Raw genomic sequence first — 57,671 nt, forward strand, 5'->3', positions numbered from 1 at the left:
CAGAATGTGAATCAAGCTGATGGGGACAATACTGGATGTATTCCCAAATCTCGTTTCATGGAGAAGTTGTGTGATGGAATTTGTTTGTGTGTGGGGAGTGACGAAACAGTCTAATTCTTCAAAAGTTTTGTCGATGATACGGCGATACTGCATATCACGCGTCAAAAGACTGAGCGGAATCTCGGCAGCTTCCTGCCAAGTGATGGTGTTTCTGTCCTTCAGCGGTCCGTCTGCTTTGTGAATGAGGGAATATTCTTCGTGATAAAGCTCGTGGCTTTCAACGTTGGTGCTTAATTCATTACTTAGATAGGTGACACCAACTTCGAGATCAAATTTTTCCAGACTGAGTTGTATTTCGGCCGAGGAAAGAGACAGGATTGAAACGGTAATATTCGGATGGGCTTCGCAAAAAGGATTTTTAATGAGTGACATCATTGGCATCGCTGATGGAATGGCACCGATACGCAGATGGCCGGCTAGGCCCTTGCTCATTTGGCTCAAAGACTGCTTTAAGGTTCGGGCTTCGGCAAGAATGCGTTGTGCGATAGAGACAACCAATTCTCCTTCGGTTGTTAGGCCCTGAAAACTACGTTCTCGCTTTACGATTGGAACACCAAGTTCATTTTCCAGTTGTCGAATTCTCGCAGAAAAAGCGGGTTGAGAAATGTTACAGTTCTTGGCTGCCCGCCCAAAATGTTTTTCGCGCGCCAGCGCACAGAGTAGTTCCAATTGGCGCAAATCCAAGGTAGTCACCTCCTGTGGTGCAGTAAGTTTTATTGTCTTGTTATTGTTTTAAGAATTACGGCGTGCCGAATTCCTGACATATGGATATATATAACATATCCCTAGAAGATATAAGGGGATATGTTTTTAAAGCCATTAATCAAAGCGCCAATGTCATATAACTCTGGCGACATGGATGGATTATTTTTTTATTTCCTTGCCCGTCATTAGGCTTGGCGTTCCAAGAGGAGATGTCATTCCTGATTTCATCATGAAATGACGCAAAGGAGAAAAATTCCTGACGGCTGATAACCCAAGATCCCGGACCTTGTGAAGGATGGCACTGTCATTCGATGCAAATCGATTGAGGCCGTCTGCAGCTGCAAGACGAGTGAAAACATCAAAGCGTCTGGCACGATCATATTCTGCTAGCAATTGGATCTCGCCAAGATCGTTGCCTTTGTTGTTTTGATTAATCAACAGTTCTGCAAGAACAGCGACGTCACGTAAACTTAGGTTTAGCCCCTGAGCAGCAATCGGGGGCAGGGCATGGGCCGCTTCAGCGATAAGAGCAAAGCGTCTATCGTGAAAAGAGTTACTGAGCATGGCAGATATGGGGAAGCCGCCTCGTTTTCCAAACAACTTGACGGTTCCCAGGCGGCCTTTGATTTTCTCTTTAAGCGCTTTGGTAAAAGATTCTTCGTCTTGGGCGAGCAGTTTTTTGGCAAGTGAAGTTTCTTCAACCCAAACGATGGATGATCGTTTGCCCATCATAGGAACGAGGGTGAAAGGCCCAGCGGGATAATGGGTTTCGGTTGAAATATTTTGATGATCTTTACTGTGCTCGATATAACAGGTTATCGCGGTTTGAGGATAAGGCCATGACATTGACTTGATGCCAACGGCTTTGCGGCTTTGTGAATTTTTCCCGTCTGCACCGACTGTAAGTTGTGCGCTAGATTTCTGTCCATCAGATAGATCAAGAATATAACCCTTTTCGCTGACCTCCATCTTTTCCATTTTCGTAGAGGTCAGGTGCGTGACAGAGGGCAGTTCATTTAGTCTGTTGCATAATGATCTTCGCAATACAGCATTGGGGACGTTAAAGCCAAAGGGGCTATCATTGATTTCACGGGAATCAAAATCTGTAGAACTGGGATATTTTTGTTTTCCCCTGGGTAAATTAACAATTCGCATTACTGTTAATGCGGTGGCGTATTCCTCACATCCAACCCAGGCGCCGCAAGCTTTCAGTAAATTAATGGAATTTTGGATCAATGCTGTTGTGCGGTTGTCTTTTGCGTCCTGATAAGGATCTTCTGGCAAAGGAGGTTCAAGATCGATCAGAAGCGTTTTTATCTCAGCTGTTCCAAGTGCTGCGGCGAGACTTAAACCAGCCAATCCTCCACCAATAATCTGAACCTGATTTGTGAGCATTGAAGAAGAATTCTGGCTAGTCATTGTCTCTGGTTACACTTGTACTGAATGCGAAAGATATTGTTTTGTATTTGAGGTACTCTCAAAGTAGCAGTGGTGCAAGGCGTTGTCTTGTCACAGTTCAGAGTTTTTTACGATGAGATATAAAAATGGGGCTTCTGATAATTCAGAAACCCCATTTTAAATTGTGTTTGGCTATTTTATTTTAGTCACCAAGCAAACCTTTTAAGGCATCCCCAGCACCATCAGCAGCATCCTTCAAACCTTCACCAGCATCAGAAGCGGCATCACTTACGGTATCCGTTACTGCAGAAGCGCCACCGGTGACGCCATCTGCAACACCTTTAACGCCATCTGTTACGCCCTTGGCTAATCCTTTCAGATCAACAGATCCTAACGCGCCTGTAATGTTTTTGGTAACGGCACCAAGTGCAGCTTTTAAAATGACATCCGGACTGGCACCACTATCACCTTTTCCAATATCTTTGAGATGGATATTTGGTAAGACAAGATCAATTGTTTTGTCGCCAAGTGGTGCGGCGGCAACAGAAATCTCACCATCATTCAGGTATAGATGTTCCACGATAAATTTGGGGCCATCATCTGATCCACTGTCCGAACCCTCAGATGAACTGCTATTTGTCTGCGCATTTTCGTTGATTGTATCAATATTACTTTTGGAGGGACCAACTTCATAAGTTATATGAGGTGCTGTTATGCTGATCTCGTTAATTATGACAACATCGTTGGCGATTGAGGTCGGGTCAACTTTGATGCTGATATTTTCGAATTTAAAAGCATCATCCGACTTAAAGCCTTCAGGGTTACTCATGGTAAAGCCGCTTAGGCTGCCTTCACCTGTGGTCGGTGAGATAGAGACGTTGTCCAGTGTGACTTCTGTTTGTGTCATGTCCGAAGCAACACTTTCAACCGCTGCTTTGACGATTGAATCCAGAGATGAATAGATGAAGATGACACCGACAACGATCAGTACCGCGATCGAGATAAGTGTGATGCCAGCAATTTTGATAGTTTTGTTCATTGTTTCAGGCTTCCCCGAGTTTTTTTATGATGGAGCACTTAAACATTTGTGATCTCTAAAATCTATAGGTAGATGCCACAAAACGATGTCAGTTATTCGTAAAAATCCGGATGAATCCATAAAAATCAATAACTTTTAATGTAGTAAACATGGTTAACGTTTGAAGTAAAAAGGTTAATTACAATACAAGGCATTAAAGGGGCGTTTGGAATACTTTTCCTCGTTGCAATTTTATCACAGGGCATTTTTGAAATAAAAATTATTAACGTAAAGAATTCATGAAATAGGAGTGAGTTTAAAATAAATGTTTTATATCAACTGTTTGTTGTTTTTGAATTGCCTTGGAGTTCAAGTCTCATTTTTATCACAATAAATAGGGGTGCTTTTCATTGGATGGCATAGGGACTATGCGAAAGTTGCATGGCTAATTATTTTTTATTTAAAGTAAAAACAAAGTTTTTAAAGTAAAAACTGTTTTTAGTTAATGTATTTATTGGTAATGAAAGTATTTTTACGCGTTTTTGTCTCTAATTCATGATAAATATTTCTTTGACTCTTGATGTTAATCTCTTGTAAAGATTTGGTCGTAACAAGCGACACAGGGTTGCTTGTTTTTAATTCATCCCCATATCGGGGTACGCTCACAATGATACAGGCTGTGTGGGCACGGGCTTGAAAAAGCTGCTGAAGTGATAAACTGAGGTACTTTATAAATGAGACGTGGTTTACGACAGATCATACGCTTGGGATATAGGCTACGAGGCCAATTCCGCAGTCATTGGTACGGATTTTCATCATTCCTTTTTGCGCTTGTTATTAGTGCTGGCTTGATTGCGCCTGAAGCGCAAAAAAACGCGCAAGCTGTTCAGGTTGCCGAGGATGATTTTATCTCCCCTGTTGATGTGAGACCTTTGGCCCGTGATTACGCCGTCCTGCCTGAGCTGGAACGTCGTCGTCCAACACTTGCAAATTATGATACTGAGTTAGAGTGTCTGGCACAGAATATCTATTTTGAATCTCGCAGTGAGAATACAAGTGGGAAACGTGCTGTTGCTCATGTTGTTCTTAACCGTGTTGCGAGCAAAAGGTTCCCTTCGACTATTTGTGGTGTCGTACAGCAAGGTGGTTCTTCTCGCTTGAACAAATGCCAGTTTTCCTGGTGGTGTGACGGTAAAAAAGACGAAATTAAAGATCAGGCATCCTGGGAAGAAGCGCAAAAACTTGCCCGCTATGTTTATTGGGGTGTTTCCAACGATGTCAGCGAAGGTGCACTTTGGTACCATGCGGATTACGTAAATCCCAAGTGGCGTACGGCATTTGATCAGGGACCGACAATTGGTCGCCATATTTTCTATCGCGAGAAAACAAATGATCTGGAAGTTGCTTCTCTTGAAGTGAAGTAAGCTTTTATAAAATTCTGATGAATTGAAAAGCGCTGCTAGTTGGCGCTTTTTGTTTGTCTGGTTGTTATTTCATTCGCATCTATTTATCTAACTTGTGATCGTCGACGATTTTCGCCTGACGTTTATTCTCGATTTTGGAACTTTCTTTCTCAGCTTTTGTTCGGCCAAATGCGATCCGGTTATCGGCAGCTTTTGCGTCCTTTTCCTCACGTTTCTTGTTTTTGCGAACTTGTTTTAGATTAATAACATTACTCATGAAATACCTCTGCCTTTGTAAAGGTTGTCATCAAATGTGATTTCCTGTCATTTCTTGTTTTCTAATATGATGTAACCATTTAATGCTTCTGGACCAGAATTTTTTTTATGACCTGATGGAATCAAGATGACCAGCAATCCTGTCTCTGAAAATGCCTTTGCCCCAAAAGCACAGCAAAAACCTTACGTACATGAACTTCACAATGATCAGCGCGAAGATCTTTACGCGTGGTTGCGGGCTGATAATTGGCAGGAAGTCATGCGTCAACCGGATAAACTAGCACCGGATATTCGGGATTATCTTGAACAGGAAAACGGGTATTGCAAAGCTGTTATGGCAGATACGGAAGATCTGCAAAAATTATTGTTCGAGGAATTGAAGGGGCGCATTAAAGAAGATGATTCTTCTGTACCATCCCCGGATGGTCTCTGGCTTTATTATGTTCGCTATGAAGAGGGGCAACAGCACCCGGTATTCTGTCGCAAGCCGAGAGAAGACAACGGGATTGAAAACAGGGGGAATGAAGAAGTACTTCTTGATGGTAACGTAAAGGCCGAAGGGAAAGATTTTTTCCAAATCGCAAGCTGTGCACACAGTCCGGATCATCGTTACATCGCCTATAGTGTCGATGAGACAGGTTCTGAATACTATACACTGCGAATTAAGGATCTGACGACTGGCATAGAACTGGAGGATGTGATTGATAGCACTTCCGGTTCTGTGGTGTGGGCAGCCGATAATCAAACGCTGTTCTATACAGTGTTGGATGATAATCATCGACCGTCAAAGGTACTCCGGCACTGTCTGGGGGATGAAGAAAACCTTGACGTCCTCGTGTACGAGGAAAGTGATCCCGGTTTTTTTGTTGGCATAGGGAAAAGCGAGTCTGGCAAGTGCATTCAGATATTGGCGCACGACCACCAGACATCTGAAGTTCATTTAATTCCGGCAGGTAACCCCGCCTCTAAACCTGTTGTCGTATCAGTGCGTGAACCGGGTATAGAGTATGAAGTCAGTGATCATGATGACCGCCTTCTTGTTTTGACCAATGCTGATGATGCAGTAGATTTTAAAATCTGCGAGACATCTTTTGATAAAATGGGGCGGGAAAACTGGAAAGACCTGATTGCCCATAAACCCGGCGTTTTGATTTTGAGCTTGCTTGTGTTCAAAGATTTCATGGCAAGGTTGGAGCGTGTTGAAGGCTTGCCAAAGATTATTGTGACGCATTTTTCTGATAATCAGGAGCACGAGATCGCTTTTGATGAAGAGGCTTATAGCCTTGGTATATCAGCCGGATATGAGTTTGATACCAAGATTTTGCGTTTTAGCTATTCATCGCCTTCAACACCGACACGTGTATTCGATTATGATATGGAAAGCCGAGAACGGACATTACGCAAGGAAGACGAAATTCCAAGCGGGCATAATCCTGATGCTTACACTGTTCGACGGTTGTTAGCACCTTCGCATGATGGGGCTCTTGTGCCGGTTTCTTTAATTCATAGAAAAGATACCGTTCTTGATGGCAAAGCACCGCTCCTGCTTTATGGCTATGGTTCTTATGGGAATGCGATGCCTGCAGGGTTCATGCGCAACTGCTTTTCATTGGTGGATCGGGGCTTCGTCTATGCTATCGCCCATATACGTGGGGGCACGGACAAGGGCTATGGTTGGTACCTCGATGGTAAGATGGATAAGAAGAAGAATACCTTCATCGATTTTATCGCCGCGGCAGAACACCTGATTGCCGAGGGCTATACCGCGGCGGGACAGATTGCGGCGCATGGTGGCAGTGCGGGTGGCATGTTAATGGGCGTGGTTTCCAACATGCGCCCGGATCTTTTCAAGGCGATTGTTGCGGATGTGCCCTTTGTGGATGTTCTGACAACCATGTGTGATGAAACCTTGCCGCTGACGCCACCGGAATGGCCAGAGTGGGGTAACCCAATCGCGAGTAAAGAGGCTTATGACTATATCAAGTCCTACTCGCCTGTGGATAATGTAACGGCACAGGATTACCCGAATATGCTGGTCACAGCTGGGCTGACCGATCCGCGCGTGACCTATTGGGAGCCCGCAAAGTGGGTCGCGCGTCTGCGTGAACTTAAAACAGATAGCAATCATCTGATTTTTAAAACCAATATGTCCGCGGGTCACGGTGGTGCTTCCGGACGTTTCGAGCGCTTGAAAGAAGTCGCACTGATGGATGCGTTTTTACTTAAAACATTTGATCTGTAAGTAATATCATAAAGGAGAGGGAAAACATGAAGAGACGATATGGAAGTTTTTTGAAAGTATTCTCTCTCCTTTTTGTATTCACGATTTTTGAGGGGAAGGCAGAGGAAAGTTCGAAAACATTGGTTGTCGGAGAGCTGGTTTACAAAGAATTCCATGATCCGGGCTATGTTTATTTCCAGACAGAGCAGGGCAAAAAGCTGGAAGCGGCCTTCTACTATCGGTTTATCACTTTTGAGCAAATAGAGAAGTGGACCCGCGGCGAAAATTTTGAGTTGGTTATTGATGATCGCAAGGGTGTCGGGGTACGGCGCAAATCCGATCATGGATTTTTTAAAGTTGTCTTTGCTCGGCCCGATAACCCAATCCACCTGTTAGAAAAAGCGTGTCTGGATACGGCAATGACAACCCTGGATATTGCAGGGTGTTATTACCAAAGTGCTGAGCGTTGGGGGCGTGAAAGTGATTATCTCTTTCGCGAACTTTCACGCAGTGTTTCTAAAGCCGTGTTAGCCCAACTTTCTGATGCTAAAATGAAATGGTTAGCCTATGAAGCAAGTTTAATGGATGGCTTTTATAAGTACGGGGAGGAGCAAGGTGGTTCTATTATGAGAATTCATAATGCGTCTCTAAAGAGTGAACTTTCTCAATCTTTCTTTTATCAAATCGTTCGCTTTTTAGAGTAGATGTGATGTAAATTTTAAGCACTAAAAGGGCCAGAGTTATTTGATCTGGCCCAAACTGTAATAGGCTATAGCAAGCCAGTTACGATCTGTTCACTGACTTCGCGGATGGCATCTTCAGCACCACTTTCGGATGAAAATGGATGTGACGCTGATTTTCCTTCTGCCTTGAAGGTGGTGATAACTTCGCCAGTGGCTTGATCTTTTAGAGTAACGTCGGCTGTTACATTGTTTGAGCCAGCAAAAACGCCAAATAGAACTCTTGCCGCGCCAGATACTTTTTTGGCTCCGGAAATTGTAATTTCCAAATTATATTTGGCTGTTGCGTCATTTTGATTCACGTTCGAAAAAACTTTACGGCTAACGAGCTTTCCAAAAAGACGGTCCTGAAGCCGATTTGCAAAATCCTTTGCATCTTTTTGCTGCCCTGTAGAAATGCTCAAATTTGCGTGGGCAGAATGGTCAATTGCAGATGTCGGGGCAACAGTTTGGGTTAATTTTCCAGATGAGCTACAAGCTGTGACAAAGAGAGTTAAAAAAAGAGTTATTAGGATTTTTTTAAACACGATAACGATCCTTGCTAATCATTAAATTTGAATAGGGGATGTTTGTTCGTTTTCCTCTGTTGCTGCAAGTTTTAATTTGGAAGTATTCCTCTTAAAGTTGTCTTTTGCTGGTCAGCAAGAGTTAAATCGAGTGAGAAGCATAGGCAGAAAGCAAACTGAGGACTTTGATATTTCTCATCCCGATTTATTTCGTTAGAGTAAAGCTTACATTTGGATTATCGCCTCACGGATGTCAGCAATCTTTGGACCTGCTGCTGCAAGACCACGACTGGAGCTGACCACAATTCTCTTTAGGTCAGGGGTGAGGGCTTTGATATTTTCCAGCCTTGCGCCTTGTTTTCCGATCCCTGGGGCCAGGAAGTAAGCGTTGGGTAGCTGTTCAAGGGCATACTTTAAATCGGCAGGGACTGTTGCCCCGACGACTGCACCAATGGTTTTGTTACCGCGGTTTGCCTCCCAAGTGCCGATGTCATCTAAAATTGTTTGCCAGAGTTTAGGGTTCCCGTGTTCCTGCAAGGTCGTCCCTTCCGGGTTTGATGAGCGGGCGACAACAAAGACATAAGCACCGGTATCATAAGCTCTATCAAGCAGGGGCGTTAAAGAACCAAACCCAAGGTATGGCGTAACGGTAATAGCATCTACCTGCATCGGGGCCTTGTCGCCAAGCCAAGCTTGGGAATAGGCATCGATAGTGGAGCCAATATCGCCTCTTTTTACATCTGCCAGGACAAGGAGACCCATGTCCTTTGCTTCCTTGATAATATCAGTTAGTACACTATAGCCTTCGACCCCAAATCTTTCAAAATAGGCAATCTGAGGTTTTACGATAGGGGCATTATTGTGAGCTGCTTCTAGCATAGTCAGTGCAAAGGCTCGAGCACCAGCAGCGGTGTCATCTAACCCCCAGGCTGATAACGTATCTTGAGTAGGATCAATCCCGACACACTTTGTTAGAGCATCACATGGAGCTTCTGATAAGGTTTCGAAAAATGTCATGATTGATGCTCCTCTTTATATATATTGTCGCCGATTTGATTGTGATGTTGTTAGTTTCTTTTTCTTACAAAACGCCGTTGCCAAACAGGGCTATTCACATTTGGTGGTGTGTGGTGACAAAGGGCGCAGTTGGGGAGTGGTTGGTAATCCGGCAAATCGAAATGATGCTTGATGGCCCCATAGAGGCCACCGTGGGCGGCGATTAAAACTGGACCCGGGCGATTAATCGCCTCGTTGACGGCATTTGTGGCGCGTTGGATGAATTTTTGCCTTGTTTCTGCACCTTCAGGGGTAAACACACCATCTTTCCAGTCTTCAAACCATCCGTTGTCAACAAGCCCTTCTTGACTTCCAAAGCCCGCTTCTTTCAGATCATCAATAATGACAATTTCGCAATTAAGAACCTTATTCAGTATTTGTGCTGTTTCCAGAGCTCGTTCCAGTGGGCTGGCACAGATGGTTTGAATTTTAACCTGCTTGATGGCTTCTGCTGCTTCGTAAGCCTGCTTGCGCCCAGTTTCGTTGAGGGGGATATCGGTAAAACCCTGCATCAAACCCTTGGCGTTCCAGTCAGTTTGTCCATGGCGAATGTAGTAGAATTCTTTGTGAAGGAGCATAAGAGAATGGACCTGTTTTATAATTGCTTTGTTTAACTCTTGCCTGCCGTTTTTTCATTGTTGGTTTAGGACTTCTCTCTTCACGCCTAACGCAAAAATACAACAAACCGGCGATATAAAAAAATACCCGGTATCTCAAAGGAGATACCGGGTAGCATATAGCCAAAGAATTGTGGCTTAAATATATTCAATCTTGACGATTTCGTAGCCTTTTTCACCGGCTGGTGTTCTGACTTCAACAGAATCGCCTTCTTCTTTTCCGATCATTGCGCGTGCCATTGGCGAGGTAATTGCAATTCGGCCAGCTTTGACATCTGCTTCCAGATCACCAACCAGTTGGTAAGTGGATTCTTCGTCGGTATCTTCGTCGGCAATGGTGATAGTTGCACCGAATTTCACGGTTGAACCGCTCATTGCAGCAACATCGATAACCTCTGCACGAGATATTCGTGCCTCAAGTTCAAGAACGCGGCCCTCAATAAAGCTCTGCTTTTCGCGGGCGGCGTGGTACTCGGCGTTCTCTGACAGATCACCGTGCTCACGTGCTTCGGCAATCGCGCGAATCACTGCCGGACGTTCGACAACTTTCAGGTTACGGAGCTCTTCTTCAAGGCGGGCAAGGCCCTCCTTGGTCATTGGGAACTTTTCACTCATTCGCTTTTCCAGGCGTATTTACAAACAGTTACTCCCGATTCCACCACCGTTTTAGGGCAGAATCGGGAGCCACTTAAATTAGAACGAAGATTTAAAATAAGCCTGAAGTGGCTCGACTTCAAGTAGGCCTTCTTTTTTTGCTTTTAAAGCCTCTACCATGGCACGGGCCCCATTGGCAGTTGTGAAGTAAGGAACCGAGCTGTCGAGGGCACCCCGACGGATATCAAAACTATCCGCAATTGCTTTGGCGCCTTCGGTTGTGTTGATGATCAGGTGAACTTTGCCGGACTTGATGTTATCGGCAATGTTCGGGCGACCTTCACGAACCTTCAAAGCTCGTTCTACTTCAAAACCTTTTTCCTGAAGATGGGTTGCGGTACCGCTGGTTGCGACAATCTTGTAGCCCATATCCAAGAGATCTTTGGCCAAGTCTTCCATTACTTTTTTGTCACGATCTTTGACGGAAATGAAGACTGTTCCTTCATCCGGAAGATCAATGCCGACAGCCATTTGTGCCTTGAGGAAAGCACGACCAAAGGATGTATCCAAGCCCATAACTTCACCGGTTGACCGCATTTCCGGGCCAAGCATTACATCGACTCCGGGGAAGCGGTTGAAGGGGAAAACAGCTTCCTTGATGGCAATATGTTCGCCGCGTTCTGTGATCAAATTAATGTTGGCGAGCTTTTCACCAGCCATCACACGGGAAGCAATTTTAGCAACAGCATTTCCGGTTGCTTTTGCAACAAAAGGTACAGTACGGCTGGCGCGTGGGTTTACTTCGAGAATATAAACGACATCGTCTTTAACCGCGAACTGCACATTCATCAGGCCGACAACGTTAAGCGCGAGAGCTAGCTTGTGCGCCTGTTCATTAATTTCGGCAATGATACCTTCTGACAGACTGTAGGGTGGCAAGGAGCAAGCTGAGTCGCCTGAGTGAATACCCGCTTCTTCGATGTGTTCCATGATCCCGGCAACAAAAACATCTTTGCCATCGCAGATCGCATCAACATCTACTTCGATTGCATCCTGAAGATAACCGTCAAGCAGGACAGGGTTCTTTCCGGATACCTGTACAGCTGTGTTGATATAACGTTCCAGCTGACTTGTTTCGTGAATGATCTCCATGGCGCGGCCACCCAAAACATAGGATGGACGAATAACAACAGGGAAGCCGATACGTTCAGCAACGGCGAAAGCTTCTTCTTTGGTCGTTGCTGTACCGTTGATTGGCTGACGCAAGTCAAGTTCTTGCAAGAGCTTCTGAAAACGCTCACGATCTTCTGCAAGGTCAATGGCATCCGGTGAGGTTCCAAGGATTGGAATACCTGCATCTTCGAGAGCCTGAGACAATTTAAGTGGTGTTTGGCCACCAAACTGTACAATTACGCCTTTGAGGATGCCGTTACTTTGTTCTTTACGAGCAATCTCGATAACATCTTCACCTGTAAGAGGTTCGAAATAGAGACGGTCCGACGTATCGTAATCGGTGGAAACTGTTTCCGGGTTACAGTTAACCATAATGGTTTCGTATCCAGCATCGCTAAGGGCGTAGGCCGCGTGGACGCAGCAATAATCAAATTCGATACCTTGGCCAATACGGTTTGGGCCACCACCAAGGATCATGATTTTTTCTCGGTCAGTCGGCTCTGATTCACATTCCGCCGGGTTAACACCGTCGCCTTCATAACAAGAGTACATATAAGGCGTGGTGGACGGGAACTCACCGGCGCAGGTATCAATTCGCTTGAAAACAGGGGTGACATTCAAACTGTGACGATGTTTGGTGACGTCGCTTTCTTCCTGATTGGTTAACTCGGCAAGACGCGCGTCTGCAAAGCCCATTTTCTTGAGGGTCAGGAAGGATTGACGATCTTTCGGCAGGCCGTTTTCACGAATGTCATTTTCCATCAAGACAATGTCTTCGATCTGGCGCACAAACCATGGATCAAATTTGGTGACGTCAAAAATTTCTTCAACAGTCAAACCGTGACGCAATGCCTGCGCAATTGTCAGCATTCTGTCTTTTGTTGGCTTTGAGAGGAAAGAGCGAACAGTGTCTTTATCCACATTGCCGTCTGCATCGACTGCGCCGGGAATATTGACTTCGTTAAAGCCTGTCAGGCCTGTTTCCATAGACCGCAGTGCTTTTTGAACAGATTCACCAAAGCAGCGGCCAATGGACATGGCTTCGCCCACAGATTTCATTGCTGTAGTGAGATAATCTTCAGCACCGGGGAATTTCTCGAAGGTAAAGCGTGGGATTTTGGTCACGACATAATCAATTGTCGGTTCAAAAGATGCCGGTGTGACCTTGGTAATATCGTTCTTGAGTTCATCCAGCGTGTAACCAACGGCCAGTTTTGCCGCGATCTTGGCAATCGGGAAACCTGTTGCCTTGGATGCCAGCGCAGAAGAGCGGGATACACGCGGGTTCATTTCAATAACCACGAGCTCGCCGTTTTCCGGGTTGAGGCCAAACTGTACGTTTGAGCCACCTGTGTCGACACCAATTTCACGCAGGCAGTCGATAGAGGCGTCTCTGAGGATCTGGTATTCTTTATCTGTCAGTGTCAGGGCCGGGGCGACGGTAACTGAGTCGCCAGTGTGAATGCCCATAGGGTCAATGTTTTCGATGGAACAGATGATGATGCAGTTGTCGGCACTGTCGCGCACAACTTCCATTTCATATTCTTTCCACCCCAGAACAGACTGTTCGACCAGTACTTCGGTTGTTGGCGAAGCCTTTAGGCCGCTTTTGACAATCTCTTCAAACTCTTCCGGGTTATAGGCAATTCCGCCACCCGTTCCGCCGAGGGTAAAGGATGGACGGATAATTGCCGGAATGCCGACATATTCCAAGGCTTCCAGAGCTTCTTCGTAAGAGTGAACAACCTTTGAGCGCGGAGAATTCAGGCCAATTTTTTCCATGGCGGTTCTGAACAGCAAGCGGTCTTCTGCCTTTTCAATGACATCGGCTTTCGCACCAATCATTTCAACGCCATGTTTGTGCAGAGCACCTGAACGTTCCAGCGCTAGTCCTGTGTTCAGGGCTGTCTGCCCGCCCATTGTTGGCAAAAGTGCATCGGGTTTTTCTTTCTCGATGATTTTCTCAACAACTTCCGGCGTGATGGGCTCGACATAGGTTGCATCAGCAAGACCGGGATCAGTCATGATTGTCGCCGGGTTCGAGTTCACCAGGATAACTCGGTACCCTTCTTCGCGAAGTGCTTTACAGGCCTGTGCACCGGAATAGTCAAACTCACAAGCCTGACCGATAATGATTGGTCCCGCGCCGATGATCATGATGGATTTGATGTCTGTTCTTTTAGGCATGGTCTGCTTTACTCATCTTTGTGTCTGTTTGCTCTTGCCATACGCTGGACAGTGAGCTGTTCAGCTGTCTCGTTAAAACAATGGCGGCTGCTGTTGAAAGCGCCGCCATTGCAACTTATTTTCGGCGGTCTGCTATAAGATCGCGGAACCGCTTGAACAGGTATTGGCTGTCTTGTGGTCCGGGCGAAGCCTCTGGGTGATATTGAACAGAGAACACCGGGCGATCTTTCAGACGGATACCCTGATTGGTATTGTCGAAAAGCGAAATGTGAGTCTCTTCAACATTTTCAGGCAGGCTGTCTTTGTCCACCATAAAACCATGATTTTGACTGGTGATCTCAACTTTGTTCGTGGTGAAATCTTTGACCGGGTGGTTTGCGCCACGGTGACCAAGGTGCATTTTTTTCGTGTCAGCGCCAAGTGCGAGGGCAAGGATCTGATGACCAAGGCAGATGCCAAAGATTGGCAGATCTTTTTCGTTCAGGAGTGCCTGTACCATAGGAATGGCGTACTCACCCGTTGCTGCCGGATCTCCCGGACCGTTGGATAAGAAGACGCCATCGGGGTTGTAAGCAAGAATTTCATCAGCAGTTGCATTTGCAGGAACAACTGTTACGCGGCACCCTTGGGAACTGAGAGAGCGCAGGATATTGCGTTTGGCTCCAAAATCTACAGCAACAACATGAAACTCAGGATTTTCTTCGGCTTGATACCCTTCTTCAAGGGTCCAGCGTTTCTCGTTCCAGTTTGATGTCTGGGCACAGGTAACCTCTTTGGCGAGGTCCATACCGTTCAGACCGGGAAAGTCTGCTGCTTTTTTCCTAAGCGCTTCAAGGTCAAATTTGCCGTCAGCGTGATAGGCGATACAGCCGTTAGGTGCGCCATTGTCACGGATGAGGCGGGTAAGAACGCGGGTGTCCACACCTGTGATCGCACTGAGATTATGGGATTTTAGCCAAGCATCAAGATCGCGGGTTGCGCGCCAGTTAGAAGGCTGCGTGATATCCATTCGGAGAATAGCGCCGCGTGAGGACGGCGTGACCGTTTCGATATCTTCATCATTGGCCCCGACATTCCCGATGTGAGGGAAGGTAAAGGTGATGATTTGTCCGGCATAGGAAGGGTCTGTCAGAATTTCCTGATATCCTGTCATCGAGGTATTGAAGCAAACTTCTGCAACGGCTTCACCTTCTGCGCCCAAACCTCTTCCCCAAAATACTTGCCCGTTGGCAAGAACGAGGACCGCGGTTGCTCCCGCAGGTTGTTTGCAGGCAGAATCAATAGCCCCTGTCTGGGAGACGGAGGTTTCTTTTGATGTCATAATACTCATGGATGGGGCGTCCTTTAGGCAGACGTAATCGTCAGCGATTTAATAGCTGAGGCCTTTGTATAAGCATAAGTGGCTTTTAGGTCAAGAAAAACACGAAAGAAAATATCTTTTAATAACAGTAGCTTATAAAGTTTTTAAAACTTTGCCATTTCCTGTTTTTTAGAGTAGGTTCTGGTCCTTTCTAAACTTGTTCGGGGCAAATGATGCTACGCAACAGCTTGAACGATGCTCTCAAAGAGGCTATGCGCAACAAAGATAAACAAGCGATATCAACGCTTAGGCTTATTTTGGCTGCTTTAAAAGACCGCGATATTGCGGCGCGTGGCGAGGGGAGTGATCCTATTGGCGAGGAAGCGGTTCTGGAAATGCTCCAGAAAATGATTCGCCAAAGAAGAGATTCGATTGAAATGTACGAGAAGGCTGGTCGCACAGAACTTGCAGAACGCGAGCAGAGTGAAATTTCGGTCATCGAAAAGTTTCTTCCGAAGCAGATGTCTTCTGAAGAAATTGAGAAGATTGTCGAAGAGCTTATTGCCGAACTCGGGGTGGATTCCATTAAAGACATGGGAAAAATCATGGGTGCGCTCAAAGCCAAGTACGCCGGTACAATGGACTTTGGCAAAGCCAGTGGTGTTGTAAAAGCCAAACTGGTTTAAATCTGCCAAAAGCTGATTATATGTAAACAGAACTCATGGGGTGCCTATGGGTTCTGTTTTCTTTTGCACTGCTGTGATAAGCTAACTTTCAGATCTAAGGTACTGTTGGTTTGGGAACACGCCCTTCAATGTCATTCACGCCTGAGTTTTTAGATGAACTGCGCGCACGTGTGCCGGTTTCCGGCGTGGTCGGGCGCAAGGTAAAGCTTACCAAACGCGGCCGGGAATTCAGTGGTCTTTGCCCTTTTCACAACGAAAAAACGCCTTCGTTTACCGTTAATGATGATAAAGGATTCTATCACTGTTTTGGCTGTGGTGCCCATGGGGATGTCATCACCTTTGTCACCGAGACAGAGGGACTTTCTTTTCCGGAGTCTGTAGAACGCCTGGCCGAACAGGCTGGCTTGCAGGTGCCCAAAGCCACCAGGGAAGAGGCTGAACGGTCGAAGAAACGCGCCAGTCTATATGATGTGATGGAAGAAATCGCCAAGTGGTTCGAAGAACAACTGGCGGGTGACACAGGAAAAGAAGCGCGGAATTATGTGAATCGTCGCGGATTAAGACCGGAAACCGTTAGTCGTTTTCGTCTTGGCTATTCCCCCAATCAGCGTGGTTTGATCCGCAAGGCTATGAACGCACGCGGTATCGACGACGAACAACTGGTTGATGTCGGGGTGATCAAACATAGTGATGAGGACCGTCGTAAAGATGGCCGTAAAGATGGCAGCGAATACTGGGATTACTTTATCCATCGGTTGATGTTCCCTATTACAGATCGCCGTGGCCGGATTATTGCCTTTGGGGGGCGTGCGCTTGGTGACAGTAAGGCGAAGTATCTGAATTCACCTGATACAATCCTCTTCCATAAAGGCAAGGTGCTTTACAATTTGGCGAGTGCGCGGCAGGCCGCCCATGATTTGGGCGAGGTGGTTGTGACAGAGGGTTACATGGATGTTATTGCCCTTTCGCAGGCAGGTTTCCCATCGGCTGTTGCCCCCTTAGGAACGGCGGTAACGGAAGACCAGATACAGGAACTTTGGCGGATGGTGCCAGAGCCAGTGTTATGTCTTGATGGTGATACCGCAGGTATTCGCGCAGCGCATAGAGTAGTCGAGCGTGCTTTACCCATTATCCAGCCGGGGAAATCTCTACGCTTTGCAACTTTGCCCGAGGGAGAAGACCCGGACAGTCTTATACAAACGCAAGGTTCTGCTCAGATGCGTGAGGTTCTGCGCACGGCAAAACCCCTGTCAGAAATGCTGTGGCGGAAAACCACCATGGGTGCGGACATCGAAACACCAGAACGTCGTGCTGCGCTAAAGGCCGAACTGCGTAGGCAATTCAGTGCTATCACGGATAAGGATTTGAGGTTTGAATACCAAAAGGAAATGTTCCGACGCTTTGATGAATTGACGGGTGTGACCATAAAAGGTGCCGCGCAATCTGCTGCGCAGGCCGGAAGGCAGGGATATGATTCACCGGGTTACAATCAGGGGTACAACAAACCGTTCAGGAAACAGGCTGGTCGCAAGCAGAATCGCAACCGCCAATGGGGGAAGAAGGATTCGTTTGAACTGGACCCACGCATCCCCCGACCGAATTTACCCGCGAGAAAATTAGCGCAGCGACAGGAACAGGTTTTGCTGGCGACGTTGATCAATCATCCCAATGTTTTGTCCAAACAGCTAGAGGATCTGGCGAGTTTGAGGCTTCCGAGTGAGGAATATAACAGGGTGTTACAAGATCTCGTGGATGTTATTGTTCGAGACCCGGATCTTGACAGAGAGGCACTTAAATGCCAACTCTGCGATAAGGGATATTCTCGACTGATGGATGAACTCTTGAGTCCTGCTGTTATGGATCACGGAAAATTTGCGCGACCGGCAACGGACAGCTACGCAGCTGAGCACGGTGTGACGCATATAGCGGCTATGTTCCGCGAGAAACAGGCAGAACAGGAAAAAGGTGTTCACAGTCGCGAATTTGCGGCGAATATGGACGAAACGGGATTGACTCAGCTAGAGGCGCACAAGCAACTCCGGCAAGAGACATCCGGTGTAGCTATTGATTTGGATAGTTATGACCCGGATGCCTATGAAGACAGTCACTAAGCGTTACGAGAGAGCACGTTGGCTAATTATCGAATCGGCTAGCGTGCTAAATTGCTATTTGGGGTACAAGGTTATATGGCGACCAAGGCGACCGAAACCGCTGAAAAAAGCACGGAAAATCGGGAAGAAACTTCCGACGGACCTCTAATGGATATTACATCCGCGACCGTCAAAAAGATGATCGCGAAGGCAAAAGAAGTTGGCTATGTCACTTATGACGAGCTCAACAAGGTTTTGCCATCTGATGAGATGTCATCCGAGCAGATCGAAGACATCATGGCCCTTCTTTCCGAGATGGGTATCAATGTCGTCGAGAATGAAGAAACAGACGAAGCCGTTGACGAGGAAGCGAAACCCGACGAAGCCGTTGTCGGGAACGTAAAGGAAGAGGACGCCGGACGTACCGATGATCCTGTCCGGATGTATCTTCGTGAAATGGGTACGGTTGAATTGCTCTCTCGCGAAGGTGAGATTGCGATTGCGAAGCGTATTGAAGCTGGTCGTGACAAAATGATTGGTGGGATTTGCGAAAGTCCGTTGACCATTCGTTCATTGCTTCACTGGCGTGAAGGCCTGATTCAAGGGGATCTTCTGCTCAGAGATATTATCGATCTGGATGCCACCTATGGCGGGGGACCAAACGACGATGATATCGCGTTTGAAGAATCCGGCGCTGGTGATAAAGCAGATGTCGAAGACGAATTGGTCAGTCAGCCTGGCGAAAAAGTCGATGATGATGACGACGACGACAAACCTGCACCTGCTGAAGGCGAAGAAGAATCTGGCGAGGGTGGCGAAGATGATGGCGAAGAGAACAACATGTCTCTTGCTGCCATGGAAGAAGCTTTGCTGCCGCAAGTTCTCGAGATGCTCGAAAACATTGCCGGTCATCAACAGAAGCTGAGTAAGGTTCAAGAAAAGCGCCTGACATCACTGCTTGCCGGTGACAAGGTACCGGACGCTGTAGAGAAAAAATACAGCAAGATGAAGCAGGAAATGATCGAGCTTATGGAAGGGGTTCACTTTAACTCCAACCGTCTTGAGCAGCTTATGGATCAGCTTTACGGCCTGAACAAAAACCTGATGTCTCAAGAAGGTAAACTTCTGCGTCTGGCTGAAAAGTCAGGTGTTGCGCGTCAGGAATTCCTTGATACCTATTTTGGTAGTGAGCTTCACCCGAATTGGCTTGAAGAAATTAAAACCTACAAAGGCAAGGGCTGGGATAAGTTCGCAGAACGCTACGCGGACGATATTACCAAAATCCGCGGTAGTATTTCCAAGGTTGCCGATGATGTTGGTTTGCCAATTCCTGAATTCCGTAAGACTGTTAAAGTCGTGCAGACCAGTGAAAAAGAAGCCAGCCGAGCCAAGACCGAAATGGTCGAAGCCAACCTGCGTCTTGTGATTTCTATTGCCAAGAAGTACACGAACCGTGGCCTTCAGTTCCTGGATCTTATTCAGGAAGGTAATATTGGTCTGATGAAGGCGGTGGACAAGTTTGAATACCGTCGTGGTTATAAGTTCTCGACCTATGCGACGTGGTGGATCCGTCAGGCGATTACGCGCTCTATTGCGGATCAGGCCCGGACAATCCGTATTCCGGTTCATATGATTGAAACCATCAACAAGCTGGTTCGCACCAGCCGCCAGATGCTTCATGAAATTGGTCGCGAGCCACAGCCGGAAGAATTGGCCGAACGTCTGGGCATGCCACTTGAAAAAGTGCGCAAAGTCCTGAAGATTGCCAAGGAGCCGATATCGCTCGAAACCCCGATCGGGGACGAGGAAGACAGTCATCTCGGTGATTTCATCGAAGATAAGAACGCTGTTATTCCGCTCGATTCTGCGATCCAGTCAAACTTGCGCGAAACTACGACCCGTGTTCTCGCCAGCTTGACCCCGCGTGAAGAGCGTGTGCTGCGCATGCGTTTTGGTATCGGTATGAACACCGACCACACTTTGGAAGAAGTTGGTCAGCAGTTCTCGGTCACACGTGAACGTATTCGTCAGATCGAAGCGAAAGCACTCCGCAAGCTCAAGCATCCAAGTCGTTCGCGCAAACTGCGCAGCTTCCTGGATACATAATTGCTGGGACCTGAAGATAGTGGGAAATCCACTTCGGGAATCAGATGAAAAGCTAGAGGCGTTCTGGAAAATCTGTCGGGACTATATTCCGACAGAAGACCGGAACGCCTCTTTTTCGTCATGGTTCTTTGGTGATAGTCCTGAAATGGCCGACGATCTTCTGGCTCTTGTTATGGAAGACAAGAAAACGGCAACCTGTGGTGCGTTGTTCGATTATGAGTACGATGACGAAGATCTTCCCGAAGAGGGTAGTTATCATATCCTGACCGATTTTGCAGGAAAACCACGCTGTTTGATCCAAATGACGTTGGTATCACTCGCTGCTTACAGAGATGTTACAGAAGACTTTGCTCTGGCAGAGGGTGAGGGAACTTACGAAAAATGGCTACGAGATCATCAGGCATTTTTCACACGCCGTGCTGCGGTAACTGGAAACAACTTTACGCATGATACGCTGTTGGTGCTTGAGCGTTTCAAGTTGATCTATTCAATAAAACAATAATAGTTTCATTTGATACTTTTCTGTGCAAAGTACAAAGCCGAGAAGTTAGTTATAAGAAAGCGTGCCATAACGTCCGCATCAAGACGGACAAGATGTGACGGATAATAGGGAGCTAAAGATGGATATCACACTTTTGGGGACAGGCTGCCCGGCGGTCCACACAGAACGCTATGGAGCAGGGCAATTGATCCGCCATTCTGGTATTGATGGTGATACGGAAATCCTGATCGACTGCGGTTCCGGTGTGACGCAACGTCTTGTTGGTACGAGCTCATCCGGGGCCAAGCTGGATGCTATTCTGCTCACCCATCTGCATTCTGATCATGTGATTGATATCTATCAGGTTATTGTTTCTGCCTGGCATCAAGGCAGAACAACGCCGCAACGGATCTATGGCCCCACGGGAACGCGCAAGTTTGTTGAGGGGCTGATGGCAGTCTGGAAAGAAGAGCTGGACTTGCGTATCGCGCACGAAAAGCGTCCATCGACTGCGGCTCTGGAGTTGGATATTACCGAAATCAAAGCCGGCGAGCGTCTCCAATTCGGGGAAGTCACCGTTGATGTTGTCGCTGTGGATCATCAACCTATTGATCCCGCTTTTGGCTTTGTCTTTGCTGCACCCAAAGAAAGTGGAAAGGGTAAAGGAGCAACCAAGATTGCATTGTCTGGTGATACCACCTATTGCCCGGCCCTGATCAAGGCAGCCAAAGGTGTTGACCTCTTGGTGCACGAGGTTTTTGTCCACCGGGAAATGCACGTTGTTGAAGGCGTACGCTCTGCCGAGACCATCGCAGCTGTTGCGGGCTATCACACCTTATCAGACGAAGTGGGAAAGGTGGCAAGCGAAGCTGGTGTTGGATGTTTGCTCCTGACCCATATCGTTCCGCCAAACAGTAACCGCGATGACCTGCTTGCCGAAGTCCAGAAGTCATTCGACGGCCCCGTACTGGTCGGCGAAGACTTGATGCGTGTTGATCCTGTCAGTAAATCTGTTTCCTACGGTGCCGCACGCCTTTCCTATGCTTGATGCACTTCGTGTACCATTTTGTTTATAGACGTGTATGATGCTAAGAGTGATATCTATCACCTGTCATTAGGCTCAATATTTGATGGGTAAAATTATCAAGTCGAAAATTTTTATAATTCTGTTACAGAATCGAACATTTAACACTTGAAGATTCCGAGCGCCTGAGCAACATTAGGCGCTCAAGTGGGCCTGTAGTTCAGTTGGTTAGAACCCTCCGCTCATAACGGAGATGTCGCAGGTTCAAGTCCTGCCGGGCCCACCATTTTGCATTCTTATGTTGAAGTTCCCGTTGTCTTAGACCTTGGAGGGAACACGCAGTAAGGCTAATCAGTATTCTCTAACCGAGAACTAGGATCAGTCACCGCCCTCGAGAAAATCTGATGCATCTATGAACAGTAGATTAAATCGCTTAAGTGAACTTAAGAAAATACCTAAAATTGCCCAACTGGATCATCGTCTCCTTTTAGATGGATCGGGTAAACCATTTTTTCTTAAGAATATGTCCAGAAAAGAGCGCCGTAAACTTAAGGCCGCTTCGAGAAAGATTGCAAGGCAGTATACTCTTGTTTTGCAATCTCTATATTCGTCTGGAGTTGGTTTTCCAGTCGATCAAACGATGCGACAGATGGCTGCTGAATATACCCACCGCTATGCGTCTTCGGGGACAGGAAATCAGCCTGTCAGTTTTAATTACTTTGAACCATTTCTAAATTTGAAACTAATGAAGGGTTCGGTTGCTCCCTATACTGAACTCACTCCAGAGACAAATCACTTGTTCTATGCAACAGATTTTTTTGATTTTCTAACTTCGAATGACAGTGACGGCCTCGATGTTTCGGATTTACTTGATTTGCCAGAAGCAGAAACATTTCATTTTTCGAACAACGGGGTAGTTGAAGAGATTTCTTTCTTTGATGCAAAAGGACGAGAATATATTTTTTCTGGCTTCAGTATGGTGCGGAGGAATGATTCAATTCACTGGTTCCTCGTTGCTGGCGAAAAACTGACCGAAGAAGAGTGGAATCTCAGGAGTGATGAAGGTACGCAAAAGATAGATATTGAGAATATAGATCCTTGGAAACGTGCATTTTTGACGGAGAGTATTGAGAGCACTGGCTCATCTATGGGGGCTCCGCTGAAGCTTGAAGGTGCTGATTTTGCTGCACGTACACTTACGGCTGGTGAATTCGATCTCAAAGCAAAGAAACATATTGAACGAAGCCTTTTTATCGAAACAGAGAATTCATACGCTGTGTTTTCTGACGACCCAGAAATCTTGCTGACTCTTACTCCTAAAAAGAAGGAGCAGATTATTGAGAAAGCTTTAGATCGTATAGCGCAGGCTGATATACTTTGGAACCTTGCTGAGGGTTTTCTTCAATTGCCGAGATATTTTGAAACCCGTATCACTATTCCCAAGAGCTTAATAAAAGGTCAAGGTAAACAGCATGGTCTAAAAGGCAAAGGCGGTAAGGGGGTTTCAGCAGACTACGTAGCAGTTGAAGCAGTTAGTATTGAGGATAATGAGGCTCCGTCAATAGTGCGCCGTGTTAGTATGCCAGTGTATTCCACTGAAACGGAAGGACATTGGAGGCGTCTCAAGTTAGGGCAGTCTGGTAAGGATCGTAATGGTTGCCCAATCTCAGGCAAGACATGGGTGAGCAAGTCTAATCCTTGGCGTAACGAACGTAAAAGAGACAGTACTATTTTCGTCAAAGACAGCCTTGCCGTTGCGAAAAGTCGAGTTGAAGAAATTTATGCAATTGCGGCAGCTGCAGCAAGCGACGAAGAAGCTGTGCGCACAGGAAACGGGGAACTATACGTTCTTCGATGTACGCTCATGGAAGAAGAAGTTTATAAGGTTGGTTGGACGTCTGCTACAGCGAAGGAGCGAGCTAAGCAGCTATCATCTGCGACAGGGGTACCCTTGTCTTATGTCGTGGTTGAGAGTTGGGAACACGATGATCCAGAGGCACTGGAGACTGAGGTGCATGCGCAGTTATCTCCATATAGAATTAACAATCAGCGAGAGTTCTTCCGGCTAAGCTTTGCTTCCATTAGAAAAATAGTTATTACCACTATTATGCGTACCAATCTTAACGAAGATAAAAGTTAGCTTCTATTATTTATATTTGTATACTCTTGCTTAGCTAACAAGTTTGCTCGGGCATGCGGCTTGCTTCCTTCCTTTGCAGATCTCGTAAGTGATTGAGATTTCTCTTTCTTCTTTGGGCTCCTTATAGGGCCGTCCTTCGTCAATACCAGGTTATTTGTTATGGGGGAAAGGCATAGGTAGTGGGGCCATGGCTGTGCTTTTGCTCACAGCCCTATAGATGGTCTTGCTCCATCTATAGTTATTTATCTTATCATTTCCGCGCCACAATAAATGTTGAATGGCTCTTTTTCGGTTCCCATGAAGTGATGATTTCAAAGTCTGCATTGGTGATGCTTTTTTCCAGATGTTCGGCGGAGAAGAATTTTACCAGTGGCATAAAACCGAACAGTCTGCCGATGGGGACGATCAGTTGCAGGAACCTCATCATTCCGGTCAGGCAGACGGTGCTGCTGATGAAATAGCCGCCGGGTTTGAGCATTTTATGGATGTTGGCGATGGTGGCTTCTTTGTCTTCGAGCAGGTGGAGCACGCTGTGGGTCATGATAATGTCATAGGATTGATCCGGGGCATTGAAAGTATCAATGGCGGCCTGATCAAAAGTGACGTTCGTGATGTTCTGTTGTTTTGCTTTGTCTCGTGCGATTTCCAGCATCTTTTCCGAGATATCAACGGCGCGGATATGTTTTACAAAGGGCGCGTGAATAAGGGCCGTTGTACCTGTACCGCAGCCAAGCTCCAGCACCTCTAGGTCTGGTGTGAGGTGGCTTTGCGTGATTTCTAGTTTCTTTTCATAGGCGACCTGATTGGATACGGGAGATTTTGAATAGCGATCTGCCATTTTGTTCCAAAATTTCGCGGAAGGAGCTTCTGGTAGTGATGGTTCCTCTGATGTTGCCATGTTTATTTCTCTATTTGCTCGATTAATGATCTAGTTGGCTGCGGCACTTTAAAAAGGCCTTCAATGAAGATGCTCGTACTGTGACTTCATTTTGAAATTGAGTCAAATATATTTGACTCTGAGTTCAATTTATTTGATAATGTGTCGTGAATATAAGACACATCATACGGTAATAATTAAGCGAGATGACAGAAAGATAACGGCGATGTCTCAACAGGAAAGAAGAGTGGGTGTTTCCCTTATAACCACGTTGATTATGTTTGGGGTATTTGGCTTTTATATGTTCGGCCTCTATCAGGACGGGGCGATGGACGGGCCGGATGGATATCGTTTGATCGGGAAGAGTTTCTTTGTTCTTGTGGGCGGTGGCATTGCGGTTAGCATTGTGGTGCATATCCTCTTTACCATTATCCATGCCATCGTGACCAAGGACTATGAACCCATGATGAATGACGAGCGGGACAAGTTGTTCGATCTTAAGTCCATGCAAATCATTTTGTTGGTTTTCAGCTTTGGTTTTATGGTGTCCATGGGGGTCTTGGCGCTGGATGTCCTTGCGCCTGCACTGGTTTTTCTGTTGATTATTTTTTTCATGTTTATCGCCAATGTTATCGGTGATCTCGTCAAGCTGTTCCTCTATCGCGGGGGGATTTAAAATGGTCAAAAGAGGTATGGTAAAGGGTCAGATTACCAACAATATTCGTCGATTGCGGTTTGATCACGATGAGATGACGCAAAAGGAATTGGCGGAAAAAACGGGTGTTTCCCGACAGACGATTGTGGCGATTGAAAAGGCGAAATACTCTCCGTCGCTAAAGCTGGCTTTTCAGATCGCCCATGTGTTTGGCTGTTCGCTGGGGGATGTTTTTTCTTATGAGATTAGTGATTAACTCAGATCAATAAACATTTTGGGGAGCATTTTGTTTTGTACTTCTGAGGGAACTTCCCCCACACGTTTGGCGCCCATGGCTTTGTAAAACCCTTCGGCATAGATGTCAGCGATTGCCGTAAGGTTAGGCCAGTTAAGTTTTTTTGCTTCTTCAACGAGAAGGTCAAAGGCTTGTTTACCATAACCTTTGCCAATATTTTCTGGCAACAACCAGAAATTATCAATCATCGGTACTTCTTTCCATAGCAGGCTGCCCATACCAATAATTTCCTCATCTTGCTTGATGAGGAAAGTGTAGGATTCTTCTAAGTATTCTTCAGTGAATTCCTCTTCAAAGAAGATTTTACACTTGTCCAGAAAATCCTGGGGATAATCCCAATGACTTTTTGATCTCAAGGCAATTGAGGGAAGAAGTGGTAGATCTTCGAGGCGAGCTGTTACGAGTTTCATGATGGATTAATCTTCATAGGTACGAATATGAAAGGGCGCGAGTTCTTGAAGGTAATCGTCTAGAGTAACGAGTCCTACACAGGGCATGGCACCGATTGGTATATCTTCGCCGAGGGTGTCTCTGCTGTGGATAATTTTCTTGGCAAGGATGATGGCCGGAATTGTCGGAATCTGTGGGCCGTCACCGTCCAACCCAATAATAAACCACTTTTTTGTTAACGGCTGATTATTGTGATCTTTCCCCTTGAGGATGACATGCATGCCGCCGTCACTGGTGCCAAAAATGTCGAACAAATTACTGAGTTTGAGCAAAGATACGGCGTAATTCTCCAGTTTTAAGGGGAAACCCCAGCGAATAAGCCATGAGAGACACCATAGACCGAGGTGAATCAGGCCAAGTTCCATCCCGGCTGAAAACTGCAGTGACTTAATGTTGTAGTGTGATGGCAAAAGATCTAGATCGGGAATGTCGCAATTGGCCATCCAGCGTTTTCCGAGTAAGGGAAATCCCTGACGATAAATATCCTGCCATCCATAACGTGAGGCTGATGATCCCTGCACAGGAGAGAGTTTTTTGCCCAAGTAGCTCATAATGCCTTGTGTTGTGGCGAGACCGCGTTCGGCACCTTGTCCGGGGGAAATGCCATAGATCATTTGGTCAATCTCGGAAAAGAGACCGTTGTATTTATCCAATACTGCAGATGACAGTCCGGGGACTGTTGAGGCGCCAGAGATAACAGGAATGCCAGCTGATCTGGCTTTGTCATCCAAGGTTTTTATGCCGACAACAAAATTCCGACCATCGGCAAGATCAATATAGGGAATGGATGCCTTTATACAGATTTCGGCAACATCGTAGTTACTGTTTTGAAAGGGGCCACAGGTATTGATAACAACGGTTGGCTCAAGACGCTTCAGTTCAGTGGCAAGATTTTTGTGCACATCGAAACAGGCTGTTTGTACCAGTTTCGTGGGGAGTTGCTTTGCAAAGCTATTGGCTTTTTCTACATTGCGGCCCGCGATGATAACCGAGGTATTGTCTCGGGTTAGGGCAGAGGCAATGCGTTTGCCAAAGTTACCATAGCCACCGAGGATAAGAACTGATCGCTGTATCTTTGAGGTCGTTTTAATTTCTGATGTTGTTTTTATTTGGGACATTTGACGTCCGTGACTTTAAAGGTACCTGCGTAACCAAAGGTTGGCCCAAAGAGGGAGTGTTTGGCGTGAGTCCACATGGAAAATTCATCATCGGAAAGTGGTGTTTCTTCTGCGTGACCTTTGCCCATCACAAAAGAGAGAGGCAGAGGTAATAATTTGCCAAACAGCCGCCAGACATATCCTTTGTGGTGCAGGATAACCTTTTCGCCATCCCATTCATAGGCAAGTTTCCAGCCAATACCAAACCGTATGAATTCAACCAGTATGTTGTCTTGAATCTGTTCCATACGAGAGCGAAAGATAATGTCGCCGTGGTCAGGAAAATGAAATGTACGGTCAAAATAAAAGGACGCATTGTGTCTGGAGGGACTGGCTTGTTCATCACTTCTGAAGGCAACAGTCACGGGGATGTCTTTGCCTGAGTAAGCGAGAAGCATGCCACTAATTCGTGCCATCAAGCTGACCATTGGCGAGATTTTTATATCCAGCTTTCCCTTTACTTCTACACGATCACTGCTATTGGAACGGACGGCGTAATGTTTTTTCATTACGGGGGGAAGCTTGTCCCAATCTTTTCCGAAGACAGATTTGAATATAGGGTCCCCTGCAGACACGTTTTGCTCCGAAAGATAGGGTTTATAACGAGACGTGGATATTAAATCAGTTTAGGCAGGATTTTATTTGTGGAACAAGCCGAAAACAAACTAACCTTTCAAATGCTTAAGAATACTAACGTAGATTATTACGCATAGAGTAAGGCCAAATGAGCAATGGATTATTATCTTCTGAAATGGATACATATACTGAGCTCAACGATTCTGTTTGGTACAGGGGTTGGCAGTGCATTTTATATGTTTATGGCCAATCGCAGTCGAGATTTGCCGGCAATGTACTTCGCTGTACGCCATGTGGTTATTGCTGATTGGCTGTTTACAGCGCCTGCCGTGATCGTACAGTTCCTTTCAGGTATCGGATTACTTTATACCACAGGCTATGGTCTGAGTAATATTTGGCTTGTGTGGGGTATTGTTCCTTATTTTTGTGCTGGTGCTTGCTGGCTCCCGGTTGTGTGGTTGCAAATTCGAATGCGGGATTTGGTCAAGAGTGCTCTGGATAACAACACAGATGTGCCCTTAAGCTATTGGCTATTTGATCGTTGGTGGATTTTATTAGGATCTCTGGCCTTTCCCATGATTGTCGTCGTCTTCTATCTTATGGTCTTTAAGCCGGATTAAGGAAACATGTGCTATACTGGTAGCATAGGGTGAAATCTCGCTGTCTTATGCGGAGAGAAAACAAGTGCAAGGTATGTCAGATAGACGTGAAGAGCTAAATATTGAAGCACCTCATCTCGTGGAATTACTAGAGTATTGGGAAGCTTTGCCGAGGGTGAAAGACCTGCCTTCTCGTGCTGATATTGATCCGCAGGCAATTCCTTCTTTGCTTCCCTATTGTGAACTTATCGATGTTCACCGAAATCCGCTTGATTTTGAATATCGACTTATTGGAACCCTGATTGATGAAATTGCGACACAGAGCTATACGGGTTTGAGGGTAAGCGAGATTCCAACGCAAAATCCGCCGAGCTTGCTGTTTGAGCTTTACGAACGTGTTACCCACGAGAAAAAACCTGTTCGAACTATTTTGCCCTATACTGGGGATCAATCGGGCATCAAAGATGTCGAAAGCCTTGTTCTCCCACTTTCTTGTCAGGGAGATAAGGTTGATATGCTGCTTGGTGGAATTGCCCTAAGAGAACCTGATGAAGATAGTTTTTGATTACAATCTTCATTGATAATTTGATTTACAAAATAGTTGTAAAACATACCCCCATTTGACCTACGTCAAAGTCAGGTCCGCGCACCACTTCTATTATCGTAACTGTAGATGGCAGTAATAAGGGAGTGGGAATGTCACAGCACACACCGCATGAACTCGTAGAGGAATTTCCTGAGTTTAAGGACCGCATTCACACCAAGAAGCAGTCTGATGCACACTTTGCAAAACTTGCCGAGGATTATCACCGAATTAACAGGATAGTTCATCGGCATGAAAGTGAGGTTGAGACGTTAAGTGATGATCACATTCATGAGATCAAAAAGGAACGTTTGGCGCTTAAAGATACGATCTACTCGTTATTAGCTGTTTAATTTACTTGTTAAATTCCCCAAGACAAACTTTGGCTGCCTGTTATAGGCAGCCTTTTTTTATGTGTTGGGAAGCCAAATTGCTCAAGGTTCAGACCATAGTCGTAACAGGTTGGCGTGGGACTTGGTCAGGAGATCAAATTCCCTGTTTTTTCCATCGCGTTCAAAAAGAGCGCGACGTGTGTTATCTATGTCATAGATAATTTCGCGGTGTTCCGCAGATCTGACCAGACTCTGTATCCAGCTGACAGCGACTTGTCTGACGCCTTGGGTAACAGGGGCAACTCTGTGCAATGTGGTAGAAGGATAAACAACTGCTGAACCTGCGGGCAGTTTGAACTTTTGCTCACCAACAGAACTATCCATGACCAGCTCTCCGCCTTCGTAACTTTCCGGATCATTCAGGAATACTGTAAAAGATACATCAGTTCGAAAACCTCTGTCTGAACCCATGATCGCGTCATCGACATGATTGCCGTACTCCATGCCGGGCTGGTAGCGGCTGAAAAGAAGAGGGCGCATTCGCCGCAGCAGAGTGGCGCGCGCGAAAATGCTGTTTCGTTGCAGTGCGTTTGTTAAAAGAGCTGTTGCCTGTTTTGCCGCTTTATCTTTGCTGGAAAGCTGTGTGTTGTTTTTAACAAGCTTTGCATGCCATCCCGCGGTTAGTTTTCCATCCTTGAATTGCCCCTGTTCAAGAAGTTCATTGATTCTGGCGAGGTTCGTTTGATCTAAAACATCTGGTAGGATTATTAACATCTCTATCGTTCTTGCTGGAGAGAAGAGCAGGATGAGATGAAGAATACCATTATGGATGTTAAGGAGCGATAAGAATTACTTGTAGCCGTTTAACTCAACTCTTGTTTTTCTTTGTTTTATCATTCATGCAGAAAGTTTTATGTTTCTCTCCTTGCGCCTTGAGTGAGAATTAAATTCACAGCAACAGGCCAGTATTATTATTCTGATGGATCAACTAACAGCACTAAGGTGATTATCCCAGGCAATTTCCGGGTTATGATAGATAGCTTTGTTATTTTGCCATAAATTTCCCTGTCCATCGGATATGGTAAAGCCTTTGCCATTCGGGGCAACACCCCCTGCATCCTGATGCGTTATGATTTTTACAAGTTCACGAGTATCACTATTCCATATGGCTATTTTGTTGCCTTTGGGGGCGCTGGTCGCAACCAGACTGCCGTTTGCATTGGTGCTGACAGATCCAATGTATTGTTTCATACCGAGATAGGTTTGTCCTTTAGATACAGGTTTGATTTCTTCGCCAATGCGATGAGTGGCAACAAGACTGATACTGTTGCTTGGGCCACCTTCGTATTGACCGCCAATCCATATGTGGTCTTTTGCTGCACTCATGTGGCGCAAGGAGAGTTGAGTGTATTCAGAAGGTAATTTGCTTTGCGCTATAAGCTTTCCATCGCGCCGATCTACGTAGCTTATCTGTGGCTCCATAGAGGCCAGGTTCAATTTCTGTCTGGGATAATCCGGATGGGTAATAATACCGCCATTCGAAATGGCAATGGTAATACCGTCAGAAAGCAGGATCGCTTCGTGCGGGCCTATGCCAAAACTGTTATGCTGTCCGATACGCGCAAAGTCATTTTCTGTATCATATATGCCGATAATACCACGTTCGTTCTCATAATCATTTTCTGTTGCATAGAGAATCTTTCCGTCGGGAGAAAAAAATCCATGCCCATAGAAATGATGATTAGCCGGGGGAGCAAAAGCCAGATGACGTTGATTGTTTACGAGATTGAGCACCAAGGCAAAACGCCCCGGACGACGGGCAAAGATCACAGCGAATTTTTTGTCGGGAGAGATCGCTGTCGCATGGCCCCGGTCATCCAGCTGTTCTTGAAAAATTAATTCCCCCGAATGGTCGATAACAGCGGCGGCATAGTGACCATCAGACTGTCTGAGAGTGGAAACGTAAGCCGCTTGGGAAGGGCTTGTTTTTACCTGAGAAAAAGCCGGAGCAAAAGAGGCCAGAGGTAGTTGCCCAGTTGCGAGAACGCCGCTGGCGGCGAGGCGGTTTAAGAACTCTCTTCGGGATAAAGGCATCCGTTAATCGCCATCCAAGGAATTAAAGCCAAGGCTTAGGCCAAGTTCTTGAGGGATGAGTTCTCCAACGATGTATTGTGCACCTTGCAGAGGGATAAGTGTAAAGGTCAGGAGATCGTGGGCTTCTTTTTGTTTTACCTGTTTCTCCCAAGGTGTGTTTTCTTTTTCCAGTTTTGCCAAGAATTTACCCGTCTGTTTCAATTCGAAGGTAAGTGATTTTGTATAGCGAGGGGTAAGTTTACCAAGACCGCCAATGGTGAAGAGAGTCTCAACAGCTTTGAGGTTGTTTTGGTACGCATGGAGCGTCAAATTGGATCGCCAAAAGGGCGCGCGCTTTGGTTTTGACTTTTCCGGATTGTCTCTGATTGTATTTTGAATCTTGAGATCCCGCGTACTCTGTATCATTTCACTACTGATACGGAGCAAATCCTGCATGACTTCTGCATCGGATCGGTAAATCGGGTTTGTCGTATTTGTATTGAGCATTAGCGTGGCGTAACCCGATGGTGATGTCCAGTCGTTTACAATTGTTTTTGCTGTTGCTCCGATTGCCTGGGCAACAGTCGCACCATACATGCACCGATAAGATTTGGAGTCAGAGGTTGAGAGTGCCTCTGAGTTTCTCCCAAAAAGAATATATTCAAGTGCCAAAAGCCCCTGAACCGCGACGCTTTTCTTTTGCAATGTTTTTATCGTGAGTGCGGTTTGTTCCTCGGTATCGATGAGCTTCCGGACCTGTCGCAAGCCAATTGATTTTCTATCCGGCCAAAAGAACAGCTTTTCTTGTCGATGATCTTTAATTGATGGACCAATACGGTACATCTCAACACGCGACCAGGCAGAAACAAGAGAGCGAAACTCCTCTCGGGCGCGACTCAAATTGCTTTCGTTTGGTGATAAACATAGTTTCTCTATGTCGTTCCCTTGCTGAGCAGCAATCTCGGACAGATTCTCATAGCCGGGCAGGATGGTATTTTCTATAACCTGCTTGATAATTGGCTTATAAGACGTTTCTTTCGATTGCCCCCATGCGTTCGCTGAGATTCCTGTAATTGCGATCCCGGTGATTATACCGCCGGTAAGCATGCCACAAATAGCATCTGCCAAACGACGCCCTAGCATTGCTGGGGATTTTTTGGGAGTGTCGATCATTATTAAAGAGATTCCAGAAAGGTGATCAGGGATTTCCGTTCTTCGGGTGACATGATGACAACTTTGTTCCGTGCTGCTTGTGCTTCGCCGCCGTGCCAGATAATTGCTTCTAACAGATTTCGTGCCCGTCCATCGTGAAGAAAATAGGTGTGGCCGTTCACTTTTTCTGTTAGCCCGATCCCCCATAGAGGTGGCGTTCGCCATTCATTTCCTGTGGCATTGCCAACTGGACGATTGTCGGACAAGCCTTCACCCATGTCATGGAGAAGAAGATCGCTGTATGGCCAGATAAGCTGGAAAGCCAGTTCTTTTTGATCGGCATCTCTGCGGGTGACAAATTTGGGTTGGTGACAGGATACACAGCCGCTTTTGTAAAAGAGTTCCTTGCCTTTTAGAACTTCCGGATCACTGACATTGCGTCGTGCGGGTACTGCGAGATTTTTGGAATAAAAAACAACTAAATCCAGTACTTTTTGTGGTGCTTCGCCATTGCCAAGATTTTTCTGTGATCCATGAGGTTGGGAAAGACATTTGGGTTGGTTGGAAGTGCAGTCCCCCCAGTGTGCCGGGATGTCCGGGGTTGATAACCCTATGTCCCCTGCAAAGGCGTTTGCTGATTGTGTGTGGACAGTTCTATTGGAGGCTTTCCAGCCAAAACGACCTATTTCTTTTCGCCCTGTCTCTGGGTTTAAAATCAAGCTGGCCTTGCCAGAGATACCATTATTGTCCTTATCCTCTGGATCAACCAGAGCCAAAAGGTCCTGCTCATGAATTGCTTCCAAAAGACCCAAGCCGATCATTGGCGGTGCAACACGTGGCGAAAGCATGACATCGGGATCCATTTCGCCATAGGCAAGTTCGTCAACGCTATAGCTTGGTTTGCGTAAGGATACGCTTTCGCCGCCGTTTAAGAGTATAACTTCTTCTTCATAGGAAATTCGCATTTTCCCTTCGGCTGGCAGGCCTGTCACGGCTTGGTCTTGCAATTGACCACCATAGGTTGGCTCTACGATGCGAAGCTGTTCGCCACTGCGAAGGGCTTTCTTTTCTGCTTCGGTTCTTGCGGGAACCGACAGGCGCAAGAACATTGATGTAGCCAGATCATCATTGCTTTCTGGTGGATGTCCACGACCATCCTGCAAATGACATCGTTGACAGGACCTGGCGTTGAAAAGAGGACCTAATCCATCTGATGCTTTGGTGGATGAAGGTGAAGAAACCCAGATTTTTTTAAAGAGACTATTTCCAAGTTTGAAATCGCGCTCTCCCTCAAATGATAAATTGGCCGAGGAATGAGAGAAGGATTTTGACGATACTGTTTTTTTTGATGTCGGGGCCCCGGCAGATTTTTTTTCGTATGCTTCTGCTTTGGAAAAATCACTTGTGGGTTTTGTAATGGCTTGTACTCGCTCCAGATCCTTTTGATTTAGATCGTCGCGTTGAAGAGAAGTGGCATTAACGTTTGAAACTAACCCTATTCCAATAAGCAAGGCGTAAAAGAAGGGCAGGTGTTTTCCTGATGACGTTGGCATTTTATTATTATTTATCAAAATTCTGAGAATGTGAAATGGGCAGCTCTGAATTCAGAGCTGCCCACAAACTAACATAACCGTAGATTCTGAATAGATAGACACGAAGTCGCAGTGCCTCTGTTGCCTATCATTCATACTCAGATCTTAGTTAAAAACCGCATCTGGATTATCCAGGCTATCAGAACCTTCAACTTCGATGGCTGAAAGACCAAGAGCAACAACAGCACGTTCGATTGAGCGAGTCTGGTTGATCAGACCGTCGATTGCTTTTTGAACAACAGCATTGCCGACAACATTGCCTTCACCAATCATCTGGTCATAGGCTTCGATGCTTTCAGCACGTGCTTTCATCACAGCCATAGATGTTACAGTCGCATCCAGTTTTGCAGTCAATTCACTATCAACTGTTGCATCTTTTGCTTTGACAAGGTCAGAAATGGATGGGCCGCTCACAACAGAGCCGTCTAGACGACGGTAGTGGCCAGTGTACACATTGCGAATACCGATTTGGTCAAAGTAGTGAGAGTTATGTGTGTTGTCAGAGAAGCAGTCATGCTCTTCCTCTGGATCATTCAGCAAAAGACCCAGTTTCATACGCTCACCCGCAAGCTCGCCGTATGAAAGGGAGCCCATACCTGTCAGGATTGTTGTCAGGCCAGCAGAGGTATCTTGTAGAAGGTTGGCTCTTGCTTCACCTTTTTCACCCCAGTTTGCTTTCATTTCTTCCAGATCAGCAATCAGAAGTGTTGAAGCAGACTTTAGGTATTGGGCACGACGATCACAGTTACCGCCTGTACAATTCTTAACGTCAAAGTCAGTGGCTGGACGATTGCCCGCACCTGCGCCATTGCCGTTCAGATCTTGTCCCCAAAGAAGGAATTCAATCGCGTGATAACCTGTTGCGACGTTTGATTCGACTTCTTCTGCTTCGTGCAGTGTTTCAGAAATCAGTGTTGGTGTAATTGTAGAGGCATCAACACTTTTACCATTAACGGATAGTTTCGTGTTTGCTACCACGTTTACAGTGTAGAGTGCGTTTTCATCTGATTCATCGCCATAAGAAGTATCGACATAATCGATGAGGCCTTCATCCAAAGGCCAGGCGTTAACACGGCCTTCCCAGTCATCAACGATGGCGTTACCAAAACGATAAACTTCAGTCTGTTGATAAGGAGCACGCGCGGAAACCCATGCCGCACGGGCAGCATTCAGTGATGCCGACGTTGGAGAGGCAATGAGCTTATCAATTGCACTGTCCAAGGCTTTTGCTGATGTCAGAGAATCTTCAAAGCCTGCATGGGCAATGTTTGCGTAGTTGTCCAAGACGCCTTTAGCGTCAACAGTGTCTGCGAATGCAGTACCTGCACCGAGAACGGTAAGAACGGTGACAGCGCTTGCTACATGGGTAGCTTTTTTGAGAGCGTGACTCATTTTCATTCCAGTTTAACTTTGCCAATTTGTTTTGGCTATTTCGGTCTTTAATAGCCGGGCGATATAATCTGTTGCTTCTGAAGAAAACAAAAGCAGATGAGTATTATTCGCAACAATTAACACGTTTGAGAATGAGTTGCAATTTCGTAATTATTATTTTTCGTAAAAAATACTGTACTGAAAAAGTCGGATTATTGAGGCAAATACTTGATGATTAAAGAGTTCTACTGAAAGAAGTTGTGAGAAATTTAATTAAACAATTTGATTTAGACACAAAAAAGCCAGCTGTATGAAACAGCTGGCTATAATCAAAACTGATCAACCTGTTACAGGACAGGTTTGCTTGGTGAGTCTTGAGGCGTAAGGGGATTTAGTCGCCTTCAACTTTGCTCTGAGATTGAATATAATTCTGGATACCAATACGTTTGATCAATTCAAACTGTGATTCCAGGTGGTCCACGTGCTCTTCTTCATCGACAAGAATTTCGCGAAGGAGTTCGCGGCTGCCGTAGTCTTGCACAGACTCACAATAGGCGATGCCTTCTTTGTAAACTTCAACAGCTTCAAGTTCCCCGGCGAGGTCGCATTTCAAAACTTCTTCAACATCTTCGCCGATTTTCAGCTTGTTAAGATTTTGAAGGTTCGGGAAGCCATCAAGAAGCAAAATGCGATCCATAAGCTTGTCAGCATGATGCATTTCTTCGATGGATTCTTTGTATTCGTGCTTGGCAAGACCCTCAACGCCCCAATCCTGAAGAAGCTTGTAATGCAAGTAATACTGGTTAATTGCGGTTAATTCATGTGTTAGAGCTGTGTTCAGGTGCTCAATAACTTTTTTGTCGCCTTTCATAGTGTCCTCGCTTTGAATTTGTTCTTATCTAAAATTTATTATCTTACTACGGCTTGTGTACTAGTTTAGAATCTTTCCAATAATGTAAATTGTTTGGAGAAATTTTCAAGTATTTTATGAGAAAACATATTTGTTGATAATGATTATTAATAACTGTGTTTGTGGCTCTCGAAGAGACAAAGTATAAGTTTGAAGATTATTAGTAATTGTGAATATTTGGTAGTATTTTGACTGTTATTTTGAGTGATCAAATTTCTGTTATTTAGCGAAATGAATTACAGTCTAATTTTTTATATTTTTGTTTTTGTTTTAAAAGAAATCGCACGAAATTTCATTTGAAGTTGAAAGAACTGTCTTTAGCTTTATTAAGCCTTGTTCCAGTTTTTGTATTGTTTCAGGAGCCATGATTGAGAGTCTGATGTTTTGTTCCCCTGCGGTTGTATTGTTGGCAAAACGGCTACCGCCCAGAATATGGACTCCGGCCTTGGACGCCTGGTGTACGAGTTGTGATATCGAGATTGTTTCCGGCAGTTGGACCCATGCGTGGGATTGGCATGAGTCGTAGTTGTTGATGTAAGGTGTTAATATGCGACTTGTTAAATCATGGCGTTCTTTTGCTGCAGCGGTTATCTGGAGAGTCAAAGCGGCAAGGTCATCTGCGCGGCTGGAGATTTCTAACGCAGCGTTGATTAGTACGGGTGAAACCATCCATGTCTGGGCTGTGATACCCTGGGCCATGAGCATGGTGAGATGAGGCGATGCAACAGCAAAACCTATACGCAAGGAAGGGCTTATTCGTTTGGCCAAGCCACTGAGATAGATTGCCTGTTCCGGGAAAAGCTTGGCGTAAGGAGGTGGGGCATCAGGATACAGGAAGCCATAGATGTCATCTTCCATAATAAGAACATCATACTTCTGGGCTATTCGTCCAATTTCGTTCCTGCGAGAGAGGGGCGTTGTGATGCAGGTGGGATTGTGACCTGTGGCTGTTGTAACCAGAATGCGAACACGGCCCTTTTTGCATTGCTGTTCAAAAGAAACAGGGCAAATTCCCTGATCATCAGTATCTACTGTTAAACTGGATAATCCCAGTTGTGATATTGCGGCAGAGACACCAGGGTAGCTGAGGGGTTCCTGACATACTGTATCGCCTGGTGAAGATAAACGCCCAAGGGCAGTATAAATCCCATTTTGGGCACCATGATTGATGAGTATTCTGTCTTCACCTATTCCACGTAATGGCTCTGGTAAAAAAGCTCGGAGGGCCAGCTTTTGTTGGGTATCACCGAAGCCATCGCGATAGGTCATCAGGTTGAAACTTGACGCTTTGGTTGAGGTCCGCTGCAGTGCCCAGCGAATTATTTCTTCACCCCAATCGTTGGCAATAGCATTCATTCCCAAATCTATTATGGAGTCTTTTGTAACGGAGTGTTTCTTCGGAGGTTGGTGAAGATTGGGTAGAATGACATCGGCGCCGATGTTTGCCGTTTCCTGAACGAATGTGCCCTGACCTACTCTGGCATTCACCAATCCTTTTCGCTCTAGAGAGCTGTATACCCGAGACATTGTACCAAGGCTGCATTTGGCTTCCCAGGCTGCTGTTCGTAAGGGTGGTAATTTTTCGCCCGGCCTTAAAACTCCGTCGCGAATGGCCGCTTTGAACAGCTGTTCAAGGTGCGCGTACTTTTGACCGTCGTCTGGCTGGTTTGCTGCAATGAGAGTTAAAATTGTCATAGGAACAATATAATAATTGTTCAATGAACATTTCAAGCCCAATTTAAACGCATGACAGGCGGTCAGATATTTTATCTGACTAGGTGAAGGAAAAGGGTGAAATGTCATGCCAATAGAGAATGTTATTCCAGCGCTTATTTTTGCGGCGGTTATGTCTGGCACACCGGGGCCAGCAAATATGATTTTGATGGCAACAGGGGCCAAGTTGGGTTTCCGTGGTGCGTTGCCTTTTACCTTTGGTGTGCAAAGTGGTTTCTTTCTTGTCCTTGCTGTCGCCGCCTTTGGTATTACAAGCCTTCTAAAGGAAATGCCTATGTTAGGGCCTGTGATAACTGTGATTAGCAGCTGTTATTTGTTGTATCTCGCATGGAAAATTGCCAGATCGGATCCAGGAACATTATCCAGCAATCAAAGTGCTGATACTGTGGGGTATTTGAACGGCTTGATTGTACATCCCATGAACCCGAAAGCATGGTTGATGGCAACAACGGTATTTGCTCAATTCACCAATCAAACAAGCCCGGTACTAGAGCAGTGGGCTGTGATGTGTGTGGTTTTTATTGTTGGTGGATTTCCAACAAACTGTATGTGGTCATGGGGTGGCGCCAGAATAATATCGGCAATCCAGAGTCCCAAAAAACGTCTGGTTGTCAATGGTGTCCTGGCTGTATTGACGGTTGCTATTGTGGCCTATATGGCTGTGGTGCAAATCTTGATTTGATATATTGTCAATAAAATTGAAAAAAACGAGAGGGGCATAGCCTCTCTCGCTCAGTAAGGTCGATAGAGCTTCGCTGATCACAAAGTTGGCGATAATCAGCTTGCCTATATCCCCAAAGCATCTTTTGTTCTGGCGAAAACACAAAACACCTGAACCTGCTTCAGAGATCAATTTCCTGTCTTAATCTGAATGCTTTTCTTTTTCCGCTAGGAAGAGCTGCATCGCAGGACAGGGGTATGATGACTCATGCACAAAAGCCATAACTAACATCATCAAGCACAGGGACTGACTTGTTCGTATGAAGTAAGCCTAGAATTCCGAGGCAGGGATGACAATAAAACGTTGAGTAGTTTTGAAAATTTTGTAAAATTATTTAGGGTGATTTTCTAAATTTTGTGAAAGCTGTAAATGTCATGGCGCGACAAATATTTGCGGGGCGAAAAATTCGCCATTTAAGAAATCAGATCGGGCTTACTCAAATTGCCATGGCCAAGAAAATTGAGATTTCTGCAGCCTATCTGAATTTAGTTGAACATAATCAGCGTCCCTTATCAAGGAAGCTGCAAAAGAAGCTGGAAGAAGCCTTTAATGTGAAAGAGGGCGAGCTTACTGGTGGAGAAGAAGCACGGCTTCTTTCTGCAATGAACGAGCTTTTTTCAGATTCTTTATTTGAAAGGTCAAGGCCCGATACCACGATACTTGGCGATTTTGTTGCCATGCATCCTGAAATCAGCCGTGCTTTGCTAAAGTTGTATCGTGCTTTTCGCAACGCGCGTGAAGATACACTTAAGGCACGGGAATCAATTTCTTCTGACCCCTATTTTACTGAAACCAGCCATCAGCTTCTGACACAGTTAACATCGATCAGATCGTTTGCTGAAATTTTACAAGATAATGATGACCTTTCAGAACATCAGCGGGAAAGATTTACTAATGTCCTTGTTGATGAAAGCCAAAAATTGACCTCGATGGTTGGCGAGTTGTTTGATTTTATTAATGGGGAATCAAAACAGGCTGCTTTGCTGAGTGAAACGCCTACAGATGAAGTGGTTGATATGCTATCCGCCAATGACCATTATTTCCCGGTTTTGGAACAGGCGGCCGAGGAGCTGAGAGATCGCTTGGGTGAACCAAAGCCATACGGATTGTTCGATGCTCTGGCGAGTTATCTGGATCAGCAGTTAGGAATCGAGGTTGAGATTGTTCCTGTATCGTCGCAAGAAACGCTCTTGCGAGGAATGTGGGAGTTGCAGGGAGAGGACGGTGGTACGCTGAGGTTGATGGAAACGTTGGCGATAAGTTCTTTGAACTTCAGAATGGCAAGAATCATCGCTGAAGTTGCCTATGCTGATGTGCTGGAAAAGGTTCTTGCCGATGTTCCTTTGAGTAGTAAAGAAGCTAAAAATTTGTGTTTGAAAGCTTTAGGAAGTTATTTTGCCGGGGCGGTAATGATGCCCTACAGTGTATTTCGAAGCGCTGCTTTTGAACTGCGGCATGATGTTGATTTGCTGCGTAGACGCTTTCGAGCAGGTTTCGAGCAGGTTTGTCATCGCTTGACTACGTTACAAAAGCCTGAAGAAGAAGGGGTGCCATTCCACTTTATCCGGGTTGATCTTGCCGGGCAGATATCAAAACGCTTCAGTGCATCCGGTTTGAGGATACCAAGATATGGTGTTCTTTCGCCCGACTGGGGCGTGCAGGACGCATTTTTAAAGCCGGGACGTGTTAATCTTCATTCTTTACGTGCAGAAGATCAGAGTGTTTATTTTTCAATATCAAAGACAGTTACCAAGCCTGGTGTGATGGTGGGGCAGGCGGGCAATACTTTTGCTGTGAGTTTAGGGTGTGAGGCCTCGTTTGCACGACATGTCGTTTATGCCGATGGCATCGATTTTGCCCACCCCGACAGCGTTTTAATTGGAAATTAATGCCCGGTAGTCTGGCCGACAAGGTGAAGGTGTGAAAACACACCTTGGCAAAACGTAGGCCTACACTGTAGTGTTAGGTCAACAGGGAATAAATAAAGAGATAACCGGATAGCGGAGAAAGGCAGAAAATGCCTCAGACGGTTCTCGTGGTCGAGGACGAGCCTCATATTGTCGACTCATTAAGCTTTCTGATGAAGAAAGCTGGCTTTGAAGTCTTTATTGCGCGTGATGGTGATGCAGCTTTGCGGATGGTCGAAAGCCGTCCGCCTGATCTGATATTGCTTGATATCATGTTGCCAAGAAGGGACGGTTTTGAAGTTTTGAAGTATCTACGTGCAAATGATACGTGGAAGGCTATGCGTGTTATTTTGTTGACGGCAAAAGGGCGTGACGTTGATCGATTGAAGGGGATGGAACTCGGCGCCGATGATTTTGTGACGAAGCCTTTTTCAACAAAAGATGTGGTTAGATTGGTTAAACAGCATCTGGGCGTTGAAGAGAAGCTGGCCTAGTTTCCCAAAATTAATGGCAATCAAGTATACGAGTTCGCTATTTCCCTGGGAGGAGCATGAGTGAGCCGACCCGGTGATAAAGGTGATCGCAGTATTGCACTGTTCCTGTTGGCGCTACTGCTTTTCAGCCCTCTTTTCCTTTCTATCTTTAGTGATGAAAAGCTTCTGTGGGGGCTTCCGCCGCTATTTTTGTATCTTTTTGCTGCTTGGGGCGGGGTTATCGCTGCTGTAGCCTGGTCAGCTTCGAAAGATGCTAATGATGCAATAAATGCGCTTGATCCCAATGAGCCGACTGTGATTGATGTTCTGATATCGGATGCGAGTGTTTCTTCGGATAAAAAAGGGTCAGCAGTAGAGAATACCAATCTTTCTTCAAAGGATGGTGATCATGCTGGTTGACTGGATCATCATACTTTCTTCTATCGGCTATCTTCTGGTGCTTTTTGCGATTGCTTACATTGCAGACAAGCGTGCGGAGCGTGGGGCGGGAATCACGTCACACCCTTATATTTATGCCCTCTCATTGGGGGTGTATTGTACATCTTGGACATTCTATGGTTCAGTTGGACGTGCGGCGTCTAGTGGTTTGGATTTTCTGCCCATTTATTTGGGGCCTACTCTTGTTTTTGTTTTGTGGTGGCTGGTTGTCAAGAAAATCATCCGAATAACAAAAGCCCATCGTATAACATCAATTGCCGATTTTATCTCTTCCCGTTACGGGAAAAGCACGCCTTTGAGTGCCTTGGTAACAGTAATCGCGGTTGTGGGAATTGTCCCCTATATATCCCTGCAGCTCAAAGCTGTTGCTACGAGTTTTAATGTTTTAAAGCAATATCCGGAAGTCATTGCTCCACTTAATTCTCCGCCAATTGCCACGGTTGCAGACACGGCTTTTTGGGTCGCTTTGGTTTTGGCTATTTTTGCGATCCTCTTTGGGACCAGACATATTGATAACAGTGAGCATCATGATGGTGTTGTGGTTGCCATTGCTTTTGAATCCGTTGTGAAGCTTCTTGCTTTTTTGGCTGTCGGGATTTTTGTCACCTTCGGACTCTATGATGGTTTTGGTGATCTTTTTCAGCAGGCGTCACGAGTGCCGGAACTTGTCCAGTTGATGACTTTTGAGAAGGAAGGTGCTTACACAACGTGGGTGACTTTAACGACCTTGTCCATGGTTGCGGCAGTATGTTTGCCACGACAGTTTCAGGTTATTGCCGTTGAGAACGTTAACGAACCCGAGTTACGAAAAGGTGTATGGTTTTTCCCGCTCTACCTGCTTGCCATCAATATCTTTGTTTTGCCCATTGCTTTGGGGGGAATGCTTCAGTTTCCACGCGGGGATGTAAATGCAGATACTTTTATCCTCACGCTCCCTATGGCGCACGAACAGGAAATGCTTGCTCTTCTTGTGTTTCTGGGTGGTCTTTCTGCTGCAACATCTATGGTTATTGTTGCTACGATCGCTTTGAGTACGATGGTTTGCAATGATCTGGTGATGCCTGTGCTTTTGAGGTGGAACTGGCTTGGCCTGAAGAAAAAAAGTGATTTTACAGGTGTTCTGCTTTTTGTGCGGCGCAGCAGTATTATCCTCATCCTTTTGTTTGGGTACGCCTATTTTCGTTTTTTGGGTGAGAGTGACGCACTTGTTACCATTGGTCTTATTTCTTTTGCGGCGGTTTTCCAGTTTGCACCTGCCATGATCGGGGGGATGTTCTGGAAAGGGGGAAATCGCAAAGGGGCGTTGACTGGTCTTACTCTGGGTTTTGTTGTTTGGGCCTATACGCTTTTGTTACCGGCTTTTGCAAAGTCGGGTTTGTTACCGATTACTTTTATCCCGGCTGGCCCTATGGGGATTGAATTATTGAGACCCTATGAGTTGTTTGGCTTACAAGGGCTTGACCATTTAACCCATGCTCTTTTCTGGACAACGGTGTTTAACGCTGGCGCTTATGTGTTTGTATCGCTCTATACCCGTCATTCCGCAATTGAACGTGTACAAGGAGCGTTATTTGTTGATGTCTATCGATATGCCGATCAGGGGCCGCGATCACAGCTATGGCAAGGCTCTGCTTCTGTGGAAGATTTGTTTAATCTCCTTGTTCGCTTTTTAGGGCGAGCGAGAGCGGACAGAGCTTTTAGTGGATACTTCAGAGATCGAGGTCTAGAGCGCAGACGGGTGATTACGGCTGATGCTGATCTGGTTCACGTAACCGAACGTCTTCTTTCCGGTGCTATTGGTGCAGCGTCCGCCCGTGTGATGATTTCTTCTGTTGTGAAGGGAGAAGTTGTCCGTCTTGAAGAGGTGATGACAATTCTGGATGAGACGTCGCAAGTTATCGAATATAGCCAAAATTTGGAACAAAAATCGAGAGAACTGGAAAGCACAACAGCGCAATTACGGTCGGCGAATGAGCGCTTGCAAGAGCTGGATCGCTTGAAGGATGAATTTTTATCGACGGTCAGTCATGAACTCAGAACACCCTTAACGTCTATTCGATCTTTCAGTGAAATTTTGAGCGATCACCCCGACTTGGAAGAAGAGGAAAAAAACAGATTTCTGGGTATCATTGTGAAAGAGAGTGTCCGCTTGACGCGGTTGATTAACCAGGTCCTTGATCTGGCAAAGATAGAAGCGGGACAAATGGAATGGATTCTTGAGGATCTGGATATCCCGCAAGTTGTCGAGAACTCAATGGACACAATGTCTGCAATTCTGAGTGAGAAAGAAATCACGCTTGATGTGGATTTTGCACCTGACCTCCCCATGATTAGGGGGGACAGGGACAGGCTTATGCAAGTGTTTGTTAATTTGTTGTCCAATGCGGTTAAATTCTGTGATGAAGATCGTGGATGGGTAAAGGTATCTGTTTTCAGGCAAGGTGAGGAAATTGTAATTACTGTTGCAGATAACGGACGGGGAGTACCATGGCAAGCGCGTGAGCATATCTTTGAGAAATTCCACCAATCCCGCGAAGGCTTAGCAGATAAACCCCACGGAACTGGTCTGGGTTTGAGCATTTCGCGCCAGATTGTTGAGTATTTTGGCGGCCGTCTAGAACTCGTCGAAACAGGTGGTAAGGGATCTGTTTTTGGTGCCTTTTTGCCTCTTCGAACTGAGCAGATAATCGCAAAAGCCGGGGAGTAAGAGGGGGGGATTAAGGCCTGGATAATCTTGTCAGGTGGAGATTGCTTCTGGCTGTTCAATAGGGTAAAACCGCATCAACGCAGGGACATCTGCTTACAACAATTGACCTTTAATTGGATTGACCTTTAATTGGAGCGCCGAATGGCATCATATCAGTACATCTACCAAATGGATGGAGTTTCTAAAACTTTCCCCGGTGGAAAACAGGTTCTAAAAAACATTCATTTGAACTTTCTCCCCGGCGCCAAAATTGGTGTTCTGGGTTTGAACGGTTCAGGTAAATCTACCTTGATGAAAGTCATGGCTGGTCTTGATAATGAAATCAATGGCGAAGCTCGTGCTGCTGATGGTGTCAAGGTTGGGTACTTGCCTCAGGAACCTCAACTTAACCCTGATAAGGATGTTGCGGGGAATGTTTTTGAAGGGGTTGCCGAGACAAAAGCGCTGCTGGAAAATTTTGAAGCTTTGAGTGCCAAATTTGCAGAGGTTGATCCGGAGGAAATGGATGATCTGATTGCGCAGCAAGGCGAGCTTCAGGAAAAGATCGATGCGCTTGATGCCTGGGATCTGGATCGTCAGGTGGAAATTGCGATGGATGCATTGCGTTGCCCGCCGGGTGATGCTGATGTGACAAAGCTGTCTGGTGGTGAACGTCGTCGTGTTGCTCTTTGTCAATTGCTTTTATCCAGCCCGGATATGCTTCTTCTCGATGAGCCGACCAACCATCTGGATGCTGAATCAGTATCGTGGCTGGAACGCTTTTTGGAAGATTATAAAGGGACTGTTGTCTGCGTAACGCACGATAGATACTTCCTCGATAATGTTGCTGGTTGGATCCTTGAACTCGATCGCGGCGAGGGTATTCCTTATGAAGGAAATTATTCAAGCTGGTTGGAGCAGAAACAGAAACGTCTTGCTATTGAAGAGAAGCAAGAAAGCGCCAAGCAGAAGTTCCTGAAAGATGAATTGCAATGGGTACGTCAGGGTGCAAAAGCGCGCCAAACCAAATCCAAAGCTCGTTTGCAGGCTTATGAAACACTTGTACAGGAAGAAAGTTCTCGTGCTCCTGATCCGGGTCGTATTGTAATCCCGCCGGCACCTAGATTGGGTGATCTTGTTATTGAGGCGAATAATCTTTCAAAGGCTTTTGGTGACAAGCTTCTTATTGAAGATCTGAATTTCAGGATTCCAAAAGGGGCAATCGTTGGTATTATCGGCCCCAATGGCGCAGGTAAAACAACCTTGTTCAGAATGATCACCGGTCAAGAAAAGCCGAATGAAGGCTCGCTGAATGTCGGCGAGACTGTTGAAATCGGGTATGTTGATCAAAGTCGTGATGCACTTTCTGCCGATAAGAATGTGTGGGAAGAGATCTCAGACGGTCTTGATGTGATTGAAATTGGCAAGCACACCTACCAATCCCGCTCTTATGTCGGAGCTTTTAACTTTAAGGGTGGCGATCAGCAGAAGAAGGTTGGCCAACTTTCTGGTGGTGAGCGAAATCGTGTGCATCTTGCAAAGATGCTGCGAAAAAGCGCGAACGTTATCCTTCTCGATGAGCCGACAAACGACCTGGATGTGGATACACTGCGCTCTTTGGAAGAATCGATTCTTGAATATAGTGGTTGTGTTCTGGTGACATCGCATGATCGTTGGTTCCTTGATCGTATTGCAACTCATATTCTTGCTTTTGAGGGGGATAGTCAGGTTGTTTGGTTCGAGGGGAATTACGAAGACTATGAAGCTGACCGTAAGCGTCGCCTGGGAGCGGAAGCTGATCAACCACACCGTATTAAGTACAAGCCACTTAAACGATAAAGTCTTGTGATTAAGTCTTAATTGGAAAGCGCTGAGTCATCGATTGTTTCAGCGCTTTTTGTTTGATGCTGGATCTTCTTTTATTGAGTTTGTCATCCGATAGTCTGCAAGTATGGTTTTGCTCACAAAAAAAAGCCTCGGTTTTAACATCCGAGGCTTTTTTATAAGTCGTCTAAGAGAATGTTTTGATCTCTACACTCTTAGCTGCTTTCTTTGGGGGCAAAGTCACCGGACTGTACTTTTTCGCGAAGCTTGCTGTTGAGCTCAGAGAGATTCCCTCCCAAGCTTTTAAGCGCTGATGTGTAGTCAGAGCGATAGGTAGAACGCAGGCTAATGCCTTCAGCAGCTATGTCTGTGATGATATAGTCGGATGAATTATCTTTCTTTTCTATTCGCCATAAAACTTGTGAGGGTTCACCATTTTCAGTTTTAACTTTACTAAAAACAATAAAGAAAGATTTCTTCGGAACAACTTTTGTGACTTTGAATTCTGAATCAGCGTACTGAGAGAAAGTCGGGAGAAAGCGTTGAACCATGACATCTTCAAAAATTGTCGTGAATTCCTTGCGGTGGCTGTCTTCTGCTTTTCGCCAGTATTTCCCAATTACAAAGCGCGCAATTCCGTCAATATCAAAGTTTTTATTAAGGAGTGCGCGGAATTGTTTTTCGCGCTCTTCTGTTGATATATCTTCGTTCGATAGTTGGCTGATTGCCTTTTTCTGCAGGGTTTTTAGAAAATGACCTGCAGCATCATCTGCGTTTGCTGCCCCATTAAAGACAGCTAAACAGAAAGCAGCCCCCGCAAGGAGGGCTGCGATATTTTTTATAAAGCCTGTAATCTGCTTCATGACTTATTCCGCATAAGATACCTGATCATCATCTTCGGGGAAGATGTCAGTTAGTCCTGGCGCTAATGTTGGTTCAGTTGTCCCATCATTGATTTCGTTTTCGCGTTTCTGATGATAAAGTGAACGAACACGAGCATAAAAATCGACAGAATCACGTTTTAGCTCATCAACCGTTTCGATGTTACGTGATCTTTTATCAATACCGTCGGTTACTTTGCGTCCAATCAGAACTTCTGTTTTGGCAACATAAGTCAGAGGATCAAGAAGAGCATCCCCAACCAGACCAACACTGTCCCGAACGTTCGACGGCCCCAGGATTGGCAGAACAAGGTAAGGGCCTTCGGGTACACCCCATGTTCCCATCGTCTGACCAAAATCTTCTGAGTGATATTCCAGACCTGTTTGGCTAGCAACATCAGCCAAGCCGCCAGCACCGGCAATTGTGTTTATCAGGAAACGGGCAAAAGTATTTTCCGCCTTCTCCAGATCACCTTGCAGCAAGTCGTTGGCTAGAATGACAGGTGTGTATGTGTTTCTGAGGAAGTTGCGAACAGAATCACGAATAGGAGAAGGAACCAGGAAACGATACCCTTCTGCAACTGGTCGGAAAATGATCGTGTCTGCTGCATCGTTAAACGCAAAAATAAAGCGGTTAACGGTTTCAATCGGATCGTTGTCACCTTCGTCGACTGCGGTTGAGCCTTCGGTCTGCGCCCACTGATCATCAGTGCTTGCATTGGCTTCATCTTGCAGTGTTGAATTCGGCTTACTTGCACAGCCTGTCACAAAAATAGCAACAGCGGTAAAAGCTACCAAACGTTTAATCAGTCGAGAATTAATCTCGGACAAAATACCTAACCCCACGACATTTCGCCTATCATTTGTTTCTACAGTCATAACACTTGCTCACCAGAGACCCCCCTGACATTTGCTGCCAACATAATAATATCGCAACACAAACGAATGTGAGCAAAACAAAATACTTAAATGTTCTCTAAGGCAAAAACAGTACATACCCTTAAAGACACTAAAACTTAGTATGGTTGATTATCACAGGCTTGATGGCAAAACCAGTCATAAGAGTCATTAAATGTAGTTGAGGAAACATACTGTTGTATTTTTGCACCAGGCTCTCTTGATTTGTTTTAAATTTTAACGAATATGGTCTTGCGAATCTTCTCTAGCGTAATGTTATTTTAATCTTTTTTCTTTTGAGGCCTTTTGTTCGATTCGTGCTAACTGTGTTGTTTTACCGTTTTCGTTAAAGGAATTGTGCTGTGATTGACCCAAAAGAGGTAACGCCTTTAATTAGTTTTGAGGGAACTGTGCCGTCAGAATGGCTTGATTATAACGGGCATATGAATGTGGCCTATTACATGCACGTTTTTTGTGATGCGACAGATGCCTTTTTGGAGTTTTTTGGTGTTACAGAAGGTTATCGTCAGGAAATGAACTGTTCGACCTTTGTTGTCGAAAATCATGTGAACTACATGAAAGAGCTTCACCTTGGGTCTAATATGCGGGTGGAGACCCGGTTACTTGGGTATGATGTTAAAAGGATGAGTTATCATCATTCTCTATATAATGTTGATAAAGGTTATTTAGCTGCAACATCCGAATGGATATCTCTTCATGTGGATTTGAAAAGGCGTAGCTCATGCGAGATGCCAAATATTTTGCTTGATAATCTGAAAGATATATACGCAGCTCAAAAAGGCTTACCCTTGCCTGTTAACATCGGGCGTTCGATAATGTCCTGGAATACAACGCACTGATCTATTTATTTGCCCCATTTATTCCCATTTATTCCCATTTATTCCCATTTATTCAATGTGAAACTGTTAAAGGCAAAACGAGTGACCGTAAATTTACTTGAAGTTAAGAGTCTGGTTTCTAACATTAAGCTTATGAATAAAAGCCTTTGTTTTGCGATTGTCACCTTTATCTATTTTCAGTTTTCCTCTGCTGTTATCGCGGCCTGTACAGACCCGGCCGGGGCTGATGTGAACTGGCAGCGATGTAACATGGACGGCCTAAATCTGGATGATGTAAATCTTTCTGGCGCTCGATTGAGAGATACGAGTTTTTTACGCGGATCTCTCAACAGGGCAGATCTGAAAAATATTTCTGCCTTCAGGACCAAGTTTGTCAGCGCTTCATTAGTGGATGCCGATTTCACCAGAGCTTCTTTGCCAGAAGCTGATTTTACCAAGGCTGATTTGCAAGGTGCGGATTTTTCCAAAGCAAATTTAAAGCGTGCGCGCCTTTTCAAAACGATATTGCGCGGAGCCAATCTTTCGAAGGCAAAAATCGAAGGTGCGGATTTAACGAAAGCCGATTTGTCCGGAGCAACGTGGATTGACGGTAAAAGAATCTGTGCGGAAGGTTCGATTGGTCGCTGTAAGTGATTTTAAACGATTGCTCTCGGTAATTTTACAGAAAAATATACTGTTCCAGTGGAACAATAATTTCCATAGCGTTATAACGGTTATTAGAACTATTAAATACTATAGCTATGGTGGCGGTCCTGGGTACTTTAACTTGCAATTCTGATTTGTCTTTAGGGAGGAATAGCGACGTATTCTGTAAAGGTAGTTCGTATTTTGGCTCTATCGTTGGCAATTTCCTGAACCGGGGGCGCCATGTCTCAGAATAAGGGCACTCGGTTATCGCTACTACAACAGATCAGACAATTTATACAAAATGAGCAAGTCATCCTGTCATCTTTGGCAGTGATCATTGGTGTGGCTGCCGGACTTGCGGCTATGGCTTTCCGTCACTTTATTGACCTTGTTCAGATGTTTTTTTACGGATTTCAAGGCGAAAAGGTATCTGCTGGTATCGCTGGATTACCTTGGTGGCAGATTGTGCTCGTTCCTGTTATTGGCGGTGGAATTGTCGGGCTGTTTATTCGGTATTTTTTACCGGATGGAAAGCCACAGGGTGTCCCGCACGTTATTGAAGCAACGGCTCTCAAGGGCGGACGTATGTCTTTGAAGATTGGCGTCCGGGCTGCAATTGCATCAGCTTTTTCGATTGGCGTTGGGGCTTCGGTCGGACGTGAGGGCCCTGTCGTTCACCTTGGGGCATCAATTGGTGCCTGGCTTTCCAAGAGATTACATCTGGGTTATTCGCTCTTCCGTACACTGCTTGGATGTGGGGTTGCCGCGGCTATTGCGACATCTTTTAATGCACCGATTGCGGGTGTCTTTTTTGCACTGGAAGTTGTTGTTGGTCACTACGCGCTTTCAGCATTTGCGCCGATTGTTATTGCGTCAGTTGTCGGCACAATCATCAGCCGTATTTACTATGGTGATTTTCCTGCCTTTATTCTACCTAAAGCAATGTCATTGTCATCATTCTGGGAGTTCCCGGCTTTTGCTATTCTGGGAATTATTTCAGCTTTGGCGGCAATTGCCTTTATGTGGTCCGTGATCTTTGCGGAAGACACCTTTAAGAAATTGAATGTTCCTTTCTGGGGAAAACCTATGATCGGGGGACTGGCCCTAGGTGTTATGGCCCTTGTTTTTCCTCAGGTTCTTGGTGTTGGCTATGAAGCCACCGATGCAGCCTTGTCTGAACTTTATCCCTTGTGGCTGCTATTGGCTTTGATCGTGGTTAAGACGATTGCAACGGCCATTTCTCTTGGGTCGGGTTTTTCTGGCGGTGTGTTTTCACCCTCGATCTTTCTTGGGGCAATGGTTGGTGGAGCCTATGGAATTGTCGCGACCAGCATTTTTCCAGAACTTTCTTCCGGGACAGGGGCCTATACCGTCATTGGTATGGGGGCCGTTGCTGGGGCAGTTCTTGGGGCGCCAGTCTCAACCATCCTGATGATTTTTGAGCTAACAAACGACTATGCTCTAACCATTGCCGTTATGATTGCTACTTCTCTTTCAAGCGTCATCACGCAACAGGTTCATGGACGCTCCTTTTTCATGTGGCAACTTGAAAGGCGCGGCGTTGAAATTCGCGGCGGACGCGAAGCCAGCCTGATGAGATCTATCACCATATCGCATATGGTGCATTGTGAAGTATCAACTGTTGATATCACCGCAAATTTAAATCACGTCAGGGAAGAGATTAGAAAAACACGACTGGGTCAGGTCTTTGTTATTGATGAAGGCGAACATTATAAAGGTTCTATTACCTTTATTGAGTTGGCTGACGGACTGGATTTGCAAGAAGAAAAAGGAGTTGCTCTCACCGCATTGGATATTGCGCGAACCAAGGCAGTTCAACTGGAAGAAGACTCTAATATTGAGCAAGCGCTTCAAGCGCATGGGGCGAGCGGGGAAGTTTATATCCCCGTGATTGATAAAGAAGGTATCCTTAAAGGTGTTTTACACGAGCACGATGTTGCGCTTGCCTATAAAAAAGCGATGGAGCAAGCCCGGGCTGAAGAGCGCGGTGATATGTAATCTCGTTCGCCAGTAAATATACAGTGCGGAAAGTATCTGTTGATATATATAAAGGCTGAGAACTGCTCAGCTTTTATTACTTTAGAGATTCGAATTTACTGTAAAGATTTAATCTTCCAAAAGGTATCCTGCTTTTAGTGGTTCGTTTCCTGCAACTTTCCCAACGACAAGACCGGGTTTCACTGCTTTGTGTTGGCGGCGCGTAAAGAAGACGCCGTCTGTTCCCGCGTAGATCGGTGTGCGGGATTGGGTTGGGTTTTCTGCTGCAGGATCTATCAAAGTAGCGATCTGATCGCCTTTTTTTACGATTTCGCCCAATTCTTTACAATAGGTAACAAAACCTGCACCTGGTGAGGGGATAATCTCACAAGCGTCTGTGCCTGTTGCATCACACAACGGGGCAGGTAAGGAGCCTGCATCGCCTTCGATCAGGCCTCGGCGGATAAAGAATTTATAGAGCGCATCAGCATCTTTTGCTCCGATCTGGTCTGATACATCCGGGCGACCGCGATGTTCAACAGTCATTGACATAGTTGCCTGCGGAATTGCGGCATCCGGGAAAAGGCGAGAGAGTTCAGCCCATGGGCGAGTATATACTTCGTCGAAGCTACCACCCCCGGAATTTTCAGCCATCATAACAGCAACGGCACCAAAGTCGGCGGCAAAATCCTGGCAGTCGGGCCAGTTCAGATCAGAAATATAGAGATAGGGTAGAGATTCGTCATCGCAATGAAGATCAAAAACATAATCGGCGCGGGTGGCTTCTTTCGCTAATATTTTGCGAAGGCTAGCGAATTCGCTCGTCGGCGTAACTTCGTCCAGAACGTCCTGCATTGTCGCGCGAATAAGTTTTACATTATCGCTTTCATCATTGCCGAGTTTACCTGCAAGGCGATCTTTCATCATTGCTGTCAGGTCGTACCACCCCCGGTTAAAATTACCATCGCCGCCACGGTGAACACGACCAAGAAGAATATCGTCTTCAAATTGATCAAGTCCAATCGGGTTTGCAAAAGGTACAACGACGATCTCACCTTTCAATAATCCTTGTTGATCGGCTTCTTCCAAGCGTTGTAATAGATGGTGAGTACAGGCCATGGCCGGCGTTTCGTCGGCATGAAGACAGGCTTGAACATAGGCAACTTTACCATTTGTACCCGCGCCGTAACGATGCATTGTTACAACCCGTTGTGTGCTCGGTGTTTCAGGAAGTAGCGCGTGGCGTTCTGTAATACGGGTCATGTTTTTTCCTGTAAATTCTTGCGATCTAGAGTTTGGCATAACATAAAGAATTGTTTGATCTTTAGGTCAAGAGGTAAAAGTGGATGAGCTTGGTGAGAAGCTGCGCTATAAACCAATTATGACAGACGAATCGCAAATGCAAAACGACGGGCTACCGCCTTATCTTACTGGTCTTAATGAATCGCAGATGGATGCCGTTCAGACCACGGATGGACCCGTTCTTGTCTTGGCTGGGGCCGGGACGGGGAAGACGCGAGTTTTGACAACACGCCTAGCCCATATTTTAGCGACAGGAAAAGCTTTCCCTGGTCAGGTCCTTGCTGTGACCTTTACCAATAAAGCGGCGCAGGAAATGAAAGAGCGTGTTGCTTCGATTCTGAATGAACCGACCGTCGAGCGCTGGTGGTTGGGTACTTTTCATGCCATCGCGGTTCGTATGTTGCGGGCTCATGCAGAGAAGGTTGGCCTAGGAAGTGATTTTGCGATTATTGACACGGATGATCAGTTGCGGTTGGTGAAGCAACTTCTGAAAGAAAATAATCTCGACGATAAAAAATGGCCACCGAAATCTGTTCTTGGTGTTATTCAGCGCTGGAAGGATCGGGGGCAAACACCTGATCATGTTTCCGCCAATGAAGCCAAAGAATTCGCAGGTGGGCGCATTCATAAAATTTACCAGAGCTATCAACAGCGTATGAAAGAACTTAACGCCTGTGATTTTGGCGATTTGCTCTTGCATACCTTGGTGATTTTCCAAACCTATCCGGATGTGTTGGCGGATTACCATCGGCGTTTTCATTATATTCTGGTTGATGAGTACCAGGATACCAACGTGGCCCAGTATCTTTGGTTGCGTCTTTTAGCGCAGGGGCACCAAAATGTGTGCTGTGTCGGGGATGATGACCAATCCATCTATGGATGGCGTGGGGCAGAGGTTGGTAATATCCTTCGCTTTGAAAAAGATTTTCCCGGTGCAAAAGTTGTTCGTCTGGAGCGAAACTATCGTTCAACCGGGCGCATTCTTGCTGCAGCCTCTTCTGTCATCAGTCATAACGAAGGGCGACTAGGCAAGACGCTCTGGACCGACGATGATGAAGGGGAAATGCTTCGAGTGCGCGGACTATGGGATGGCGAAGCCGAAGCTAGGTTTGTCGGCGAAGAGACGGAAAGCTTGCAACGTCAAGGGCAATCATTGGATCAGATTGCTGTTCTTGTTCGCACAGGGGCGATGACCCGTGAATTTGAAGAACGGTTTTTGACGCTGGGCATTCCCTATCGGGTGATCGGCGGTGCGCGTTTCTATGAACGTATGGAAATACGTGATGCTCTGGCTTATTTGCGCCTTGTGAATTCAGCGGATGACAGTTTGGCTTTTGAACGTTGTATTGCTAAGCCCAAAAGAGGGTTGGGGCCTGCTGCGATGGCAGTGATCCACCAGCTAGCACGACAGAATGAAACATCTCTGTTTAAGGCGGCACAGGAAATTGTTGAAACGGATGAGTTGCGCCCTGCTGCACGTAAGTCCATGGCAAATTTTGTCGCACAAGTTGAAAGTTGGCAGAGTAAGAAGAATGAGCTGGAACATACCGAATTGGCTGGTCTTGTTTTGGAAGAAAGTGGTTATTTGGAATTCTGGCGGAATGATAAATCCGTAGAGGCCAAAGGGCGTGTTGAAAACTTGGGTGAGTTGGTCAATGCCTTGGATGAATTTGAAAGCCTTTCTGATTTTCTTGAACACGTGAGCCTTGTGATGGATACCAACAGCCAGCAGAATCAGGAAATGGTTTCTATCATGACGTTGCATGGAGCCAAGGGACTGGAGTTTGAAACTGTTTTCCTGCCGGGCTGGGAAGAGGGGTTGTTCCCGAACCAACGCGCAATGGACGAACAAGGACTTAAGGGCTTGGAAGAAGAACGTCGGTTGGCTTACGTGGGGCTTACTCGCGCCAGAGAGCGTGCGATTATTTCCTTTGCTGCGAATAGACGTATGCACGGATCTTGGGCCTCTGCAATTCCGTCACGGTTTGTAGATGAACTTCCTCATGAACATATTGAACGAGAAAGTGATCGCGGTATCTATTCGGCACCGTTAGAGCCGTCGTATGGCGGGTTTGGTTCTGGAAATAGAGGGTGGCAGGATAATGATCGCACTAGTCCGGGCATGCAGCGCGCCAGAAGCTATTCAGGAGGTGAACCTCAGCTTGTACGGCAAGCCGCGCAAAAAGTTTCAGAAAGTAAAAGTGGTTTTGGGCGTGGAGAGCGAGTTTTTCACCAAAAATTCGGCTATGGGCTCGTCACTTCGGTAGAAGGCGAACGCCTGACAATTTCCTTTGATAAGGCGGGAAGCAAAAAAGTTCTGAGTAACTTCGTGGTTCCCGCCGAACAGGCAGGTATGTAATGAGAGAAGATAATTCCGCAGTTTGGGTTGTTGCCCTGGATATAAAAGAGGTCAACTTGCCGATCTATGAGCTTGCTCTGGAACCGCTTGATGGCGCGATTGTCACAACAAACCCTGACGAGGCAGGTGTTGTTTCTGTTAAAGTATATGTCGATGGCAAGCCATCTGATGTGCAGGTCAACAACATCTTAGCCAGTACGGCGGAAATTATTGGTGGTGACGTGCCTGCGATAACGGTTGCACAGCTTCCGGATATTGACTGGGTTGCTGAAAGCCAAAAAGCTTTGCCGCCAATCGTGGCCGGGAAGTTCTTTGTGCATGGATCTCATGTAACAGAGCAGCCACCAAAAGATTCAGTTCCTCTTTTAATTGAAGCAAACGTAGCGTTTGGTACGGGGCAGCACGATACGACAAAGGGATGTTTGATCGCACTCACGGATTTGGCCGGGGACAAAAAAATCGTTAATGCGTTGGATATGGGGTGCGGGTCCGGTATTCTCTCCATGGGAATCAAGATTCTATGGGATTGCCCTGTTCTGGGCGTGGATATTGATGCTGATTCTGTACGTGTGGCGCTGGAAAATGCAGATCTGAATAACGTTTCAGATATTACCGGTGTTTGTGGTGACGGGTATAATGTACCTGAAGTTACTACACGTGGACCTTATGATCTGATCGCAGCAAACATTCTTGCTGAACCGCTTTGCCAAATGGCGCCTTTGTTGGAAAAGAACTTGGCCAAAGATGGTGTTGCTGTACTTTCTGGATTGCTTATTACCCAGCAGGATAAAGTGGTAAAAGCCCACGAATCCTTGGGGTTGAAAGTTATTCGTGAACTTCACTTGGGTGAATGGTCAACGCTGGTATTATCTAGATAAATCTTATTCAGTGTTATCTTGAAGAACTCATCATGTGATTACGTGCATTTATAGGAAAAGCTTGAAAATAACATCTTTATTATAAATACTTTGCAGATGATGAAAGCCTCTGAGAAACATTACGAATTGCTTGGCAAAATGAGTGTTGCCGATGATCTCGGAGTATATCAGGAGGCTTTGATCCATTTTGGCGGTTTGCTGTTTTCCCCCCAGAGTATATTGGTGATTTTGTTTCATAAACGAAAGCAGCCGCAAATTGTGTTTCGGTGGATTCCAGACCAAATCTTGCAAGAAACATTTGATAATATTTATCATCGTCTTGGATACATGTTAGATCCTTTTTATCAACATGCATTTGACGAAAAGTTACAGCAGTGTGCGTATCATTTGAATGAGATTGCTCCAGATAGATTTGAACAAAGTGATTATTTTTCGACTTATTTTCGCGCAACTCGCATGGTTGATGAACTTGGTGCCCTTTTCCCGTTAGACGGGGATAGAACTGTTCACTTATCCATGGGGCGAAGTGCTGGTAATTCTCGGTATCGCGTTAGCGAAGTAAGAGCGTTCAAAGAAGTATCCCTTGCATTGATGCCTAAGTTGGTTCAGCTGATAGACAAGAATCAGACTAACTTTGAGGCTAAAGTTGATCACTCCGAACTTGTGGAACAATTTCTTTTTGTTTCTCAGGATAATGATACTAAATTGTCTGCGCGTGAAGCTCAGGTTGCTGCTCTCATCGTTCAAGGGCACTCTAGTCGTGCAATTGGGATGAAATTGGAAATATCAAGGCAAACTGTCAAGGTTCATCGGCGGAATTTGTATTCTAAGCTTGGTATTTCAGCTCAAAATGAACTTTTTGCCATTTTGATGAGACAGTTCCCCTGATATTTTTTTAGGTTAACATGCTTTTTCAAAACCATTTAGAACGTTAACTGTATTGATCCCAACTTTTTCGACAGCATAGCCACCTTCCATAATAAAAACGGTTGGTAGCTCTAAATCTGCGATTAATGCACCATAGTCTGTAAAATTATGGCTCTTTAGTTTGAAAAAACTGATCGGATCATCCTCAAATGTATCAACACCAAGTGATACCAGTAATAAATCAGGGCTGTAGGCTTTTATTTTGTCAAGCGCGTCAGTCAGAGATTGTTTCCAGATTTTGTAATCTGATTTAGGGGGCATTGGATAGTTTGCAGTATATCCAATACCAGCTTTGTCACCAGTTTCATCTGTATGCCCTAGAAAATAGGGGAAAGTATCCATTGGGTCCCCATGAAGGGATAGAAAAAAAACATCATCACGATCATAAAAGATGTGTTGTGTTCCGTTTCCATGGTGAAAATCTACATCCAGAATCGCAACCTTTTTTGCTCCATTGTCACGCGCATACTGTGCTGCAATAGCGGCGTTATTCAGAAAGCAATATCCGCCAAACTGGTCAGCTGCAGCGTGGTGACCAGGTGGACGACATAAGGCAAAAACGGCGCGCTCACCTTGCATAACTTTATCCGTTGCGGTTAATGCGACGTTTTTACTTGCAAGCGCTGCTTCCCATGTACCTTTGGTAATAGTTGTTTCACTTGCCAATGCATAATACCCGATTTTGCCTTCTATATGACGGGGAATATGTGGGGCATTCATAGTTCGAGTTGGCCA

Annotated in this window: 51 protein-coding genes and 1 tRNA gene (2 of these 52 cut by a window edge); 27 read left to right on the top strand and 25 right to left on the bottom strand. The window is 45.7% G+C overall.

What is annotated here, in order from left to right:
• The 3 genes from D9A03_RS09065 to D9A03_RS09075 all read right to left on the bottom strand — a co-directional run.
• Positions 1 to 744, bottom strand: partial view of a LysR family transcriptional regulator gene (locus D9A03_RS09065; protein ID WP_162938058.1) — the 5' portion only. The gene continues 174 nt to the left of window position 1, outside the view; only the first 744 of its 918 coding nucleotides appear in the window; the start codon lies at positions 742 to 744; the stop codon falls past the left edge of the window.
• A 180-nt stretch (positions 745 to 924) separates the two neighbouring features.
• Positions 925 to 2,184 carry an FAD-dependent monooxygenase gene (locus D9A03_RS09070; RefSeq protein ID WP_120496883.1) on the bottom strand — a complete coding sequence of 420 codons (1,260 nt, stop codon included), beginning with the start codon at positions 2,182 to 2,184 and terminating at the stop codon, positions 925 to 927.
• 181 nt (positions 2,185 to 2,365) lie between these two features.
• The gene (locus D9A03_RS09075) at positions 2,366 to 3,202 is read right to left on the bottom strand and encodes an AsmA family protein (RefSeq protein WP_120496884.1); all 837 of its coding nucleotides are present in this window, start codon (positions 3,200 to 3,202) and stop codon (positions 2,366 to 2,368) included.
• A gap of 713 nt (positions 3,203 to 3,915) precedes the next feature.
• Between D9A03_RS09075 and D9A03_RS09080 the strand changes: the two genes are divergently transcribed.
• The gene (locus D9A03_RS09080; protein ID WP_120496885.1) at positions 3,916 to 4,605 is read left to right on the top strand and encodes a cell wall hydrolase; all 690 of its coding nucleotides are present in this window, start codon (positions 3,916 to 3,918) and stop codon (positions 4,603 to 4,605) included.
• A 79-nt stretch (positions 4,606 to 4,684) separates the two neighbouring features.
• On the opposite strand, the gene D9A03_RS09085 is transcribed toward D9A03_RS09080, so the two are convergent.
• The gene (locus tag D9A03_RS09085) at positions 4,685 to 4,861 is read right to left on the bottom strand and encodes a DUF4169 family protein (RefSeq protein WP_120496886.1); all 177 of its coding nucleotides are present in this window, start codon (positions 4,859 to 4,861) and stop codon (positions 4,685 to 4,687) included.
• A gap of 126 nt (positions 4,862 to 4,987) precedes the next feature.
• Between D9A03_RS09085 and D9A03_RS09090 the strand changes: the two genes are divergently transcribed.
• Positions 4,988 to 7,102: a S9 family peptidase gene (locus tag D9A03_RS09090; protein ID WP_120496887.1), complete on the top strand. Its 2,115-nt coding sequence runs from the start codon at positions 4,988 to 4,990 to the stop codon at positions 7,100 to 7,102.
• Between the two features lie 26 nt (positions 7,103 to 7,128).
• Positions 7,129 to 7,785 (top strand): lysozyme inhibitor LprI family protein, encoded by a 657-nt coding sequence (locus tag D9A03_RS09095; RefSeq protein ID WP_120496888.1) that lies wholly within the window; start codon positions 7,129 to 7,131, stop codon positions 7,783 to 7,785.
• A 65-nt stretch (positions 7,786 to 7,850) separates the two neighbouring features.
• Here D9A03_RS09095 and D9A03_RS09100 read toward each other — a convergent pair whose 3' ends face one another.
• From D9A03_RS09100 to carA, 6 genes are all read right to left on the bottom strand, one after another.
• Entirely contained in the window at positions 7,851 to 8,348 is a 498-nt protein-coding gene (locus D9A03_RS09100; protein WP_162938060.1) for a DUF4410 domain-containing protein, read from the bottom strand.
• Between the two features lie 204 nt (positions 8,349 to 8,552).
• The gene (pyrF, locus tag D9A03_RS09105) at positions 8,553 to 9,344 is read right to left on the bottom strand and encodes an orotidine-5'-phosphate decarboxylase (RefSeq protein ID WP_120496890.1); all 792 of its coding nucleotides are present in this window, start codon (positions 9,342 to 9,344) and stop codon (positions 8,553 to 8,555) included.
• 50 nt (positions 9,345 to 9,394) lie between these two features.
• The gene (locus D9A03_RS09110) at positions 9,395 to 9,961 is read right to left on the bottom strand and encodes a histidine phosphatase family protein (protein WP_120496891.1); all 567 of its coding nucleotides are present in this window, start codon (positions 9,959 to 9,961) and stop codon (positions 9,395 to 9,397) included.
• Between the two features lie 177 nt (positions 9,962 to 10,138).
• A complete protein-coding gene (greA, locus tag D9A03_RS09115) occupies positions 10,139 to 10,615 on the bottom strand; it encodes a transcription elongation factor GreA (RefSeq protein ID WP_047764414.1) in 477 nt (158 codons plus the stop codon).
• Between the two features lie 78 nt (positions 10,616 to 10,693).
• Entirely contained in the window at positions 10,694 to 13,954 is a 3,261-nt protein-coding gene (carB, locus tag D9A03_RS09120) for a carbamoyl-phosphate synthase large subunit (RefSeq protein ID WP_120496892.1), read from the bottom strand.
• 115 nt (positions 13,955 to 14,069) lie between these two features.
• Positions 14,070 to 15,275 carry a glutamine-hydrolyzing carbamoyl-phosphate synthase small subunit gene (gene carA / locus D9A03_RS09125; protein WP_162938140.1) on the bottom strand — a complete coding sequence of 402 codons (1,206 nt, stop codon included), beginning with the start codon at positions 15,273 to 15,275 and terminating at the stop codon, positions 14,070 to 14,072.
• Positions 15,276 to 15,487: 212 nt separating this feature from the next.
• Here carA and D9A03_RS09130 point away from each other — a divergent pair, with 212 nt between their 5' ends.
• The 7 genes from D9A03_RS09130 to D9A03_RS09160 all read left to right on the top strand — a co-directional run bounded on the left by D9A03_RS09130 (position 15,488) and on the right by D9A03_RS09160 (position 23,781).
• Positions 15,488 to 15,940 carry a GatB/YqeY domain-containing protein gene (locus tag D9A03_RS09130; protein ID WP_120496894.1) on the top strand — a complete coding sequence of 151 codons (453 nt, stop codon included), beginning with the start codon at positions 15,488 to 15,490 and terminating at the stop codon, positions 15,938 to 15,940.
• Positions 15,941 to 16,068: 128 nt separating this feature from the next.
• Positions 16,069 to 18,051, top strand: coding sequence for a DNA primase (dnaG, locus tag D9A03_RS09135; protein WP_120496895.1), 1,983 nt, complete (start codon positions 16,069 to 16,071; stop codon positions 18,049 to 18,051).
• A 75-nt stretch (positions 18,052 to 18,126) separates the two neighbouring features.
• Positions 18,127 to 20,136: an RNA polymerase sigma factor RpoD gene (rpoD, locus tag D9A03_RS09140; protein ID WP_120496896.1), complete on the top strand. Its 2,010-nt coding sequence runs from the start codon at positions 18,127 to 18,129 to the stop codon at positions 20,134 to 20,136.
• Between the two features lie 19 nt (positions 20,137 to 20,155).
• Positions 20,156 to 20,638 carry an ASCH domain-containing protein gene (locus tag D9A03_RS09145; RefSeq protein ID WP_120496897.1) on the top strand — a complete coding sequence of 161 codons (483 nt, stop codon included), beginning with the start codon at positions 20,156 to 20,158 and terminating at the stop codon, positions 20,636 to 20,638.
• 118 nt (positions 20,639 to 20,756) lie between these two features.
• Positions 20,757 to 21,665 carry an MBL fold metallo-hydrolase gene (locus D9A03_RS09150; protein WP_120496898.1) on the top strand — a complete coding sequence of 303 codons (909 nt, stop codon included), beginning with the start codon at positions 20,757 to 20,759 and terminating at the stop codon, positions 21,663 to 21,665.
• A gap of 185 nt (positions 21,666 to 21,850) precedes the next feature.
• A tRNA-Ile gene (locus D9A03_RS09155) sits at positions 21,851 to 21,927 on the top strand.
• A gap of 126 nt (positions 21,928 to 22,053) precedes the next feature.
• On the top strand, positions 22,054 to 23,781 hold the full coding sequence (locus D9A03_RS09160; RefSeq protein WP_120496899.1) for a GIY-YIG nuclease family protein: 1,728 nt from the start codon (positions 22,054 to 22,056) through the stop codon (positions 23,779 to 23,781).
• Positions 23,782 to 24,031: 250 nt separating this feature from the next.
• On the opposite strand, the gene D9A03_RS09165 is transcribed toward D9A03_RS09160, so the two are convergent.
• A complete protein-coding gene (locus tag D9A03_RS09165; RefSeq protein ID WP_120496900.1) occupies positions 24,032 to 24,679 on the bottom strand; it encodes a class I SAM-dependent methyltransferase in 648 nt (215 codons plus the stop codon).
• A gap of 226 nt (positions 24,680 to 24,905) precedes the next feature.
• Here D9A03_RS09165 and D9A03_RS09170 point away from each other — a divergent pair, with 226 nt between their 5' ends.
• Positions 24,906 to 25,334: a hypothetical protein gene (locus D9A03_RS09170; protein WP_120496901.1), complete on the top strand. Its 429-nt coding sequence runs from the start codon at positions 24,906 to 24,908 to the stop codon at positions 25,332 to 25,334.
• Between the two features lies 1 nt (position 25,335).
• The gene (locus tag D9A03_RS09175; RefSeq protein WP_371682949.1) at positions 25,336 to 25,569 is read left to right on the top strand and encodes a helix-turn-helix transcriptional regulator; all 234 of its coding nucleotides are present in this window, start codon (positions 25,336 to 25,338) and stop codon (positions 25,567 to 25,569) included.
• Here the strand turns inward: D9A03_RS09175 and D9A03_RS09180 are convergent.
• Genes D9A03_RS09180 through D9A03_RS09190 form a run of 3 tightly spaced genes read right to left on the bottom strand, consistent with a single transcriptional unit; the run spans position 25,566 to position 27,790 of the window.
• A complete protein-coding gene (locus tag D9A03_RS09180; RefSeq protein WP_120496902.1) occupies positions 25,566 to 26,018 on the bottom strand; it encodes a GNAT family N-acetyltransferase in 453 nt (150 codons plus the stop codon). The genes D9A03_RS09175 and D9A03_RS09180 overlap by 4 nt on opposite strands.
• Positions 26,019 to 26,024: 6 nt before the next feature.
• Positions 26,025 to 27,176, bottom strand: coding sequence for a saccharopine dehydrogenase family protein (locus D9A03_RS09185; RefSeq protein ID WP_216825431.1), 1,152 nt, complete (start codon positions 27,174 to 27,176; stop codon positions 26,025 to 26,027).
• Entirely contained in the window at positions 27,164 to 27,790 is a 627-nt protein-coding gene (locus D9A03_RS09190; protein WP_120496903.1) for a DUF4166 domain-containing protein, read from the bottom strand. Before D9A03_RS09190 ends, D9A03_RS09185 begins: the two co-directional genes overlap by 13 nt.
• Positions 27,791 to 27,946: 156 nt before the next feature.
• Between D9A03_RS09190 and D9A03_RS09195 the strand changes: the two genes are divergently transcribed.
• From D9A03_RS09195 to D9A03_RS09205, 3 genes are all read left to right on the top strand, one after another.
• Complete coding sequence (locus tag D9A03_RS09195) at positions 27,947 to 28,411, top strand: DUF2269 domain-containing protein (RefSeq protein WP_120496904.1); 465 nt, start codon at positions 27,947 to 27,949, stop codon at positions 28,409 to 28,411.
• A 73-nt stretch (positions 28,412 to 28,484) separates the two neighbouring features.
• On the top strand, positions 28,485 to 28,955 hold the full coding sequence (locus D9A03_RS09200; RefSeq protein WP_162938061.1) for a PAS domain-containing protein: 471 nt from the start codon (positions 28,485 to 28,487) through the stop codon (positions 28,953 to 28,955).
• Between the two features lie 131 nt (positions 28,956 to 29,086).
• On the top strand, positions 29,087 to 29,326 hold the full coding sequence (locus tag D9A03_RS09205; protein WP_120496906.1) for a YdcH family protein: 240 nt from the start codon (positions 29,087 to 29,089) through the stop codon (positions 29,324 to 29,326).
• A gap of 81 nt (positions 29,327 to 29,407) precedes the next feature.
• On the opposite strand, the gene D9A03_RS09210 is transcribed toward D9A03_RS09205, so the two are convergent.
• The 7 genes from D9A03_RS09210 to D9A03_RS09240 form a co-directional block, all read right to left on the bottom strand.
• The gene (locus tag D9A03_RS09210; RefSeq protein WP_120496907.1) at positions 29,408 to 30,079 is read right to left on the bottom strand and encodes a Fe2+-dependent dioxygenase; all 672 of its coding nucleotides are present in this window, start codon (positions 30,077 to 30,079) and stop codon (positions 29,408 to 29,410) included.
• A gap of 210 nt (positions 30,080 to 30,289) precedes the next feature.
• Positions 30,290 to 31,399: a DUF1513 domain-containing protein gene (locus D9A03_RS09215; protein WP_120496908.1), complete on the bottom strand. Its 1,110-nt coding sequence runs from the start codon at positions 31,397 to 31,399 to the stop codon at positions 30,290 to 30,292.
• A 3-nt stretch (positions 31,400 to 31,402) separates the two neighbouring features.
• Positions 31,403 to 32,551 (bottom strand): imelysin family protein, encoded by a 1,149-nt coding sequence (locus D9A03_RS09220; protein ID WP_120496909.1) that lies wholly within the window; start codon positions 32,549 to 32,551, stop codon positions 31,403 to 31,405.
• A 2-nt stretch (positions 32,552 to 32,553) separates the two neighbouring features.
• Complete coding sequence (locus tag D9A03_RS09225; protein ID WP_120496910.1) at positions 32,554 to 34,083, bottom strand: di-heme oxidoredictase family protein; 1,530 nt, start codon at positions 34,081 to 34,083, stop codon at positions 32,554 to 32,556.
• A gap of 144 nt (positions 34,084 to 34,227) precedes the next feature.
• Positions 34,228 to 35,514, bottom strand: a complete 1,287-nt coding sequence (locus D9A03_RS09230) for an imelysin family protein (protein WP_120496911.1) — start codon at positions 35,512 to 35,514, stop codon at positions 34,228 to 34,230.
• Between the two features lie 370 nt (positions 35,515 to 35,884).
• On the bottom strand, positions 35,885 to 36,364 hold the full coding sequence (bfr, locus tag D9A03_RS09235; RefSeq protein ID WP_120496912.1) for a bacterioferritin: 480 nt from the start codon (positions 36,362 to 36,364) through the stop codon (positions 35,885 to 35,887).
• A 309-nt stretch (positions 36,365 to 36,673) separates the two neighbouring features.
• Positions 36,674 to 38,122 carry a PLP-dependent aminotransferase family protein gene (locus tag D9A03_RS09240; RefSeq protein ID WP_162938062.1) on the bottom strand — a complete coding sequence of 483 codons (1,449 nt, stop codon included), beginning with the start codon at positions 38,120 to 38,122 and terminating at the stop codon, positions 36,674 to 36,676.
• Positions 38,123 to 38,204: 82 nt separating this feature from the next.
• Here D9A03_RS09240 and D9A03_RS09245 point away from each other — a divergent pair, with 82 nt between their 5' ends.
• From D9A03_RS09245 to ettA, 6 genes are all read left to right on the top strand, one after another.
• Positions 38,205 to 38,819, top strand: a complete 615-nt coding sequence (locus tag D9A03_RS09245; protein WP_120496914.1) for a LysE family translocator — start codon at positions 38,205 to 38,207, stop codon at positions 38,817 to 38,819.
• Between the two features lie 395 nt (positions 38,820 to 39,214).
• A complete protein-coding gene (locus tag D9A03_RS09250) occupies positions 39,215 to 40,747 on the top strand; it encodes a helix-turn-helix domain-containing protein (RefSeq protein ID WP_120496915.1) in 1,533 nt (510 codons plus the stop codon).
• Between the two features lie 128 nt (positions 40,748 to 40,875).
• Positions 40,876 to 41,259 (top strand): response regulator, encoded by a 384-nt coding sequence (locus D9A03_RS09255; RefSeq protein ID WP_120496916.1) that lies wholly within the window; start codon positions 40,876 to 40,878, stop codon positions 41,257 to 41,259.
• A gap of 60 nt (positions 41,260 to 41,319) precedes the next feature.
• The gene (locus tag D9A03_RS09260) at positions 41,320 to 41,658 is read left to right on the top strand and encodes a hypothetical protein (protein WP_120496917.1); all 339 of its coding nucleotides are present in this window, start codon (positions 41,320 to 41,322) and stop codon (positions 41,656 to 41,658) included.
• A complete protein-coding gene (locus D9A03_RS09265) occupies positions 41,648 to 44,404 on the top strand; it encodes a sensor histidine kinase (protein WP_120496918.1) in 2,757 nt (918 codons plus the stop codon). The genes D9A03_RS09260 and D9A03_RS09265 overlap by 11 nt, the downstream gene beginning before the upstream one ends.
• A 141-nt stretch (positions 44,405 to 44,545) precedes the next feature.
• The gene (gene ettA / locus D9A03_RS09270) at positions 44,546 to 46,222 is read left to right on the top strand and encodes an energy-dependent translational throttle protein EttA (RefSeq protein WP_120496919.1); all 1,677 of its coding nucleotides are present in this window, start codon (positions 44,546 to 44,548) and stop codon (positions 46,220 to 46,222) included.
• A gap of 200 nt (positions 46,223 to 46,422) precedes the next feature.
• On the opposite strand, the gene D9A03_RS09275 is transcribed toward ettA, so the two are convergent.
• Positions 46,423 to 47,070 (bottom strand): phospholipid-binding protein MlaC, encoded by a 648-nt coding sequence (locus tag D9A03_RS09275; protein ID WP_120496920.1) that lies wholly within the window; start codon positions 47,068 to 47,070, stop codon positions 46,423 to 46,425.
• Between the two features lie 3 nt (positions 47,071 to 47,073).
• Entirely contained in the window at positions 47,074 to 47,967 is an 894-nt protein-coding gene (locus D9A03_RS09280; RefSeq protein ID WP_120496921.1) for a VacJ family lipoprotein, read from the bottom strand.
• A 380-nt stretch (positions 47,968 to 48,347) separates the two neighbouring features.
• Here D9A03_RS09280 and D9A03_RS09285 point away from each other — a divergent pair, with 380 nt between their 5' ends.
• The 3 genes from D9A03_RS09285 to D9A03_RS09295 all read left to right on the top strand — a co-directional run bounded on the left by D9A03_RS09285 (position 48,348) and on the right by D9A03_RS09295 (position 51,491).
• Positions 48,348 to 48,845 (top strand): thioesterase family protein, encoded by a 498-nt coding sequence (locus D9A03_RS09285; RefSeq protein ID WP_120496922.1) that lies wholly within the window; start codon positions 48,348 to 48,350, stop codon positions 48,843 to 48,845.
• Between the two features lie 81 nt (positions 48,846 to 48,926).
• Positions 48,927 to 49,478, top strand: a complete 552-nt coding sequence (locus tag D9A03_RS09290) for a pentapeptide repeat-containing protein (protein ID WP_254055009.1) — start codon at positions 48,927 to 48,929, stop codon at positions 49,476 to 49,478.
• A gap of 234 nt (positions 49,479 to 49,712) precedes the next feature.
• On the top strand, positions 49,713 to 51,491 hold the full coding sequence (locus D9A03_RS09295; RefSeq protein ID WP_120496923.1) for a chloride channel protein: 1,779 nt from the start codon (positions 49,713 to 49,715) through the stop codon (positions 51,489 to 51,491).
• Between the two features lie 108 nt (positions 51,492 to 51,599).
• Here D9A03_RS09295 and D9A03_RS09300 read toward each other — a convergent pair whose 3' ends face one another.
• Positions 51,600 to 52,733: a succinylglutamate desuccinylase/aspartoacylase family protein gene (locus tag D9A03_RS09300; protein ID WP_162938063.1), complete on the bottom strand. Its 1,134-nt coding sequence runs from the start codon at positions 52,731 to 52,733 to the stop codon at positions 51,600 to 51,602.
• Between the two features lie 118 nt (positions 52,734 to 52,851).
• Here D9A03_RS09300 and D9A03_RS09305 point away from each other — a divergent pair, with 118 nt between their 5' ends.
• From D9A03_RS09305 to D9A03_RS09315, 3 genes are all read left to right on the top strand, one after another.
• Positions 52,852 to 55,131, top strand: coding sequence for an ATP-dependent helicase (locus D9A03_RS09305; protein ID WP_120497648.1), 2,280 nt, complete (start codon positions 52,852 to 52,854; stop codon positions 55,129 to 55,131).
• A complete protein-coding gene (locus D9A03_RS09310; protein WP_120496925.1) occupies positions 55,131 to 56,009 on the top strand; it encodes a 50S ribosomal protein L11 methyltransferase in 879 nt (292 codons plus the stop codon). The genes D9A03_RS09305 and D9A03_RS09310 overlap by 1 nt, the downstream gene beginning before the upstream one ends.
• Before the next feature lie 96 nt (positions 56,010 to 56,105).
• A complete protein-coding gene (locus D9A03_RS09315) occupies positions 56,106 to 56,897 on the top strand; it encodes a helix-turn-helix transcriptional regulator (protein ID WP_120496926.1) in 792 nt (263 codons plus the stop codon).
• 12 nt (positions 56,898 to 56,909) lie between these two features.
• On the opposite strand, the gene D9A03_RS09320 is transcribed toward D9A03_RS09315, so the two are convergent.
• A protein-coding gene (locus D9A03_RS09320; RefSeq protein WP_216825432.1) for a histone deacetylase family protein crosses the window boundary here: on the bottom strand, positions 56,910 to 57,671 show its 3' portion. It continues 228 nt past the right edge of the window; only the last 762 of its 990 coding nucleotides appear in the window; the start codon falls outside the window, past its right edge — the gene reads right to left on this strand; its stop codon occupies positions 56,910 to 56,912.

The sequence above is a fragment of the Kiloniella sp. EL199 genome, from assembly GCF_900313065.1.
Classification (GTDB): Bacteria; Pseudomonadota; Alphaproteobacteria; order Kiloniellales; family Kiloniellaceae; genus Kiloniella.

Bases quoted from the DNA above. Each gene is read 5' to 3' on its own strand.
- D9A03_RS09070 (WP_120496883.1), bottom strand. From the start codon at position 2,184: ATGACTAGCCAGAATTCTTCTTCAATGCTCACAAATCAGGTTCAGATT.
- D9A03_RS09075 (WP_120496884.1), bottom strand. From the start codon at position 3,202: ATGAACAAAACTATCAAAATTGCTGGCATCACACTTATCTCGATCGCG.
- D9A03_RS09080 (WP_120496885.1), top strand. From the start codon at position 3,916: ATGAGACGTGGTTTACGACAGATCATACGCTTGGGATATAGGCTACGA.
- D9A03_RS09085 (WP_120496886.1), bottom strand. From the start codon at position 4,861: ATGAGTAATGTTATTAATCTAAAACAAGTTCGCAAAAACAAGAAACGT.
- D9A03_RS09090 (WP_120496887.1), top strand. From the start codon at position 4,988: ATGACCAGCAATCCTGTCTCTGAAAATGCCTTTGCCCCAAAAGCACAG.
- D9A03_RS09095 (WP_120496888.1), top strand. From the start codon at position 7,129: ATGAAGAGACGATATGGAAGTTTTTTGAAAGTATTCTCTCTCCTTTTT.
- pyrF (WP_120496890.1), bottom strand. From the start codon at position 9,344: ATGACATTTTTCGAAACCTTATCAGAAGCTCCATGTGATGCTCTAACA.
- D9A03_RS09110 (WP_120496891.1), bottom strand. From the start codon at position 9,961: ATGCTCCTTCACAAAGAATTCTACTACATTCGCCATGGACAAACTGAC.
- greA (WP_047764414.1), bottom strand. From the start codon at position 10,615: ATGAGTGAAAAGTTCCCAATGACCAAGGAGGGCCTTGCCCGCCTTGAA.
- carB (WP_120496892.1), bottom strand. From the start codon at position 13,954: ATGCCTAAAAGAACAGACATCAAATCCATCATGATCATCGGCGCGGGA.
- carA (WP_162938140.1), bottom strand. From the start codon at position 15,275: ATGACATCAAAAGAAACCTCCGTCTCCCAGACAGGGGCTATTGATTCT.
- D9A03_RS09130 (WP_120496894.1), top strand. From the start codon at position 15,488: ATGCTACGCAACAGCTTGAACGATGCTCTCAAAGAGGCTATGCGCAAC.
- dnaG (WP_120496895.1), top strand. From the start codon at position 16,069: ATGTCATTCACGCCTGAGTTTTTAGATGAACTGCGCGCACGTGTGCCG.
- rpoD (WP_120496896.1), top strand. From the start codon at position 18,127: ATGGCGACCAAGGCGACCGAAACCGCTGAAAAAAGCACGGAAAATCGG.
- D9A03_RS09150 (WP_120496898.1), top strand. From the start codon at position 20,757: ATGGATATCACACTTTTGGGGACAGGCTGCCCGGCGGTCCACACAGAA.
- D9A03_RS09160 (WP_120496899.1), top strand. From the start codon at position 22,054: ATGAACAGTAGATTAAATCGCTTAAGTGAACTTAAGAAAATACCTAAA.
- D9A03_RS09165 (WP_120496900.1), bottom strand. From the start codon at position 24,679: ATGGCAACATCAGAGGAACCATCACTACCAGAAGCTCCTTCCGCGAAA.
- D9A03_RS09175 (WP_371682949.1), top strand. From the start codon at position 25,336: ATGGTCAAAAGAGGTATGGTAAAGGGTCAGATTACCAACAATATTCGT.
- D9A03_RS09180 (WP_120496902.1), bottom strand. From the start codon at position 26,018: ATGAAACTCGTAACAGCTCGCCTCGAAGATCTACCACTTCTTCCCTCA.
- D9A03_RS09185 (WP_216825431.1), bottom strand. From the start codon at position 27,176: ATGTCCCAAATAAAAACAACATCAGAAATTAAAACGACCTCAAAGATA.
- D9A03_RS09195 (WP_120496904.1), top strand. From the start codon at position 27,947: ATGGATTATTATCTTCTGAAATGGATACATATACTGAGCTCAACGATT.
- D9A03_RS09200 (WP_162938061.1), top strand. From the start codon at position 28,485: ATGTCAGATAGACGTGAAGAGCTAAATATTGAAGCACCTCATCTCGTG.
- D9A03_RS09205 (WP_120496906.1), top strand. From the start codon at position 29,087: ATGTCACAGCACACACCGCATGAACTCGTAGAGGAATTTCCTGAGTTT.
- D9A03_RS09210 (WP_120496907.1), bottom strand. From the start codon at position 30,079: ATGTTAATAATCCTACCAGATGTTTTAGATCAAACGAACCTCGCCAGA.
- D9A03_RS09215 (WP_120496908.1), bottom strand. From the start codon at position 31,399: ATGCCTTTATCCCGAAGAGAGTTCTTAAACCGCCTCGCCGCCAGCGGC.
- D9A03_RS09220 (WP_120496909.1), bottom strand. From the start codon at position 32,551: ATGATCGACACTCCCAAAAAATCCCCAGCAATGCTAGGGCGTCGTTTG.
- D9A03_RS09225 (WP_120496910.1), bottom strand. From the start codon at position 34,083: ATGCCAACGTCATCAGGAAAACACCTGCCCTTCTTTTACGCCTTGCTT.
- D9A03_RS09230 (WP_120496911.1), bottom strand. From the start codon at position 35,514: ATGAGTCACGCTCTCAAAAAAGCTACCCATGTAGCAAGCGCTGTCACC.
- bfr (WP_120496912.1), bottom strand. From the start codon at position 36,364: ATGAAAGGCGACAAAAAAGTTATTGAGCACCTGAACACAGCTCTAACA.
- D9A03_RS09245 (WP_120496914.1), top strand. From the start codon at position 38,205: ATGCCAATAGAGAATGTTATTCCAGCGCTTATTTTTGCGGCGGTTATG.
- D9A03_RS09255 (WP_120496916.1), top strand. From the start codon at position 40,876: ATGCCTCAGACGGTTCTCGTGGTCGAGGACGAGCCTCATATTGTCGAC.
- D9A03_RS09265 (WP_120496918.1), top strand. From the start codon at position 41,648: ATGCTGGTTGACTGGATCATCATACTTTCTTCTATCGGCTATCTTCTG.
- ettA (WP_120496919.1), top strand. From the start codon at position 44,546: ATGGCATCATATCAGTACATCTACCAAATGGATGGAGTTTCTAAAACT.
- D9A03_RS09275 (WP_120496920.1), bottom strand. From the start codon at position 47,070: ATGAAGCAGATTACAGGCTTTATAAAAAATATCGCAGCCCTCCTTGCG.
- D9A03_RS09280 (WP_120496921.1), bottom strand. From the start codon at position 47,967: ATGACTGTAGAAACAAATGATAGGCGAAATGTCGTGGGGTTAGGTATT.
- D9A03_RS09295 (WP_120496923.1), top strand. From the start codon at position 49,713: ATGTCTCAGAATAAGGGCACTCGGTTATCGCTACTACAACAGATCAGA.
- D9A03_RS09300 (WP_162938063.1), bottom strand. From the start codon at position 52,733: ATGACCCGTATTACAGAACGCCACGCGCTACTTCCTGAAACACCGAGC.
- D9A03_RS09305 (WP_120497648.1), top strand. From the start codon at position 52,852: ATGACAGACGAATCGCAAATGCAAAACGACGGGCTACCGCCTTATCTT.
- D9A03_RS09310 (WP_120496925.1), top strand. From the start codon at position 55,131: ATGAGAGAAGATAATTCCGCAGTTTGGGTTGTTGCCCTGGATATAAAA.
- D9A03_RS09315 (WP_120496926.1), top strand. From the start codon at position 56,106: ATGATGAAAGCCTCTGAGAAACATTACGAATTGCTTGGCAAAATGAGT.